General features: G+C 30.1%; 62 protein-coding genes and 2 pseudogenes (2 of these 64 cut by a window edge). 10 read left to right on the top strand and 54 right to left on the bottom strand.

Going from position 1 to position 56,870, the window contains the following annotated elements; genetic code table 11:
- Both L8X27_RS04805 and L8X27_RS04810 read left to right on the top strand, forming a co-directional pair.
- A pseudogene (locus L8X27_RS04805) lies at positions 1-185 on the top strand (hypothetical protein); its annotated part reaches 123 nt to the left of the window's first position; the annotation flags it as partial.
- A 13-nt stretch (positions 186-198) separates the two neighbouring features.
- The gene (locus L8X27_RS04810; RefSeq protein WP_263671221.1) at positions 199-1,020 is read left to right on the top strand and encodes a CPBP family intramembrane glutamic endopeptidase; all 822 of its coding nucleotides are present in this window, start codon (positions 199-201) and stop codon (positions 1,018-1,020) included.
- A gap of 3 nt (positions 1,021-1,023) precedes the next feature.
- On the opposite strand, the gene bioC is transcribed toward L8X27_RS04810, so the two are convergent.
- Genes bioC through L8X27_RS04830 form a run of 4 tightly spaced genes read right to left on the bottom strand, consistent with a single transcriptional unit; the run spans position 1,024 to position 4,068 of the window.
- Positions 1,024-1,722 (bottom strand): malonyl-ACP O-methyltransferase BioC, encoded by a 699-nt coding sequence (gene bioC / locus L8X27_RS04815; protein ID WP_263671220.1) that lies wholly within the window; start codon positions 1,720-1,722, stop codon positions 1,024-1,026.
- Complete coding sequence (locus L8X27_RS04820; protein WP_263671219.1) at positions 1,707-2,333, bottom strand: pimeloyl-ACP methyl esterase BioG family protein; 627 nt, start codon at positions 2,331-2,333, stop codon at positions 1,707-1,709. Before L8X27_RS04820 ends, bioC begins: the two co-directional genes overlap by 16 nt.
- Positions 2,330-3,454, bottom strand: coding sequence for an aminotransferase class I/II-fold pyridoxal phosphate-dependent enzyme (locus tag L8X27_RS04825; protein WP_263671218.1), 1,125 nt, complete (start codon positions 3,452-3,454; stop codon positions 2,330-2,332). The genes L8X27_RS04820 and L8X27_RS04825 overlap by 4 nt, the downstream gene beginning before the upstream one ends.
- Positions 3,454-4,068 carry a tetratricopeptide repeat protein gene (locus L8X27_RS04830; protein ID WP_263671217.1) on the bottom strand — a complete coding sequence of 205 codons (615 nt, stop codon included), beginning with the start codon at positions 4,066-4,068 and terminating at the stop codon, positions 3,454-3,456. The genes L8X27_RS04825 and L8X27_RS04830 overlap by 1 nt, the downstream gene beginning before the upstream one ends.
- A 128-nt stretch (positions 4,069-4,196) precedes the next feature.
- On the opposite strand from L8X27_RS04830, the gene L8X27_RS04835 reads away from it, so the two are divergent.
- Entirely contained in the window at positions 4,197-5,465 is a 1,269-nt protein-coding gene (locus L8X27_RS04835) for an adenosylmethionine--8-amino-7-oxononanoate transaminase (protein ID WP_263671216.1), read from the top strand.
- Here L8X27_RS04835 and bioD read toward each other — a convergent pair.
- The 5 genes and pseudogenes from bioD to L8X27_RS08060 form a co-directional block, all read right to left on the bottom strand.
- A complete protein-coding gene (gene bioD, locus L8X27_RS04840; RefSeq protein WP_263671215.1) occupies positions 5,439-6,011 on the bottom strand; it encodes a dethiobiotin synthase in 573 nt (190 codons plus the stop codon). The two genes, L8X27_RS04835 and bioD, sit on opposite strands and share 27 nt — an antisense overlap.
- Positions 6,012-6,018: 7 nt before the next feature.
- Positions 6,019-6,333, bottom strand: a complete 315-nt coding sequence (locus tag L8X27_RS04845) for a DMT family transporter (protein ID WP_087699706.1) — start codon at positions 6,331-6,333, stop codon at positions 6,019-6,021.
- On the bottom strand, positions 6,333-6,680 hold the full coding sequence (locus tag L8X27_RS04850; RefSeq protein ID WP_087699708.1) for a DMT family transporter: 348 nt from the start codon (positions 6,678-6,680) through the stop codon (positions 6,333-6,335). The genes L8X27_RS04845 and L8X27_RS04850 overlap by 1 nt, the downstream gene beginning before the upstream one ends.
- A 63-nt stretch (positions 6,681-6,743) precedes the next feature.
- Positions 6,744-7,937: a methyl-accepting chemotaxis protein gene (locus L8X27_RS08055; RefSeq protein ID WP_404842198.1), complete on the bottom strand. Its 1,194-nt coding sequence runs from the start codon at positions 7,935-7,937 to the stop codon at positions 6,744-6,746.
- 21 nt (positions 7,938-7,958) lie between these two features.
- Positions 7,959-8,735 (bottom strand): annotated as a pseudogene (locus L8X27_RS08060) (cache domain-containing protein); the annotation flags it as partial.
- Between the two features lie 189 nt (positions 8,736-8,924).
- On the opposite strand from L8X27_RS08060, the gene L8X27_RS04865 reads away from it, so the two are divergent.
- Positions 8,925-9,959, top strand: a complete 1,035-nt coding sequence (locus L8X27_RS04865) for an isoaspartyl peptidase/L-asparaginase family protein (RefSeq protein ID WP_263659513.1) — start codon at positions 8,925-8,927, stop codon at positions 9,957-9,959.
- On the opposite strand, the gene L8X27_RS04870 is transcribed toward L8X27_RS04865, so the two are convergent.
- From L8X27_RS04870 to L8X27_RS04920, 11 genes are all read right to left on the bottom strand, one after another.
- Complete coding sequence (locus L8X27_RS04870) at positions 9,956-10,378, bottom strand: Sua5 YciO YrdC YwlC family protein (RefSeq protein WP_263671214.1); 423 nt, start codon at positions 10,376-10,378, stop codon at positions 9,956-9,958. The genes L8X27_RS04865 and L8X27_RS04870 overlap by 4 nt on opposite strands.
- Positions 10,375-13,638, bottom strand: a complete 3,264-nt coding sequence (carB, locus tag L8X27_RS04875; protein WP_263671213.1) for a carbamoyl-phosphate synthase large subunit — start codon at positions 13,636-13,638, stop codon at positions 10,375-10,377. The genes L8X27_RS04870 and carB overlap by 4 nt, the downstream gene beginning before the upstream one ends.
- 97 nt (positions 13,639-13,735) lie before the next feature.
- On the bottom strand, positions 13,736-14,707 hold the full coding sequence (locus tag L8X27_RS04880) for a catalase (protein ID WP_263660462.1): 972 nt from the start codon (positions 14,705-14,707) through the stop codon (positions 13,736-13,738).
- Positions 14,708-14,796: 89 nt separating this feature from the next.
- Positions 14,797-15,540, bottom strand: a complete 744-nt coding sequence (gene mreC / locus L8X27_RS04885) for a rod shape-determining protein MreC (RefSeq protein ID WP_133319511.1) — start codon at positions 15,538-15,540, stop codon at positions 14,797-14,799.
- Positions 15,530-16,567, bottom strand: a complete 1,038-nt coding sequence (locus L8X27_RS04890) for a rod shape-determining protein (protein WP_012662095.1) — start codon at positions 16,565-16,567, stop codon at positions 15,530-15,532. The genes mreC and L8X27_RS04890 overlap by 11 nt, the downstream gene beginning before the upstream one ends.
- A gap of 2 nt (positions 16,568-16,569) precedes the next feature.
- Positions 16,570-17,799, bottom strand: coding sequence for an ATP-dependent Clp protease ATP-binding subunit ClpX (gene clpX / locus L8X27_RS04895; protein ID WP_039619273.1), 1,230 nt, complete (start codon positions 17,797-17,799; stop codon positions 16,570-16,572).
- A complete protein-coding gene (lpxA, locus tag L8X27_RS04900; RefSeq protein WP_263671243.1) occupies positions 17,792-18,583 on the bottom strand; it encodes an acyl-ACP--UDP-N-acetylglucosamine O-acyltransferase in 792 nt (263 codons plus the stop codon). The genes clpX and lpxA overlap by 8 nt, the downstream gene beginning before the upstream one ends.
- Positions 18,583-19,023: a 3-hydroxyacyl-ACP dehydratase FabZ gene (fabZ, locus tag L8X27_RS04905; RefSeq protein WP_039619275.1), complete on the bottom strand. Its 441-nt coding sequence runs from the start codon at positions 19,021-19,023 to the stop codon at positions 18,583-18,585. Before fabZ ends, lpxA begins: the two co-directional genes overlap by 1 nt.
- 68 nt (positions 19,024-19,091) lie before the next feature.
- Positions 19,092-20,165: an epoxyqueuosine reductase QueH gene (locus L8X27_RS04910; protein ID WP_263665493.1), complete on the bottom strand. Its 1,074-nt coding sequence runs from the start codon at positions 20,163-20,165 to the stop codon at positions 19,092-19,094.
- Positions 20,159-20,620 carry a thioredoxin-dependent thiol peroxidase gene (gene bcp, locus L8X27_RS04915; protein WP_263659520.1) on the bottom strand — a complete coding sequence of 154 codons (462 nt, stop codon included), beginning with the start codon at positions 20,618-20,620 and terminating at the stop codon, positions 20,159-20,161. The genes L8X27_RS04910 and bcp overlap by 7 nt, the downstream gene beginning before the upstream one ends.
- On the bottom strand, positions 20,617-20,823 hold the full coding sequence (locus L8X27_RS04920) for a tautomerase family protein (protein ID WP_133319508.1): 207 nt from the start codon (positions 20,821-20,823) through the stop codon (positions 20,617-20,619). The genes bcp and L8X27_RS04920 overlap by 4 nt, the downstream gene beginning before the upstream one ends.
- A 100-nt stretch (positions 20,824-20,923) precedes the next feature.
- Here L8X27_RS04920 and ilvE point away from each other — a divergent pair, with 100 nt between their 5' ends.
- The 4 genes from ilvE to L8X27_RS04940 are packed head-to-tail and all read left to right on the top strand — an operon-like array spanning position 20,924 to position 24,005.
- A complete protein-coding gene (ilvE, locus tag L8X27_RS04925) occupies positions 20,924-21,838 on the top strand; it encodes a branched-chain-amino-acid transaminase (RefSeq protein WP_133319507.1) in 915 nt (304 codons plus the stop codon).
- 12 nt (positions 21,839-21,850) lie between these two features.
- Complete coding sequence (locus tag L8X27_RS04930; protein ID WP_133319506.1) at positions 21,851-22,921, top strand: prohibitin family protein; 1,071 nt, start codon at positions 21,851-21,853, stop codon at positions 22,919-22,921.
- Between the two features lie 17 nt (positions 22,922-22,938).
- Positions 22,939-23,475: a DUF2393 family protein gene (locus L8X27_RS04935; RefSeq protein ID WP_133319505.1), complete on the top strand. Its 537-nt coding sequence runs from the start codon at positions 22,939-22,941 to the stop codon at positions 23,473-23,475.
- Between the two features lie 41 nt (positions 23,476-23,516).
- Complete coding sequence (locus tag L8X27_RS04940; RefSeq protein ID WP_259443337.1) at positions 23,517-24,005, top strand: DUF2393 domain-containing protein; 489 nt, start codon at positions 23,517-23,519, stop codon at positions 24,003-24,005.
- 3 nt (positions 24,006-24,008) lie between these two features.
- Here the strand turns inward: L8X27_RS04940 and purF are convergent, their stop codons facing one another.
- Together purF and dapB are read right to left on the bottom strand one after the other, a co-directional pair.
- Positions 24,009-25,349, bottom strand: coding sequence for an amidophosphoribosyltransferase (purF, locus tag L8X27_RS04945; protein ID WP_220566553.1), 1,341 nt, complete (start codon positions 25,347-25,349; stop codon positions 24,009-24,011).
- On the bottom strand, positions 25,350-26,078 hold the full coding sequence (dapB, locus tag L8X27_RS04950) for a 4-hydroxy-tetrahydrodipicolinate reductase (RefSeq protein ID WP_133319502.1): 729 nt from the start codon (positions 26,076-26,078) through the stop codon (positions 25,350-25,352). It abuts the gene before it with no gap.
- Between the two features lie 135 nt (positions 26,079-26,213).
- Here dapB and L8X27_RS04955 point away from each other — a divergent pair, with 135 nt between their 5' ends.
- Positions 26,214-27,995: a PhoX family protein gene (locus L8X27_RS04955; protein ID WP_263671212.1), complete on the top strand. Its 1,782-nt coding sequence runs from the start codon at positions 26,214-26,216 to the stop codon at positions 27,993-27,995.
- A 19-nt stretch (positions 27,996-28,014) separates the two neighbouring features.
- On the opposite strand, the gene trxB is transcribed toward L8X27_RS04955, so the two are convergent.
- The 19 genes from trxB to mqnP form a co-directional block, all read right to left on the bottom strand.
- Entirely contained in the window at positions 28,015-28,953 is a 939-nt protein-coding gene (gene trxB, locus L8X27_RS04960; RefSeq protein WP_263671211.1) for a thioredoxin-disulfide reductase, read from the bottom strand.
- A 117-nt stretch (positions 28,954-29,070) separates the two neighbouring features.
- The gene (trxA, locus tag L8X27_RS04965; protein ID WP_039619298.1) at positions 29,071-29,385 is read right to left on the bottom strand and encodes a thioredoxin; all 315 of its coding nucleotides are present in this window, start codon (positions 29,383-29,385) and stop codon (positions 29,071-29,073) included.
- 51 nt (positions 29,386-29,436) lie between these two features.
- The gene (locus tag L8X27_RS04970; protein ID WP_133319499.1) at positions 29,437-29,775 is read right to left on the bottom strand and encodes a YraN family protein; all 339 of its coding nucleotides are present in this window, start codon (positions 29,773-29,775) and stop codon (positions 29,437-29,439) included.
- A complete protein-coding gene (locus L8X27_RS04975) occupies positions 29,775-31,028 on the bottom strand; it encodes a homoserine dehydrogenase (protein WP_133319498.1) in 1,254 nt (417 codons plus the stop codon). The genes L8X27_RS04970 and L8X27_RS04975 overlap by 1 nt, the downstream gene beginning before the upstream one ends.
- Position 31,029: 1 nt before the next feature.
- Positions 31,030-32,232: an LL-diaminopimelate aminotransferase gene (locus L8X27_RS04980; RefSeq protein ID WP_220566550.1), complete on the bottom strand. Its 1,203-nt coding sequence runs from the start codon at positions 32,230-32,232 to the stop codon at positions 31,030-31,032.
- A 12-nt stretch (positions 32,233-32,244) separates the two neighbouring features.
- Entirely contained in the window at positions 32,245-33,051 is an 807-nt protein-coding gene (locus L8X27_RS04985) for a hypothetical protein (RefSeq protein WP_263659525.1), read from the bottom strand.
- Positions 33,045-33,917 (bottom strand): hypothetical protein, encoded by an 873-nt coding sequence (locus L8X27_RS04990; RefSeq protein WP_263671210.1) that lies wholly within the window; start codon positions 33,915-33,917, stop codon positions 33,045-33,047. The genes L8X27_RS04985 and L8X27_RS04990 overlap by 7 nt, the downstream gene beginning before the upstream one ends.
- Positions 33,910-34,590: a 23S rRNA (guanosine(2251)-2'-O)-methyltransferase RlmB gene (gene rlmB, locus L8X27_RS04995; RefSeq protein ID WP_133319494.1), complete on the bottom strand. Its 681-nt coding sequence runs from the start codon at positions 34,588-34,590 to the stop codon at positions 33,910-33,912. Before rlmB ends, L8X27_RS04990 begins: the two co-directional genes overlap by 8 nt.
- A 19-nt stretch (positions 34,591-34,609) precedes the next feature.
- Positions 34,610-35,428, bottom strand: a complete 819-nt coding sequence (gene rsmI / locus L8X27_RS05000; protein ID WP_263671209.1) for a 16S rRNA (cytidine(1402)-2'-O)-methyltransferase — start codon at positions 35,426-35,428, stop codon at positions 34,610-34,612.
- On the bottom strand, positions 35,428-35,628 hold the full coding sequence (rpmE, locus tag L8X27_RS05005) for a 50S ribosomal protein L31 (protein WP_039664588.1): 201 nt from the start codon (positions 35,626-35,628) through the stop codon (positions 35,428-35,430). Before rpmE ends, rsmI begins: the two co-directional genes overlap by 1 nt.
- A 77-nt stretch (positions 35,629-35,705) precedes the next feature.
- Complete coding sequence (locus L8X27_RS05010; protein ID WP_263662759.1) at positions 35,706-36,368, bottom strand: 16S rRNA (uracil(1498)-N(3))-methyltransferase; 663 nt, start codon at positions 36,366-36,368, stop codon at positions 35,706-35,708.
- On the bottom strand, positions 36,368-36,778 hold the full coding sequence (locus L8X27_RS05015; protein ID WP_220566545.1) for a hypothetical protein: 411 nt from the start codon (positions 36,776-36,778) through the stop codon (positions 36,368-36,370). Before L8X27_RS05015 ends, L8X27_RS05010 begins: the two co-directional genes overlap by 1 nt.
- Complete coding sequence (locus L8X27_RS05020; protein WP_133319490.1) at positions 36,778-36,978, bottom strand: cytochrome C; 201 nt, start codon at positions 36,976-36,978, stop codon at positions 36,778-36,780. The genes L8X27_RS05015 and L8X27_RS05020 overlap by 1 nt, the downstream gene beginning before the upstream one ends.
- The gene (locus L8X27_RS05025) at positions 36,978-37,562 is read right to left on the bottom strand and encodes a 6-pyruvoyl trahydropterin synthase family protein (protein ID WP_263664558.1); all 585 of its coding nucleotides are present in this window, start codon (positions 37,560-37,562) and stop codon (positions 36,978-36,980) included. Before L8X27_RS05025 ends, L8X27_RS05020 begins: the two co-directional genes overlap by 1 nt.
- A complete protein-coding gene (locus L8X27_RS05030) occupies positions 37,559-38,308 on the bottom strand; it encodes a 7-carboxy-7-deazaguanine synthase QueE (protein WP_263665503.1) in 750 nt (249 codons plus the stop codon). The genes L8X27_RS05025 and L8X27_RS05030 overlap by 4 nt, the downstream gene beginning before the upstream one ends.
- Complete coding sequence (moaA, locus tag L8X27_RS05035) at positions 38,308-39,276, bottom strand: GTP 3',8-cyclase MoaA (protein ID WP_263660453.1); 969 nt, start codon at positions 39,274-39,276, stop codon at positions 38,308-38,310. The genes L8X27_RS05030 and moaA overlap by 1 nt, the downstream gene beginning before the upstream one ends.
- Before the next feature lie 9 nt (positions 39,277-39,285).
- Entirely contained in the window at positions 39,286-39,807 is a 522-nt protein-coding gene (locus tag L8X27_RS05040) for a DUF6115 domain-containing protein (protein WP_133319486.1), read from the bottom strand.
- Positions 39,800-40,297, bottom strand: a complete 498-nt coding sequence (locus L8X27_RS05045) for a hypothetical protein (protein WP_263671208.1) — start codon at positions 40,295-40,297, stop codon at positions 39,800-39,802. Before L8X27_RS05045 ends, L8X27_RS05040 begins: the two co-directional genes overlap by 8 nt.
- Positions 40,294-41,169: a menaquinone biosynthesis prenyltransferase MqnP gene (mqnP, locus tag L8X27_RS05050; RefSeq protein WP_263671207.1), complete on the bottom strand. Its 876-nt coding sequence runs from the start codon at positions 41,167-41,169 to the stop codon at positions 40,294-40,296. Before mqnP ends, L8X27_RS05045 begins: the two co-directional genes overlap by 4 nt.
- Before the next feature lie 69 nt (positions 41,170-41,238).
- Between mqnP and miaA the strand changes: the two genes are divergently transcribed.
- The gene (gene miaA, locus L8X27_RS05055; protein WP_263666593.1) at positions 41,239-42,114 is read left to right on the top strand and encodes a tRNA (adenosine(37)-N6)-dimethylallyltransferase MiaA; all 876 of its coding nucleotides are present in this window, start codon (positions 41,239-41,241) and stop codon (positions 42,112-42,114) included.
- On the opposite strand, the gene L8X27_RS05060 is transcribed toward miaA, so the two are convergent.
- The 13 genes in view from L8X27_RS05060 to L8X27_RS05120 are tightly spaced (at most 24 nt apart) and all read right to left on the bottom strand, a layout consistent with a single transcriptional unit that may run on beyond the window.
- On the bottom strand, positions 42,105-44,468 hold the full coding sequence (locus L8X27_RS05060; RefSeq protein ID WP_263664553.1) for a tetratricopeptide repeat protein: 2,364 nt from the start codon (positions 44,466-44,468) through the stop codon (positions 42,105-42,107). The two genes, miaA and L8X27_RS05060, sit on opposite strands and share 10 nt — an antisense overlap.
- 24 nt (positions 44,469-44,492) lie before the next feature.
- Positions 44,493-45,890, bottom strand: a complete 1,398-nt coding sequence (locus L8X27_RS05065) for an NADH-quinone oxidoreductase subunit N (protein ID WP_263671206.1) — start codon at positions 45,888-45,890, stop codon at positions 44,493-44,495.
- Positions 45,890-47,362 (bottom strand): complex I subunit 4 family protein, encoded by a 1,473-nt coding sequence (locus tag L8X27_RS05070; protein ID WP_263659531.1) that lies wholly within the window; start codon positions 47,360-47,362, stop codon positions 45,890-45,892. The genes L8X27_RS05065 and L8X27_RS05070 overlap by 1 nt, the downstream gene beginning before the upstream one ends.
- A gap of 1 nt (position 47,363) precedes the next feature.
- A complete protein-coding gene (gene nuoL / locus L8X27_RS05075) occupies positions 47,364-49,166 on the bottom strand; it encodes an NADH-quinone oxidoreductase subunit L (RefSeq protein WP_263671204.1) in 1,803 nt (600 codons plus the stop codon).
- Positions 49,154-49,465 carry an NADH-quinone oxidoreductase subunit NuoK gene (gene nuoK / locus L8X27_RS05080; RefSeq protein ID WP_087699810.1) on the bottom strand — a complete coding sequence of 104 codons (312 nt, stop codon included), beginning with the start codon at positions 49,463-49,465 and terminating at the stop codon, positions 49,154-49,156. The genes nuoL and nuoK overlap by 13 nt, the downstream gene beginning before the upstream one ends.
- Positions 49,465-49,971: an NADH-quinone oxidoreductase subunit J gene (locus L8X27_RS05085; RefSeq protein WP_263660448.1), complete on the bottom strand. Its 507-nt coding sequence runs from the start codon at positions 49,969-49,971 to the stop codon at positions 49,465-49,467. Before L8X27_RS05085 ends, nuoK begins: the two co-directional genes overlap by 1 nt.
- Positions 49,964-50,596 carry an NADH-quinone oxidoreductase subunit NuoI gene (gene nuoI, locus L8X27_RS05090; protein WP_133319477.1) on the bottom strand — a complete coding sequence of 211 codons (633 nt, stop codon included), beginning with the start codon at positions 50,594-50,596 and terminating at the stop codon, positions 49,964-49,966. Before nuoI ends, L8X27_RS05085 begins: the two co-directional genes overlap by 8 nt.
- A gap of 9 nt (positions 50,597-50,605) precedes the next feature.
- Entirely contained in the window at positions 50,606-51,604 is a 999-nt protein-coding gene (gene nuoH, locus L8X27_RS05095) for an NADH-quinone oxidoreductase subunit NuoH (RefSeq protein WP_133319476.1), read from the bottom strand.
- The gene (locus tag L8X27_RS05100) at positions 51,601-54,054 is read right to left on the bottom strand and encodes an NADH-quinone oxidoreductase subunit G (protein WP_263671203.1); all 2,454 of its coding nucleotides are present in this window, start codon (positions 54,052-54,054) and stop codon (positions 51,601-51,603) included. Before L8X27_RS05100 ends, nuoH begins: the two co-directional genes overlap by 4 nt.
- Entirely contained in the window at positions 54,051-54,767 is a 717-nt protein-coding gene (locus L8X27_RS05105; protein WP_133319474.1) for a hypothetical protein, read from the bottom strand. The genes L8X27_RS05100 and L8X27_RS05105 overlap by 4 nt, the downstream gene beginning before the upstream one ends.
- A complete protein-coding gene (locus L8X27_RS05110) occupies positions 54,764-54,991 on the bottom strand; it encodes an NADH-ubiquinone oxidoreductase subunit E family protein (RefSeq protein ID WP_263661961.1) in 228 nt (75 codons plus the stop codon). Before L8X27_RS05110 ends, L8X27_RS05105 begins: the two co-directional genes overlap by 4 nt.
- Positions 54,988-56,214 carry an NADH dehydrogenase (quinone) subunit D gene (nuoD, locus tag L8X27_RS05115; protein WP_263671202.1) on the bottom strand — a complete coding sequence of 409 codons (1,227 nt, stop codon included), beginning with the start codon at positions 56,212-56,214 and terminating at the stop codon, positions 54,988-54,990. The genes L8X27_RS05110 and nuoD overlap by 4 nt, the downstream gene beginning before the upstream one ends.
- 1 nt (position 56,215) lies before the next feature.
- Positions 56,216-56,870, bottom strand: partial view of an NADH-quinone oxidoreductase subunit C gene (locus L8X27_RS05120; protein ID WP_263671201.1) — the 3' portion only. Its footprint extends 137 nt past the window's final position; the window shows 655 of its 792 coding nt (coding positions 138-792); its start codon lies off the right edge, out of view — the gene reads right to left on this strand; it ends in the stop codon at positions 56,216-56,218.

The following is a 56,870-nucleotide window of genomic DNA, read 5'->3' on the forward strand; positions in this document are numbered from 1 at the left end:
AAAATTATAAATATCATCAAGCTAAGTAAAAACACAAACTGGAATTTAAAACAATATAGACAAATTGTAGGTTTTATAAAAAGTAACAAAATTTACGCTTTTGTCTTAAATATATAAATGTAAATGATTTAAAAAAGCTTTACCTAAGAGAAGAAGTAGTAAAACTATATCTAGATCAATTATAAACAAGGATTTTATATGTTAGCTTTAAGCACTCATCTTTTTTTGGCTATTTCTTTGATATTGCTTTCATTTGATAAAGTCAAAATTTCGTATATTTTTTTACTCTTTTCAGTCTTGTTGGGATATGTATTTAAAATTATAGATATAACTTTTATAGTGATTAATGTATTAGTTTTTATAACGGCTATATTGTATCAGTATAAAAAAATTTTCATATTAGAAATAGCATTATTTATCTATGCTTTAGCTTTATTTCTTCATTTTATCCCTGGTGTAAATAACATCAAAGTTTTAGATCAAGTTTATGCAAGCACAAATAGCGCACCTTTTAATCTTTACTTTAGTATTGACAAGCCACTAGGGGTTTTTATACTTTTTATACTTTTTCCTATTTTATTTAAAAACACAAAATACACCAAAGCTTCAGTGCTAAAATGGAGCTTATTGCTTTTATCTCCTATTCTTTTGCTGTGCGTGCCTTGGTATTTGGGTGTTATCAAACTAGAAATAAGCATACCATCATGGATTTTATATTTTTTATTTTCAAATCTTTTGTTAGTTGCTTTAGTAGAAGAAGCTTTTTTTAGAGGTTATCTCCAACAAAGACTTACACAATTTATTCACCCCAATCTTGCTTTATTAATCGCAAGCATAGCTTTTGGATTAGTGCATTATAAAAGCGGTGTTTTGATGATTGTATTTGCTAGTGTTGCAGGTGTGATTTATGGCTTAGCTTATAAATACTCAAAAAGCTTATGGATGAGCGTATTGTTTCACTATGGATTAAATTTAATCCATTTGATATTTTTTACCTATCCATTTTACTTAAAACATTAGCGATTATAGTTTTCTAACTAGAAAAAATAAAGGATGATAAGTCAAGGTATTTTGAAATTCTTTTTCATAGTTTTTTAAAAATGCCTTGCTTATAAAAAATTTATCACCCAAAGCATTTACCCCGCTTAATTTCAAATGTCTAAAAAGCTCTAAAGTATGATCAAATTTTAACTCTTTTAATTCTTCTTTTGCCTTTATGATCTTAAATTTTTTAGAAAGCTTTTGTGCAATTTGCTCTAAAGTTAAATATTCAAGTGATAAATTAGTGCTTTGTTTTATTTGAGTGAAATTTTTTTCTCCAAAAGTAGAAAAAAGCAAAATCCCGTTTTTATTTAACATATTTGCAAGATTTTCTAAAAGCTCATCTATCTTTAGCCACTGCATACAAGCATTTGAAGCTATAAGATCAAATTTTTTCGTATAAAAATGATGATTTTTAAGCTCATTCATATCAAAAACACCAAATTCATCAAACTTACAAGGATTTTCAAAAGGATAAATATCATTTAAAAAATAATGCTTAAATTTAATACACTCTTGCAAAGCCTTACTAAAAACCCCTACCCCGCAGCCAAACTCAAATACCGCTTCAAAATCACTAAAATCATTCTTAACAAGCATTTTACAAAGCTCTTTAGCCATATCTTTTTGCACTGGTGTATTTGCGCTATAAGTGTCTTTTGCTCTTATGAAAGTTTGCAAAGCTCTTCCCAAGTGTGGTATTTAAAAAATATAAAATGTGGCTCATCGATAAACATTGCCTTTTCTTTAAAAAGATTTAAAACATGCTTTGGTGGAAAGATTTTATCCTCTTTACTGATTATGGCTTTATCCCAAGTGAAATTTTCATTTAAATCCTTAGTGCAAAACTCATATAAGCTTAAAAGTTCTTCTTTTAAATACTCATCTTTTTCAAAGTAAAATTCATCACTTAAATTCATTCTTTTTTCAAGCAAATTTGTTTTAAAATCTTCCAAAGCAAATCTTTTCATTGTAAGTTTAAAAATGGCTTTTTTAATCCCAAATTCATCATCTATAGGTAAATTTGTGCCATTTATGGCTATTTTTTTATCAAATTTTATATCTTTTAAAATTTTACTCGCCACGCAAACTCCCATAGAAAAGCCAACAAGAGTGATTTTTTCAAATTTATTAAGATCAAATTCCCAACCAAAACTCGTATAATCATACACCATTAAAACATTTACATCACTTTTTAAATGCGTAAAATGGCTAAAATGCGAGCAAAATCCTGAAAAAAATAAAATCAACTCAGATGAATTTGCATTTTCATGTAAAAAATGAGTTTTCAAAATACCTCCAAAACCTTTTCTAAGTCTTTTTTCACTAAACCAGCATGCAAAGAAAAGCGAATTCTAGCTGTATTTTTAGCTACGGTTGGCTCTTTAATAGCAGGTGCGAAAATACCATTTTCTAAAAGCTTTTGTGAAATTTCACTAGCTAGTGCATTTTGCCCTAAAATAAAAGATATCATATAAGCCTCACCTAAAACCACACCTTTACTTGCCAAAGCATTTTTAAACCAAGTGCTTAACTCTAAAAGCTTTTTTCTTTGAGCGTTAAATTCATGCAAATGCTTAAAAACATGCAAAGTCCAAGCTACATTGATAGGTGCAATGGCAGTTGAGTATATAAAAGCTCTTGCTTTATTGATAAAAAAATCTTTTTCATTACTTATCATGCAAGCTCCCATGGAAGCTATGGCCTTACCAAAGGTAAAAACTAAAAAATCCACTTCCTTTTCTAAGCCCAAAAATTTCACATAACCCAAACCATCATCTCCAAAACAACCTATGCTATGAGCTTCATCGATGTAAATTTTGATATTTTTAAACTCTTTTTTTAAATTTATGAATTCTTTTATAGGCGCAAAATCTCCATCCATACTAAATAGCGCTTCACTTATGATGATGATATTTTCAAATTCTTTATAATGCTTTTGCACTAAGCTTTGTAAATGCTTTATATCATTGTGTTTAAATCTTATAAATTTAGCCCCGCCAAGCCTTAAACCATCAATAATACTTGCATGTACTTGCTTATCTGCCAAAAATAAAGTATTTTTAATGCTTGCTAAAGCTTGCAAACAGCTAACATTTAAGGCATAGCCATTGTTAAAATGTAAGATTTTTCTGCCTAACTTAGCTTCTAAAAAGCTTTCGAATTCATCAAAAATCGCATAATTTCCACTCAAGCTTCTTGAACTTGAACTAGAAAATTCAAATTCTTTTAAATGTGTTAAAAAATCTTGCTTTAATGCTTTTTCATTGCTTAAATTTAAATAATCATTCCCCGCTAAATTTAGTAATTTTTGCTCATTATAAATAACATATTTTCCCTCATGTTTTAATGAGCGTAGAATTCTAAAATTATCTTGTTGTTTTAACTCATCTAAAATTTGTGCAATTTGCATTATTGTTTAAGCCTTGCGTAAGCTTGACAACCTAAATCATCTTTTAAATCACAAGCTTTACCAAAATATTCTAAAGCTTTAGAAGTATCTTTTCTAACGCCTTTGCCATTTACATACATAACTCCAAGATTAGAACAACCATCTCCACTATTTAAACTGCAAGCTTTTCTAAATAATTCAACTGCTTTAAAATTATCCTTTTTTACACCGTATCCATTTGCATACATAAAACCAAGATTAGAACAACCAGAGCCTTCATTTAAATTACATGATTTTTGATACAATTCTACCGCTTTAAAATTATCTTTTCTTATACCATAACCTTTTTCATACATTACACCAAGATTAAAACAACCCAAGCCTTTTTCTAAACCACATGCTTTTTGATACAATTCCACTGCTTTGAAATTATCTTTTCTTACACCTTTTCCATCCATATACATAACACCTAGATTAGAACAACCATCTCCACTATTTAAACTGCAAGCTTTTCTAAAATACTCTAAAACTGAATCACCTCCATCATAAGCTTTAATCCCTTTTTTAACCAAATCCTCTTGTGCGTATGCAAAATTTAAAAATAAAATCGCTAAGATAATCAAAACTTTTTTCATACTTTACCTCTAAATTTAAGATAAAAGCTAATTATATAAATATTTTCTAAATAATCCTTTTTCATTTTAAAGCATAAATTTGAGTAAAAATTGTAGTATTATTAGTAATAAAAATCAAAGAAGTAAAAATGAATTTAAAAGAACTAGACTTAAAACACATTTGGCACCCTTGCACGCAAATGAGCGATCATGAGTTTTTACCTTTAATACCTATAAAAAAGGCTAAGGGAGTGTATTTGTATGATTTTGATGAAAAATCATACATAGACTGCATTAGCTCTTGGTGGGTAAATATCTTTGGTCATTGTAATGAATATATCAATGAAAAAATCAAAGATCAACTTCAAAATTTAGAACATGTCTTGCTTGCAGGCTTTTCACATGAGCCTATCATAAAGCTATCACAAAGGCTTTGTGAGCTTTTACCTTTTGATAAATGCTTTTTTGCAGACAATGGTAGTTCAGCCATAGAAGTGGCTTTAAAAATGAGCTTTCAATACCACTTAAACAATGGCTCTAAAAAGGATAAATTCTTATCGCTTAGCAATTCTTACCATGGAGAAACCTTAGGTGCATTAAGCGTTGGCGATGTAGCACTTTATAAAAAAACCTATGAGCCTTTACTTTTAAAAAGTATCACAACGCCTGTGCCAACAAGCAAAGACTATACAAAAGAACTTGAAATTTTAGAAAGTATTTTAAAAAATCATCATCATGAAATTTGTGCTTTTATACTTGAGCCTTTACTTCAATGTGCGGGCAATATGCATATGTACGAGCTTGGGTATTTAGATGAGGCAGTTAAACTTGCTAAAGATTATGGCGTGCAAGTGATATTTGATGAGATAGCCACAGGTTTTGGACGCACAGGGGAGATGTTTGCGCTTGATTATTGCTCACAAAGTATTGATTATATATGTCTTTCTAAAGCTATCACGGGTGGGTATTTACCACTTTCAGTGGTGCTTACTAAAGATGAAATTTATGAGAAATTTTATGATAGTTATGAGAGCCAAAAGGCCTTTTTACACTCTCACTCTTACACAGGTAATGCCCTAGCTTGTGCAGCGGCTAATGCGACTTTGGATATTTTTGAAAAAGAAAATATCATCACAAAAAATAAAATCAAAAGTGCTTTTATAAAAACTCAATGGGAGAGTTTAAAAGAATTTGACTTTTTAGGAAATTTTAGAAATTTAGGCATGGTAAGTGCATTTGATATACAAAAAAGCAAATACCAAAGAGCAGGACTTGAAGTCTTTCAAAGAGCCTTAGAAAAAGGATTGCTTTTAAGACCACTTGGAAATACAATCTACTTCATGCCACCATATGTTATAAATGAAGTTGAGATTGCTTATGTAGTGCAATCTTTAAGAGAGATTTTCAAGGATTTTTGAAAGTTTTTTACACACTTTATCATCAAATTCTATGATAGGAATTTTAGCGTAATTGCTTATAAAATCCTTGCTAAAAGTATCTTGAGTTTTTAAGATTAAAGCAAGGATTTTAATATCTCTTTGTTTTAGTGCTTCTATGCTTAAAAGCGTGTGATTGATACTTCCTAGATAGTCTTTTGCGACTAAAATCGTAGGGTACTTAAACGCACTCATATAATCAATCATTGTTTTTTCATCATCAAGGGGCGAAAAAAGCCCACCAGCTAGCTCGATAATGAGTTTTTCACTTTGTGGAATTTGTATATCAAAGGCTTTATAATTTAAATTCTCTAAAATCCTACCTTTGTGCGGTGAAGCAGGGGTTTTTAAAAACACACCTTCTTTGAAAATCTTAGTTTTTGGGCTAAACTCAGCTACTACCTCACTATCTTTTGGCGTGCCTGCTTGGATAAGCTTAAAATAATCAAAACCCAATTCTTTACAAATTCTAGCACTTAGATAAGTTTTACCAACATCTGTGTCTATACCGCTAATGTATATTTTCATTTTAAACCTATGAAAGTATTTTTAAACCCACGGTGCAAGCAATGATAAGAGCAATCAAAAAAAGCTTTAAAAAGCTTTTGCTTTCTTTATAAAAAAGTACCCCTATGATAACCCCGCCTGCAGTTCCAGCTCCTGTCCATATAGAATAAGCCACACTCATAGCAATACTTTGCATGCTAAGGCTTAAAAATCCAAATGAAAAAGCAAAACACACTATCAAAGCTAAAAGATAAAGCTTATTTTTAGTGCTTACAAGTTGTTTCATAATAATCACGCCAAAAATTTCAAAAGCAGTCGCCAAAAACAAAAAGAACCATTCCATTATTTAGCTTCCTTGCTAATAATTTTAAGGCCTATGATGCTTAAAAGCAAAATGGCTATTAAAGTAAGCTTGGTAATAGAGCTTGGCTCATTGAAAATAAACATCTCATTAAGCACCACTCCAACCGTGCCAATACCTACAAAAACACTATAAGCAATACTTACTTCAAGTCTTTCACAAGCTTTTAAAAAACATGTAAAAGATATACAAACTCCAATGGCTGTTAAAGCATAATGCCAAATTTCAGTAGAGTATTTTAAACCACTTACCCAAAAACACTCAACCAAACCACCTAAAATTACCATAAACCAACCAAAATTAGAGCTTATTTTTGTTCTTTCAATCATAATCTACCTTTTTTTAAAAGTGCAAATTATAACCAAAATTACAAAATAATAAGCTCCTTGGTATTAAATTTTCTTACTTTCTACCTCTTTTAATATATCTTGAGAAATATCCCCTACTTCTTTAGTAGTTTCATTAGTAAAATTAGCTATTTTTACATTTTCTTTTGTGACATCTTCTAGTTGAATTATCGCATCATTGATTTGTGAAATACTTTGAGTTTGTTCATGCATTGATATAGAAACATCATTAACGCTTTGAACTAAAATATTTACATTAGCTTCTATCTCGCCTAAACTTCTTTCTGTCTTTTCAGCCAAATGACGCACCTCATCAGCAACCACAGCAAAACCTCTGCCATGTTCGCCCGCACGAGCAGCTTCTATGGCAGCATTTAATGCTAATAAATTTGTTTGCTCTGCTATGTCCTTGATCACATTTACTACTTCTTTAATATTTTCAGCTTGAGAAACAACCTCTGTAGTTTTACCTCCAACATTTTGCATAGAAATGTTTATTTGCTCTACTGCTTTTATGGATTTTTCCAAAGAATTTGATTGAGAATAAGTTCCATCAACAAGTTTTTGCATAAATTCTTCTAGTTTTTCACATTGTATAGTTAGTTTATGTGCAAATTTAGAAGAAGAAATCAACATCTTTTTGATTTCTGAACCTAAAACATTTGTTGTTATTTCTACACTTCCTTTTGCATTTTCAACCTGTGTTGAAAAATCTAAAGCCTTATAACTTTCAAGCACTCTATCAAGCTCGTTGATGTTTGATCCTATTTTCTCTTCTAAAATATCAAGCAATTCATTTAATACATTTTTTAACTCTATTAGTTGAGGATTTATAGGATCATTATCAATTCTAACAGATAAATCTCCAAGCTCTATCTCTTTCAACTTTTGAACACTTTCAAACACAGCCTTCTTGTCTTGCTTTAAATTCTTTTGGATATTTTTTATACCATTATTGATTTCTTTACCAATAATAGCAAATTCATCATTTCCTTTGATATTTAAATCTATATCTTTCATATCGCCTTTGTAGTTTAAACTTTCAAAAAAATCTTCTAAAGCTTCTTTAATAAATATAATTTTCTTAAGAAAATGCTCTATCATACCACCCAAAATAACGATAATAACAAGGACAAAAATCACACCAAATATAACTTGGGTAATTAAAAGTCCGTTTAAAACCTCATCATAATCACTCAAAGCATTAGAAGAACACAAAGTTAAAGAATTTTCTCCCATAATACACACAGCTAAGCGTTCTTGACCTTTAAGTTTATACAAAATCAAATCAGTAGTTTCATTTGGAGTTACACTTGCAACATTAACAAAATTTTTTAACACTTCTTTAACTTCATTGTCTTCATAAAAATCTATATTAGCAGAAGAATGAGCTATCATTTCCTTTCTTTCATTGATTAAAAACACATTATTACTTGCAGTAGTTTTTAATCTTCCAAAAGCATTGCGTATATCATCTAGAAAAAACTCACCTGCTAAAACTCCATAAAATTTCCCATCAATAACAATCGGAATTGACACTGACAAAGCTATTTTTTTAGTTACGACATCTAAAAAAGGTTCTGAAATGCTTACCTTATTTTTATTTTTTGCATTTTGATACCACACGCGTTCTCTAGCATCAAAACCATCTTTTTCTTGATTTAAAATAAAATGTTTTCCTTTAGAATTAATATCTACATCAATTAAGCTACCATCTTTTTCATACCCAACATAAATAGCATTAAAAGAATAAAAACCAAACATCTTTTCTAAAAAAGAACCAATATATTCCTCACTTACATTTTTATGTTCAATAATATTTGCAGCGATTTTTTTAATATTCTCTATCTTAGTATTGAAGTATAAATCTGAAAAATTTTTTCCATTTTTAACACTTTCTTGCTTTCCACTTACAATACTTTGAAGAATATCCGTTTTAGACGAATAATAATTTAGTCCAACAAAAATACCAAATCCAACAACCAAAATCAAAGCTGTGAAAAATGATATTTTCTTAGCTACAATAGTTTTAAACATTAAAATACCTCCTAATTTTGCAATAAATATAAAAACATTTTAATTAATTTCTAAAAAATTTTTCAAAAATAACACCTATAAAAATAAAAAGTAGAATTTTTGTCCTAAAAATACTCATTTATTAATTAAATTTTAGTTATATTTAATTTTTATTAAATATAATAAATAATTTTAAAAAAGGAGTAAATAATGAAATTTTTAACCTGTAGTAAAAGAATTTTATTGACATTAACTAGTTTAATATTTTTACTAAGCAATAATGTCTTTGCAAAAGATTTTGAACCTATCATCGTTATACATGGTGGAACAAGTGGCTTAGGACTTACCAAAGAAGAATTTGCCAAAAGAGAAAAGGTAATGAAAGAATCTTTAAAAGCAGGTCAAAGCATACTTGAAAAAGGAGGAAGCTCGGTTGATGCTGTTATAGCCGCTATTAAAGTAATGGAAGATAGTCCTGAATTTAATGCTGGGAAAGGTGCTGTTTTTACCTCTGATGGATTTAATGAGCTTGATGCATCTATAATGGATGGAAAAAATTTAAAAGCAGGTGCAGTTGCTATGGCTAGGACGATTAAAAATCCTATAGAAGCAGCAAGACTTGTTATGGAAAAAACACCCCATACTTTAATAGCGGGCGAGGGTGCTGATAAATTAGCCAAAAAACATGGCTTAGAAATAGTAGGACAAAAATACTTCTTTACAGAGCACAGATACAAACAACTTCAAGAAGCTAAAAAAAGCAAGGAAGTTTTATTAGATAGTGATAAGGCAAAAGCCCATCTTGGTGTAAGCACCGAGCCATATTTAGGCACAGTAGGTGCAATAGCTTTAGATAAAAACGGCAACCTAGCAGCAGGTACAAGCACAGGTGGCACTACAAATAAAATGACAGGACGCATTGGGGATTCTCCTATCATAGGAGCAGGAAATTATGCAAATAATGACTCAGTAGCAATTTCTTGCACAGGAACAGGTGACATTTACATAAGAGTAGCTGCAGCTCATGAAGTTGCGTCTTTATACAAATACAAAAAACTTTCAGTGCAAAAAGCAGCCCAAGAAACTATCAAACAAGTTGCAAAACTTGGTGGTACAGGCGGAATTATTTCAATAGATAAAAATGGAAAAGTTGGTTATGCTTGGACTAAAGATAAGCTTGGAATGTATCATGGACAAGCAAAAATCGGCGAAGAGCCAAAAGTATTTTGGCCGCTTGGAAATTAACGCAGTTTAACTTTTTTAATGCCTCGAAGTTTAAAAATCTTTGAGGCTCCACTTTCAAAAAACTTTTCATCTACTATTTTATCTGCATTTTGCATAGCCCAATTTAGATCAAATTTTTTTCCATGAATGTTTGCAGAAGTAGAATAAAGCCAATCAAACTTTTTTAAAAATTCCTCATGAGCACAATCTTTCACAACGCGTATTGCTTTAGAATTAGGATATAAAAAAGTAGTTTTTTTGGATTTTCTAATAGTATTTTTAAAATAATTTGGCACTCTTGTAAGTTTTTTAAGCTCACTAAATTTAGCCGTAGTAATTAAACAATCTTGCTTTAAAGGCCTTTTTTTTAAAGTATTAAGGGCTTTTAAGTCCTTACTTAAAAACCCTGCTGTTGTATCAGTTTGAGCAAGATAAATCATGTTTTTAAGTATTCTTGTAAGCTCTTTACTTCAAGACATGATTTATTTTGTATAGCTTTGATAGCTTTAATCCCCGCATAAGCTGCTCTTAGATTTGTAAAATATGGGATTTTAAAGCGTAAAATATTTGCTCTAATTTTTTTAGTGTCGCCTTTAAAACTATGCTCATCGCTAGTATTTATAGCAAGTTGAATTTGAGAATTTTTTAATTTATCCTCTACATTCGGGCGTCCTTCAGAAATTTTATGCACAAACTCACACTCCAAGCCCGCTTCTTGTAAAACTTTATAAGTTCCACTCGTAGCAATGATTTTAAATCCTAGCTTAATATACTCATTAGCTAAATCTACTGCATATTTTTTATCTTGCTCTCTTAGTGATAAAAACACATTACCACTTTCTGGTAAGAAATTTGAAGAAGCAAGTTGGCTTTTTGCATAAGAGTTATCAAAATCTTTACTTACTCCCATAACTTCACCGGTTGAGCGCATTTCAGGTCCAAGCTCAAGATCGCTTCCGCTAAGTTTAGCAAAAGGAAATACCACTGATTTTACACTAATATGTTTTGGCTTTTTAGCTCTTAAAATTCCGTTTTTTTCCTCTACCACTTGAAAGGTGTCATAAAATTTCAAGCTTTCTCTTAAATTTCCTTGCCACATCACGCGCGTTGCAACCTTAGCTAAAGGAATTCCTGTGGCTTTGCTCACAAAAGGCACAGTTCTACTAGCTCTTGGATTTACTTCTATCATATAAAGTTTATTATCATAAATAGCAAATTGTATATTTAAAAGTCCTACTACACCTAAATTTAAAGCAATATCTTTTGTTTTTTGCTCAATCATTTCAAGCATAGCTTCATCAATATTTACAACAGGTAAAGAGCAAGCGCTATCGCCTGAGTGAATTCCTGCTTCTTCAATATGCTCCATAATACCTGCTACATAAACTTCTTTTCCATCACTTATCGCATCTACATCAAGCTCAGTTGCATTATCTAAAAATTGATCGATTAATACCGGAGATTTATCACTCACATCTACTGCTTCTTGCATATAAAGTCTAAGCTCACTCTCATCATGCACTACACGCATTGCACGACCACCTAAAACATAACTTGGTCTAACAAGCACAGGATAACCTATCTCATTTGCTTTTATAATCGCTTCTTCTACACTTATGGCTGTGCCATTTTTAGGTTGATTTATACCTAGATCTTCAATAAATTTAGCAAATTTCTTTCTATCTTCAGCTAAATCTATTACCCTTGCACTTGTTCCTATGATCTTTGCCCCAAAAGCACTAAGGCGTTTTGCAAATTTAAGCGGAGTTTGACCGCCAAAATGCACTATCACTCCATCGGGTCTTTCTCTATCAATAACCGCTCTTAAATGCTCAAAATCAATTGGCTCAAAATACAAAATATCGCTTGTATCATAATCTGTTGAAACCGTTTCTGGGTTACAATTATACATTATAGTTTTTACACCCATATCTTTTAGAGCAAAAGAAGCATGCACGCAAGCATAATCAAACTCAATGCCTTGTCCTATGCGGTTTGGTCCACCACCTATAATCATCACTTTTTTATCTTTTTTATCTTTACTTTCTTTTACTTGCGTAGCTTCATTTGTATTAATACTTGAGTATAAATACGGGGTCAGTGCTTCAAATTCTCCTGCACAAGTATCTACTTCACTATATTGAGCGATGATTTTATGTTTAATTCTTGCATAATAAATATCATTTTGACTTAACTCAAGATTATCTTTTTGATTAATCAAGCTAGCGATTTTTTTATCTGAAAAACCTAAGGTTTTGGCTTTTCTTAATAGTTGCTTATTACTTAAAATATCCATATCTATTTGATTTTCAAATTCCACTATTTCTTTGATTTGATTTAAAAACCAAGGATCTATTTTGCAAAGCTCAAAAAGCTCTTGTGTGCTAAAACCTTCTCTAAAAGCTTGTGCTATATAAAGCATGCGTTTTTCATTAGCTTGGCGAATTTTTGTTAAAAGCTCATTTTTATCACATTCTATAGTATCAAACCCACTTAAATTTCTCTCAAGTGAGCAAAGTGCTTTTTGAATGCTTTCTTTAAAAGTTCTCCCTATAGCCATAACCTCACCCACGCTTTTCATAGCAGTGCCAAGCTCTGTGCTTGCATTTGGGAATTTTTCAAAAGTAAAACGAGGAATTTTAGTTACGATATAATCAATTACCGGTTCAAATGAAGCAGGAGTTCCTGTGATATCATTTTTAATCTCATCTAAACTAAATCCAACTGCTAAAAGTGTAGCTACCTTAGCTATAGGATAGCCCGTAGCTTTACTAGCTAGGGCTGAAGATCTTGAAACCCTAGGGTTCATTTCAATAACTATCATTCTACCATTAGTTGGATTGATAGCAAATTGCACATTTGATCCACCTGTATCTACTCCAATTTCTCTTAAAATAGCAAAAGAAGCATTACGCATCGCTTGGTATTCTTTATCAGTCAAAGTTAAAGCAGGAGCTATAGTAATAGAATCGCCTGTATGAACCCCCATAGGATCGACATTTTCAATAGAGCAAACGATAATACAATTGTCATTTTTATCTCTAATGACCTCCATTTCGTATTCTTTCCAACCAAGTAAGCTTTCTTCGATTAAAATTTCATGGATAGGGCTTAGCGCTAAAGCAGTATTTGCAAGTTCTGCAAACTCATCCATATTATACACCACGCCACTTCCTGCACCACCTAAGGTAAAAGAAGCTCTAATCATCAAAGGAAAACCAATCTCATCAACAGCTTTTAAAGCTTCTTCATAATTATACGCATACATAGATTTTGGCAAATCCATGCCGATTTTTTTCATACATTCTTTAAAAACTTGTCTGTCTTCGCCTTTTTTAATCGCTTCAGGATTTGCACCTAAAAATTTTACATCTGCAAGCTCGCCACTTTCATAAACTTCCATAGCAACATTCAAAGCAACTTGGCCACCCATAGTAGGTAAAATCGCATCGATTTTTTCTTTTTTGATAATACTTAGAATACTTTCTTTGGTAATTGGTTCTATATAAGTTGCATCAGCAAATTCAGGATCTGTCATAATCGTAGCCGGATTAGAATTGATCAAAACTACTCTATAACCTAGCTCTTTTAAAGTTTTTGCCGCTTGAGTTCCTGAGTAATCAAACTCACAAGCTTGACCTATAATGATAGGCCCACTGCCTATTAATAATATATTTTTTATATCTGTTCTTTTTGGCATGTATTTTCCTAAGCTGAATTTTTAGCCAAATTATAACAAATATAAGTTTTTTAGAAGTTGAATTTAACAAAGAATTTAGCTCTTAAAGAGCTAAATTTTATTGACGCTTACCAAAAGTTATAGCATAAGCTTCATTTCTTACATCAAATAAAGGATCTTGTGGTGGATTAACCCCTTGAGGTACATCCGAAGGAAAATATACATCAAAATTACAATCTTCATCGCTCAAGGCATTAACCTTAAAAGTCCCAACTAGACTTTCTTTGTGCTTACCACTCCATAAAGCCGTTGTTTCATTGGTAATATCATTTTTATTTGCATATACTAAATACATTTTATACTCAACCGGCTTATTAGCTTTTACACGATTTTGGAAATCTTCTTTTAAAAAATCACTACTCGCACTTTTCATTTGTGCTTCATTTAAATATGCCACACCTTCACTTGGAACTAATTTCCATCTTGCTGGTAAATAGTTTTCTCCGTTTGCTTGTTTAAAATAAAAAGTATGAATACTAAAAAATGGAGTATTTGCTACACTTTTACTAATGCCAATTTTATCAGTATATGCAGCAAAATTTCTATAAGAATCAACCTCTTGCATCATCTTGCTTATTTTTTCTTGATCGACTTTACCATTTACAGGAAGTCTCATTTCAAAAAACTGACCGAATTCTTTAGGATTTTTTGCGAAATTTATTTCTGTATTTAGCATAACCATAGTCCAAGAAGCAGAATCTTTAGGATCAGTAATTCTAATAGCCATACCTCTTGTTTTGCTTTTATCATCTTTAAAAGCTCCGCCCAAAGAATATCTTACTTGGATTGGCAAACTTTTTTGTGTTAATAAAGGCACATCAACTTCTTTATTGATAGACAAAGCTGGCTCAAAAGTTCCCATAGCACAAAAGCCTTTTGCATGATTAACTTTTGCTTTTGGATTTTTAGGATCAGCATTAAGTTGATAAAAAATATCTGCTATTTTTTGTGCATCATATTCCACTTCATTTGCATAAATAGCACCACTTAAACAGCAAAAAGCTAAACAACTACTGATATATTTTTTCATTTAATCTCCTAAATTTTTAAAATTCAGAGATAATTCTAATATTTAATAGTAAATAATAATTTATATCAACTAAAATAAATAACTTTTTATTAAAAATTTTCTACCATATAAAAATAACTTGGTACTTTCATTTTTACATAAGGTTTAACATATGCATTTTGATAGGCACCTTCTTCTTCTATTTTAAAAATTTCGCCCACTGGAATTCCTGAAAAGAAAATCTCATCTAAGCCACTTGTATAAACCTTATCGCCCATTTTAAGTTCAAGCCATTTAGGAATATATTTAACTAAAACATAATCATTTCTACCATGAGCTATACCTGGTGCTTGTTCCTTACCTATATATACGGAAAAAATACACTCTTCATCACCTTGTAAAAGTCCCAAAGCTCTACCATTTTTTTCTATAACTATGCCTGCTGTATAGCCATTATAAATTAAGCCTTTAATTTTTCCTTTATAATCCACATCAAGCCAAACCTTATGATAATCACTAATTTGAGCATAAGAAGTTGCCTTAACTAAACTAACATTAGGATAATAAAAACTTGAATTTTTATCACTTAAAATATTGTTTAATTCATTGGCAAAGTTTTTCATATAGATATTGTTTTTTTCAAGTTCAGCATTTCTTTCTCTTAATTTTTTAATTTCTTGAGCTTGATTAAAATGCTCATTAAATTTATCTTTTAAAAGATTAATGCTTTGAGAAAACTGATTAACAATAGCAATATTTAAATCTAAAACATTTCGTTTTATTATATCTCCATAATAAAACGAAACAAACACTAAAAAAGATAAAATTAAAACACTAAGAATTTTACTCTTCATTCGTTAGTTGGTGCAATAAAGAAATTTCTTCCAAAGCTTTACCTGTGCCTTTTGCCACTGCCAAAAGTGGCTCATCAGCTACATATACTGGAAGTTTTACAATTTCAGATAAATATTTATCAAGACCGCGTATTAAAGCTCCGCCTCCTGTTAAAACAACACCGTTTTCAACAATATCAGCTGCAAGATCAGGCGGCATCATTTCAAGAACGATTTTTAATGCATCAGCAATTTCTTTTAAATGCTCACGCATAGCCTCTCTTACATCTTCACTTGTTAACTCTATTCTATTTAACAATCCTGTTACTTGATCGCGTCCTTTAACTACCATAGAAAGCTCTTTTGGAAGCTGAACTGCTGAGCCTATTGCGATTTTGATTTCCTCGCCCGTTCTTTCACCTATGACAAGATTGTATTTTTCTTTTACATAATTTACTATACTAGTATCAAGCTTATCACCAGCTGTTCGGATAGATTTTGAAATCACAAGACCGCCTAAAGAAGTAACACCAATTTCAGTAGTACCACCGCCAATATCTACCACCAAGCTCCCTTGAGGCTCTCTAATTGGTAAATTTGCACCAATAGCTGCTGCCATAGGTTCTTCTATCAAAAATACTTCTCTAGCACCCGCACTTAACGCACTTTCTCTAACCGCTTTTCTTTCTACTTGGGTTAATCCATAAGGAACTGAAATGATAATTCTAGGTCTTAAAAAAGATTTTCTTCTATGAGTTTTTTCTATAAAATAACGGATCATTTTTTCAGTCATATCAAAATCAGCAATCACACCATCTTTCATAGGACGGATTGCTTCGATATTACCTGGGGTTTTTCCTACCATTTCCTTAGCTTCTTTTCCAACAGCTAAAATTTTAACCCTACCATATCTTTCACGCTCTACTGCAACAACCGAAGGTTCATCAATCACTATACCTTTATCTTTTACCAAAACTAAAGTATTTGCAGTACCTAAGTCAATCCCCATATCGCTTGAAAAAAATCCAATTATTTGATCTAAAATCATTCTCAGCCTTTAACTTTTTTATTTTTTATAAATAAAGGTTTTGCACCTTCTTTGATCACTTCTTTAGTAATTACTATGCTATATCCATTATACTCTGGCAAATCAAACATCAAATCTACCATCATTTCTTCAATAATACTTCTTAAACCTCTAGCGCCTGTTTTACGCTCTAGCGAAAGCTTAGCAATCTCTCTTAGCGCTTCATCTTCAAATTTTAATTCCACATTGTCAATAGCAAAAAGTTTTTGATATTGCTTAATAATGGCATTTTTTGGCTCAGTTAAAATACGCACCATGCTTTCTTCATCAAGCTCTTCTAAAGAAGCAAGTACATGCAATCTTCCTATAAGTTCAGGAATAAGCCCAAAATGCACTAAATCATCAGGCTCTAGTCTTTGAAGTAAAGCTTCTTTTTCATCTTTTTTATCATCAGTAAAAAAGCCCATGACATTATCGCCTAATTTTCTTTTAATAATATCACTAATACCATCAAAAGCCCCGCCACACACAAATAAAATATTGGTTGTATCTATTTGTATGAAGTCTTGATTTGGGTGTTTTCTACCGCCTTTTGGTGGGATATTTACCAAAGATCCTTCAATAATTTTGAGTAAGGCTTGTTGCACGCCCTCACCACTTACATCTCTTGTAATAGAGCGATTTTCGCCCATTCTTGCGATTTTGTCTATCTCATCGATAAATATAATCCCTTTTTGTGCTCTTTGCACATCTCCATCAGCAGCTTGTAAAAGACGAGTAAGGATATTTTCAACATCTTCTCCCACATAACCTGCTTCAGTTAAAGAAGTCGCATCACAAATTGCGATAGGAACATCTAAAAATCTAGCTAAAGTCTGTGCTAGTAAAGTTTTTCCACTTCCCGTTGGGCCTACTAATAAAATATTTGATTTTGCTAATTCTGTATCATCATCTTCTAAGTCAGATCTAAAAAGCCTTTTGTAGTGATTATACACCCCTACACTAAAGATTTTTTTAGCTCTATCTTGCCCGATAACATATTTATCTAAATATGCTTTTAATTCCTTAGGAGTAATATCTTTAAAATTTTCTTTATCAACTTCTTTATTTTTTAATTCTTTTTCCTCTCCAAAGAAAATATTACAAGCACTTTCGGCACAATACTCACATATAAAGGCATTATTATAATCATTTACTAAAATTCTTCTTTCACTTGTTTCTATTTCATTGCAAAAACTACATCTTTTAACCATGACTTTTTTCCTTATATATAGGAATTCCTCTTTTTGTTTCTAAGATAAAATTACACATTTTTTTCACATTTTCACTAGAAGTATTTTCTAGCAAACTTAAAGCATTATCTTTTAAACTTCCTTGTCTGAATAAAAATTTAAAAGCCTTGCTTAAAATATCCACTTCTTCTTTATCAAAGCGTCTTCTAATGCCTACTAAATTTAAACTTCTAATGCTTGCTCGATTTCCTTCAGCTAAGCAAAATGGCACCACATCTTGAGAAAGCGCACTAGCACCTGCTATCATACACCCCTCACCTACCTTAACAAACTGATGTATTGGAGTAAGTCCACCTACCACAGTATAATCTCCAAGTTCCACATGACCTGCTAAGGTGGCATTATTTGCTAAAATAATATTATCTCCAAGCAAACAATCATGTGCAATATGAGAATAAGCCATTATAAAAGCATTATCACCTATTCTTGTAAAACCATCGCCCTTAGCTGTACCTGAATTTATAGTAACAAATTCTCTAATAACTGCATTTTTTCCTATAATAACACCTGAATTTATCTCATCTTTATAAGATATATCTTGTGGGATATCTCCAACTATGGCATAAGAAAAAACTTTAGAATTTTCACCTATGCTTACATTAGGCAAAATTCTTGCACCTTGTTTGATGATAGTATTTGCACCTATATTGGCATTTTTTCCAACATAGGCATAGGCCTCTACTACAACACCATCTGCTATGATAGCTCCATCTTCTATAACAGCACTTGGATGAATTTTGTTCATCATTTATCTACTATCATAGCTTTAAGTTCAGCTTCTGCAACCAATTGTCCATCAACAAAAGCTTTTCCTTGAAAAATCCACATATTTCCACGATTTTTCACCACACTCATCTCATAATCAAGCCTATCACCTGGACGCACTGGATTTCTAAATTTAGCATTATCAATACCTGTAAAATACACTACTTTAGTGCTTGGATCTACCTTATCATCCATACTTTCAAACGCTAAAACCCCTCCAGTTTGTGCCATACCTTCTAAAATTAACACACCCGGGTAAATTGGATGATCTGGAAAATGCCCCATAAAAACATGGTCGCTTATACTAATATTTTTATAACCTCTAACAACTTCTTTATTTTTTAATTCTACGATTTTATCTACAAGTAAAAATGGATACCTATGTGGTAAAATTTTTTGAATTTGCATTACATCTATCATAAATTTAGCCTTAAAATATATTCAAAATTCAGATTTTACAAAAAAAATATTAACAAACTAGTTAAGTTTTATAACTTCACAATCTTTTCTTTACTATCAAAATAAATTTCACTTTTTGCTATAAATTCATAAGCACCTTTGGTGATATTTTCAACAATAATCACCGGCGAAAGATCATAAGCGCCAAAATGCTTTTGCCTTATTTTGATTTCTTGCTCTATTTTTAAAGGATTTTGTAAAAAATCTTCAAAATTTTTAAATCGCATTTTGCACAAACTATTTAAATAATCAAAACTCCATAAATTAATCTCATCCTTTACGCTTTTATAGCACTTTAAATCCTCTTCTAAAATACTAAATTTAGTGTAAGAATTTTTAAAATGAGAATAAAATAAAACATGAGTTTTTATGGCTTTTTTGTTTTCTTTTATCAAAGCTCTTAGTAAGCGGTAATTTAAAAATTTCTCTCTTTGAATTTCAAATTTAACACCCTTTTTTTCTAAATTTTTTACTTGATTGTAAAATTTTATCTTTTCTTCTATGCTTGAAGGTAATATTTGTTTGTTTATAGGACTCATAAGCTCATCTATAAAAGCTTTTTGGCCTTTTTGTTTAGAAAGTGCATAAATACACCCACAATAATTTTGATGATAAAGCATATCTTGCTTAGCTAAGGCAAATTGTCTTTGCGTGCCTCCATTTTTTCTAAAATCAGGTGCCAAAAACTCTATACCAAATTTATCGCATTCTTTTTGTAAAGCTAATTTTAGCTGCTCTAAGTCTTTTTTAGGGGATGTTAAAAGGGTTGTTGTAAGTTTTTTTTCACCAATTTTTTGAGCAAATTCAACACTTTTATGCATTCTAAAATCAAAACAAATTTGACATCTTGCGCCTTTTTCAGGCTCGTCTTCATAACCCTTTACACTCTCAAGCCATTTTTCATACTCATATTCACCTTTATAAAGCTTAACACCCAATTTATCACAACTACGCTTAACATCTAAAAATCTAAGTTCATGCTCACTATAAGGATGAATATTTGGATCATAAAAAAAACCTATAATTTTCTCATCAGGATAAGTTTTGCTTAATTCTTGTATAAAATAATGACTATCCACACTACAGCAAATATGCACTAGCATAATTCTTTTAACACCTTAAAAGCATGATCTTTAGCTTTTACATTTTTATAAATTTTTGAGATTTTTCCATTTTCATCAATCACAAAAGTAGATCTTATAAGCCCCTCATACTCTTTACCATAATTTTTCTTTAAACCCCAAGCACCATAAAGTTTGCAAATTTCTTTTTCACTATCGCTTAATAAAGTGTGTTTTAAATCATATTTTTTTATGAAATTTTCATGCGATTTAACACTATCTGGACTAATACCTATAATCACAGCATTTTGCTCTAAAAAATCCTCATAACTTTGACTAAATTCACAAGCTTGTGTGGTACAACCTGGGGTGTTATCTTTTGGATAAAAATACAAAATAATTTTTTTACCCAAGAAATCACTTAAAGAAATTTTAACTCCATCTTGATTTAAAAGTTCAAACACAGGAGCTTTATCACCAATTTGCAATTCTTTCATTTTTTATCTTTCAATCTTAATTTTTCTACACTTTCACCACCAAAAGCAATATTATATGGCTCAATATCTTCCAACATGATCACTATATTTTGCTTTGGCTTGTTGTATTTTGTATGTAAAAGTTCTGTAATATCTGCTATTAACTCTTCTTTTTGTGTTTTGCTAAATTCTGGTTTAGCTAATTTGATATTTATAATTGGCATGATTTTTCCTTGTTTCAAATATAATAATTTTACTATATTCTAGTAATTATTAGTATATTTTTGATAAAATTAGTTTTATTTTCAACAAAAAGGCTTAGTTATGATTAGGGCAAAAAAAATTTGGATGGATGGAAAAATCATTGATTTTGATGATGCAAAAATTCATGTTTTAACACATTCATTACATTATGCAAATGCAGTTTTTGAAGGAACAAGAGCTTATAAAACACAAAATGGTTTAGCAATTTTTAGATTAAAAGAACACACCAAAAGACTTTTAGAGTCTGCAAAAATTACTTTAATTAATTCTCCTTTTTCTCAAGAAGAACTTGAAAATGCACAAGTTGAACTTTTAAGAGCAAATGATTTTCAAAATAACACCTATTTGCGACCATTAATCTTTTTAGGTGATGGTACTATGGGAGTTTATCATGCTAAAGCTCCTGTTAGGGTAGCTATTGCTGCTTGGGAATGGGGTGCTTATTTAGGTGAAGAAGGCTTAGAAAAAGGTATTAAGGTTAAAATTTCTTCTTTTGCTAGAAATAGTGTAAAATCTAGCTTAGGTAAAGCAAAAGCGAGTGCAAATTATTTAAATTCTCAAATGGCTAAATATGAAGCTATAGAAGCAGGATATGAGGAAGCCTTAATGCTCGATGAAGAAGGTTTTGTAGCAGAAGGAACAGGTGAGTGTTTTTTTATGATTAAAGATAATAAGCTAATCACACCACCAAATGATTTTTCATTAAAAAGTATCACTCAAGATACTGTTTTAAAAATTGCACATGATTTGGGCATAAGTGTAGTGCGTCAAAGAATTTCAAGAGATGAAGTTTATGTAGCTGATGAAGCATTTTTCACAGGAACTGCAGCAGAAATAACTCCGATAAATAATATTGATGCAAGAATTATAGGAGATGGAAAAAGAGGTGAGCTAACGACAAAGCTTCAAAATGCGTATTTTGATATAGTTTATGGACGCAATGAAAAATACGCTTCTATGCTAACTTATATTTAACAAAGGAACTAAATGCCAGCTGATTTGAATGATTATTTTAATAAAAAAAACAATCAAAACAACAATAAGCAAAATTTAAACTTCAAAACACCAGAATTTAATTTCAAAGGTTTTGGGAAATTTTCCCCATTAATTTATAGTGCAATTGCGATTATTTTAGTTTTTGCACTTTTTAAACCTTTTGCAATAGTAAATTCAGGGGAAATGGGGATCAAATCCACTACAGGTAAATACAGCCCTACCCCACTTGAACCAGGACTTCATTTTTTTATGCCTATACTGCAAAAAATCACTATCGTAGATACTAGAGTAAGACAAATCAACTATGCTTCAATCGAAGGAATAAATGAAAATTTACAAATAGGATCAGGCGTTGTTAATAAAAATAGTATTTCAGTGCTTGATTCAAGAGGCTTGCCTGTATCTATTGATGTAACCGTTCAATACAGATTAAATCCTTTACAAGTTCCTCAAACTATCGCAACATGGGGGCTTAATTGGGAAAATAAAATCATAGATCCAGTAGTAAGAGATGTTGTAAGAAATGTTGTAGGTCAATACACTGCAGAAGAGCTTCCAACAAATCGTAATACTATAGCGGTGCAAATTGATCAGGGCATTAGAAAAACTATTGAAAGCCAACCAAATGAGCCTGCTGAGCTTCAAGCAGTTCAGCTTAGAGAAATTATCTTACCTATAAAAGTAAAAGAACAAATCGAAAGAGTACAAATTGCTAAACAAGAAGCTGAAAGAACTAAATATGAAGTTGAAAGAGCTAACCAAGAAGCACTTAAAAAAGCGGCTTTAGCTGAAGGGGAGGCAAATGCAACTATTATTAGTGCTAAAGGTAGAGCAAGTGCCGTAAAAATTGAAGCTGATGCGCAAGCATATTCAAATAGAGAAATAGCAAAAAGTTTAAATAATCCTTTACTTGATTTAAAACAAATTGAAACCCAAAAGCAATTTAATGAAGCACTTAAAGTCAATAAAGATGCTAAAATTTTCTTAACACCAGGCGGAGCTGTGCCAAATATTTGGGTTGATAGCAAAGATAATAAAAGAACAAGTTCAGTAGCAAATTAAAAAATAAAGAAGTGATGATGAATGTTCAACATATCCGAGAGCAAATGATCTTTTATACAGCTCATTTGCACTTGATCGATTTTTTGTTAATGGCTTTAGTTGTATTCTTTTTCATTATCACTTTATTTATTGCTTTGATTGTTAGAAACAAACCTACTTTTGCTTTTATTATAATTTTTTTAGGAATTTTATGTTCACTTAGTATTGCGTATTTGGGATATTTTTTAATTGATACTAAAGTTAGATCCAGAATAGCTAGCTTAGATAATGCTCAATTTTTTGTATATGATAATTCTTTAAGTGTTGATTATAGCTTGACAAATACTTCTAAAAAAAGTTTTAAATTTTGCAAAATAAAAGTAGAAGTATTTAGAAAAAGCGATGAAAATAATACTTTTAAAAATTTAATACATTTATTAAAACCATTAAGAAGTAAATCTACCACTATCGAAAAAACAATAAGTCCCAACCAAACTATTAATCTAAAAACCAAATTTTCCGATTTTAATGAAGGTCAAGATTTTGATATTAAAATTAATTCAAAGTGTTTTTAATGGGATATTTTACTTTTTTTCATATTCTTATCATTTTTATTATGCTAGCTTCAACATTCCTTACTTGGATTTTATTCTATTTAAAAATACAAAACAAAAAATATATGATAATTTTTTGCATAATAAGTTTTATATTAGCCTCAATCTTAACTATTTCTTTATTATTAACTATAGATCAATACACAAAAAAAGCTAGTTTGAGTAATTTTTCAACCTACAGACGCTTAGCTACAGAAAGTATTATTATAAAAGGTAGAGTAACCAACGATACTAATTTTAAAATTTCAGAATGCTTTTTAGAACTTAGAATTATTGATAATAATAAAAAGCATGAAATCAGTGGAGAAATTTTTAATCAACAAAATTTTGATAGCATAAAAAAAGCAAATCAACAACAAAGAGATGTTTCGTATAATATTAACATTGCAAATCAATTATCAGGTCATACCTACAAAGACTTTTCTTTTGAAGTGGGATTGCCACCTCATTTTCAAAGTTATAAAATTTTTAAACAATTAAAATGCAGATAAGGATTATTTAATAAAATAATCCCCATCAAAACTAATCAAAGAATATTTTCTTTCATTGCCTATGCTTGAAACTAGCTCATTAATATCTAAAAAAGTCAAACTATCTGCACCTGTATATTCTCTAACCTCTTCAATACTCTTATTAGCTGAAATTAACTCTTCAAAAGTTGGAGTGTCTATACCATAAATATCAGGAAATTTGATTTCTGGACAAGCTATAGCCAAATGAATTTTTCTAGCACCTGCTTGTCTTAAAAGTGTGATGATTTTTTTAGAAGTTGTTCCTCTTACTACACTATCATCAATCACCACTATATCTTTACCTTCTAAAACTTTCTTCATAGGATTTAATTTCAGTTTTACTTTTAAATTTCTCATTTCTTGAGTTGGCTCTATGAAAGTTCTTCCAACATAGTGATTTCTAACTATGGCCATTTCAAGTGGAATTTTTAAATATTGCGCAAAACCTATAGCAGCACTTACTCCACTATCAGGAACAGGCACTACAAAATCTACTTTTTCTTTAAATTTTTTAGCCAAGGCTTCACCCATTTTTTTACGCACTTCATATACACTTTTACCTTCTATAATACTATCAGGTCTAGCAAAATAAATATATTCAAATGCACAAATTCTTGGATCTGTTTTATCAAAAACTTGAATGCTTTCAAACTCATCACTACCTTGAGTAAAAACTAGCATTTCACCGGGCTTTATATCGCGGATAAATTCAGCTTCTATCAAATCAAAAGCACAAGTTTCACTCGCTACAATATATCCACCATCTTTTAATTTTCCCAAAGATAAAGGTCTAACCCCATAAGGATCTCTTACCACAAAAAGTTGATTTTTACTAGCTAACATAAAGCAATATGCACCCTTACTTTGCATTAGACTTTCTATAAATCTATCTTTTAAAGTTTCTTTTTTGCTTTTTGCTATTAAATGTACAACATTTTCCGTGTCCATATTAGAATGAAAAATAGCTCCATTATCAATTAACTCTTTTCTAACTTCTTCTTTATTAATCAAATTTCCATTATGCACTAAAGAAATATCACCCAAAGAACAAGTAGCTGCAACAGGCTGTGCATCATGCAAAGAAGAATTTCCGGCGGTAGAATAACGATTATGCCCTATAGCTATACTACCTTTTAAATCTGCTAAAATTTGAGTATTAAAAATTTGTCCTACTTCACCTTTAGCTTTATGAGTTTTGATATTTAAACCATCACTTACACTAATTCCACTTGCTTCTTGGCCACGATGTTGCATAGCAAATAAAGCATAATAAGCCACCGTGCTTGCATTTTTTGAATTAATTACTCCAACTACCGCACACATTTAAATTCCTAAACAATCGTCTATATCATATAAGCCATTTTCTTGAGAAACTAGCCATTTAGCACATCTAATAGCCCCCATAGCAAAAGTAGCTCTTGAAGTAGCACTATGATTTAATTCTATAAATTCACCATCATTATAAAATCCAACTCTATGGGAACCCACTATATCACCACCTCTTAAGCTCATCACTGCGATTTCATCTTTACTTCTTTGACCAATAATCCCATCTCTACCACTTACTCTAACCTTTTCCAAATCTAAATTCCTAGCCTTAGCGACATTTTGTGCTAAAGTCATAGCTGTACCACTTGGAGCGTCTTTTTTCTTATTGTGGTGCATTTCAAGTATTTCTATATCAAAATCCCTTAAAGCTTCACTTGCTAAACATGAAAGTTTTTTTAAAATAGCTACACCCAAAGACATATTGGTAGCATAAAGAATTGGCATAGTAATGCTTGCACTTTGCATTAACTCATTTTGCTTAGCATCTAATCCTGTAGTACCTATCACTAAAGGTTTAGGATTGCTTCTTGCGTATAACAACAAATCCTCACAACCTTTCGGGGAAGAAAAATCAATTATTACATCGCATTTGTTAAAAAATTCTTCATAGCTTGATCCTTGATAAAAAAATGCACTTGCTTTAGCATCTTTTTGATCTTGTAAACAATTTTCAATTTGTTTACCCATGCGACCATTGCTCCCATGAATTCCTATACATATCATAAATTTATCCTTTATATTTGCAGTGAGAAATTGTATCACTAAGTTAATTAATACAATATTACATACCATGAGCAAAAGTTTCCAAAAAGTTTCCAAAAAACTTTAAATTTATAACACATTTTTAAAAGGAGTTTTATGAAAAGAAGAACATTTTTGAAAGGTTCAGCTTTGGGTTCCATGGTAGCATTTTTTGCTAGCTCAAATTTAAATGCGAGTTTATTAAAAGATAAAGATTTACTAAATTTTAAAGAAATACCTGCTAGCACAGAAGATAAAGTTATCGTACCAGATGGCTACAAAGCAGATATTTTAATCTCATGGGGCGATCCTCTTTTTAGCAAAGCATCTATTTATGATGAAGAAAAAAATATCGATAAAAAAGCTGTGGAAAATGCTAAATTAACTTTTGGGGACAATAACGATGGTATGAGTTTTTTTCCTCTTTCAAAAGATAGGGCTATACTAGCTATTAATAATGAATATATAAATCCTGAAATTATGTTTAAACATCAAGGTAAAAATCTTAGCTTAGAAGATATTTTATATGAACAAGCAAATTTAGGAGTGAGTATTTTTGAAATAAAAAAAGAAAAAGATCAATGGTCTGTGGTGCTTGATTCTAAATACAACCGCAGAATCGATGCAAATACAAAAATGAGCATTAGTGGTCCAGCAAAACAACAAGTACTTCAAAATGAAAATTTTATACATGGAACTTTAAATAATTGTGCCAATGGAAAAACACCTTGGGGAACATATCTTACTTGCGAAGAAAATATAAATGATTTTTTTGGAAGTTTAGATGAAAAAATTAAATTTTCAAAAGAGCAACTTAGATTTGGATTTAAAGCTCAAAGTCAATATGGGTGGGAAAAATTTGATGAAAGATTTGATTTAAGTAAAAATCCAAACGAGGCAAATAAATTTGGATGGGTTGTAGAAATTGATCCATTTGATCCAAACAGCATACCTATAAAAAGAACAGCTCTTGGAAGATTTAAACACGAAAATGCAGAATTAATTGTAGAAGATGATGGAACCGTTGTAATTTATATGGGAGATGATGAAGCCAATGAATTTATTTATAAATTTATAAGCAAACATAAATATAAAAAAGGTCTAGATACTAGCAAAATTTTAGATGAAGGAACCTTATATGTAGCACAATTTAATGGAAAAATAGGAGATTTTAGAGGGAGTGGAAAATGGATTGAGTTAGAATATGGTAAAAATAACCTTAATAAAGAAAATGGTTTTAACTCTCAAGCAGATGTGTTAATCAATGCTAGAATTGCTGGATCTATTGTAAATGCAACTCCTATGGATAGATGTGAATGGATAGCAAGCCATAAAGAAAGTGGCTCAAAAGAAGTATTTGCTACCTTAACAAACAATAAAAAAAATAATAACCCAAATCCAGCAAACCCAAGAACAAAAAATATTTACGGACAAATAATTAAATGGGAGCATAAAAATTCTCATAAAGATGATGAATTTACTTGGGAAATTTTTGCACTTGCAGGAAACCCTGATAATCAAACAAGTTTAAATAAAGGTTCAAACAACATTACAAGTAATAATAAATTTAATTCCCCCGATGGATTAAGTTTTGATAGAGATGGTCGCCTTTGGATACAAACTGATGGAAACTATTCTAATCAAGAAGAATTTGAAGGCATGGGAAATAATTGTATGTTAGCAGCTAATCCAAAAACAGGGGAAATAAAAAGATTTTTAACAGGACCAATAGCTTGCGAAATAACAGGAATTGCTTTTAGTCAAGATTATAAAACTATGTTTGTTGGAATTCAACATCCAGGAGAGAAATTAAAAGGCAGTCAATTTCCTTATGGCAAAACACCAAGATCAAGTATAATAGCAATAAGTAAAATTGATGGCGGAGTTATTGGAAGTTAATCAATTTACACTAGAAATTCTAGTGTAAATTTTCAATATAAGCTAAAGCGCTAAGCGCTGCAACCGCTCCATCACCTGCTGCACATATTACTTGTTTTGGAGCATCTTTTCTTAAATCACCTGCTGCAAATAACCCTGCTATATTGGTTTGCATTTTAAGATCAACACTAACTTGACCACCTTCTTCCATAGCACATAAAAATTCACCATTGTCTTGTTTTAAGATTTCATTTCTTACATTTAATCCAACAAAGGTAAAGATTCCAGGCACATCAAGCTCTCTTTTAGAACCATCATTAAATGCTATTTTAATTTTATTAACACCCATATTATCACCGCAAACCTCATCAACAACCGCATTTGTGATTAATTCTATTTTGTCATTATTTTTTACTTTTTCAACTGTTGAAGGTGCTGCTCTAAACTCATCTCTTCTGTGGATTAAATACACTTTTGAACAAATATTAGCTAGATACAAAGCTTCTTCTAAAGCAGTATCTCCCCCACCTAAAACAGCCACTTCTTTATTTTTATAAAAAAAGCCATCGCAAGTTGCACAAGTACTCACACCTTTACCAAAAAATTCATCCTCACCTTTAAAACCAGCACGACGCGGAGTAGAGCCTGTACAAACAATAACTGCTTTTGCTTGTTCGTTTTTACCGCCTTCCAATTTTATATTAAAACTTCCATCAGAATTTTTACTAATTTGCTCAACACCTACCATCTCATGTTTTAAACCAAAACGCGTACATTGTTCATTCCAAGGAGCCATAAAAGAAATTCCATCTAAAACTTGAGCAACTCCAGGATAATTTTCTATCTCTGAACTCGAAGTAATCTGCCCACCAGGCATACCTTTTTCAAACATTACAACATTTTTTAATCCACCTCTTGTAGCATATAAACCTGCGCTCAAACCTGCAGGTCCACCACCTATAATAGCTAAATCTAACATGATATTTTCCTTATAGTTTTATTTATAAGTATTATACAAATTTTTCTTTAATTATAAATAATAAAAATTATTAAATAGTAAAAAATATGAAGAAAAGCCACAAAAAGTGGCTTAAGATTATAAAAGTGAGTTTAGTTTATCTGCTAAAGCTTGTTTTGATTGAGCACCAACTAGTTGATCAACCACTTCACCATCTTTAAAGAAAATGATAGTTGGGATAGATCTTACACCAAATTGTGCAGCCAAATCACCTTGCTCATCTGTATTTACTTTACAAATTTTAGCTTTACCATCAAAATCATTTGCAAGCTCATCAATTACCGGTGCAAGCATTCTGCAAGGTCCGCACCATGGAGCCCAAAAATCTACTAAAGCTACACCTTCTTTTGCTTGTGCAAAATTTTCTGTAGTTAAATCAATATATTTTCCCATTTTTTTCTCCTTTGTTTTTTCAAATTCTATTAAAATAGAATAAACATTCCCTTAATAACTAATGTTCTCTAAAAGTTTTATATCATCTTTATATACGCAAAGTAAATCTAGTTGATAATTTTCATCATTTTTATGTTTCATAAAGTAATATTCTATAGTCTTAATAATTTTATTATATTTTTTATTATCCAATCTATATTCTACCTCATAATCACCTTGCGTGCTTTTAACTTCAATAAAATGTAAAATTTTATCTTTTTTAGCAATAATATCAATTTCTCCAAATTTAGAATAAAAATTCCTTTTTAAAATTTCAAATCCTTGTGTTTTTAAAAATTCACACGCTAACTCTTCTCCTTTTTTACCAAAAAGATATTCAAATAATGCCATTACTCTTCTATTCTCATCATAAAAACATCATCTTTTACAAATTCTTGTTCTCTAAGCTTTTGAGTTAAAATTTGTATATTTTTTTCATAAGTTTGATGAGTGATGAAAAATAAAGTGCTATAATCTTGCTTTTCTTTTTTAGGCTTTTGCAAGAAAGTATCGATTGAAATTTGATGTTCACTCATTAATTGTGTGATTTTTGATAAAACTCCTATTTTATCTAATACCTTTAATCTTAAATAATATCTTGTATAAATTTCATCTTTACTTAAAAGTTTATAAGAAGTATCATTTAAATACCCAAAAATAGCACTATTTTTTTCTTTTCTTGCTATATCGATTAAATCAGCTATAACAGCACTTGCAGTTGCCCTGCCACCTGCTCCTGGGCCATAATATAAACTTTCACCCAATACATCTCCATCAATACTAATAGCATTCATTACCCCATCAACTTTTGCTAGTATTTTATCTTTGCTAAGCATGGTAGGATGAACTCTTAATTCTATTTTTTCATCTTTAATCTTAGCAATACCCAAGTGTTTTATGGTATATTCAAATTCTTTTGCAAAATAAATATCCTCATTACTTACTTTGCTAATACCCTCAATCAAAATATCTTCAGGTTTTACTCTTAATCCATAGGCAATATTTGCTAAAATCAAAAGTTTATGCGCTGCATCAAAACCCTCTATATCAAAAGTGGGATTAGCTTCAGCATATCCTAAATCTTGTGCTTTTTTTAACACCTCTTGGAATTTGGTATTATCTTCGGTCATTTTACTTAAAATATAATTGCTTGTGCCATTTAAAATGCCTTTAATAGAAACAATATTATTAGCACTCAAGCCCTCTTTTAAAATTTTAATAATAGGAATTCCACCCGCCACACTCGCCTCATAACCAAAAGCTGTATCTTGTGCTAATTTTTCAAGCTCATAACGATGATAAGCAAGCAAAGCTTTATTAGCAGTTACCACTGCTTTTTTTCTTTTTAAAATTTTTGAAATTATCTCAAAGGGTAAATCAATACCACCCATTAACTCCACAAATACATCAATATCTTCACGCTCTAAAACCTCATCAATATCATTTACCACAGGAATTAATGCATTTGGTTTTGGATTTCTTGCCAAAGCAATTACTGGAATAATTTCTTCATCACATCTTGCTTTAATTAAATCTTGATTTTTTAGCAAAGTCTCTACAACAGCACTTCCTACCGTACCATATCCCAAAATTGCGATTTTCATTTTATTCTCTTAAATATTTTTTTATATTTCTTGCTGCTTGACGAATGCGGTTTTCATTTTCTATTAAAGCTATTCTAACATACTCATTACCCGCTTCACCAAAACCAACTCCAGGACTTACCGCTACATTTGCTTTTTGCAAAAGCTGTTTAGAAAATTCCATACTTCCAAGGTGAGCTTTACTTTGAGGGAGTTTTGCCCAAACAAACATACTTGCATTAGGTTTTTTCAGCTCCCATCCTGCCTGAAAAAATGAATCAAGCAAGACTTCTAATCTTTTTGCATAAGTTGCCTTAATCTCTTCAACACAAGTTTGATCTCCATCTAAAGCTATAGTAGCAGCAACTTGTATAGGAGTATACATACCATAATCAAACCAAGACTTGATTTTTTTCAAAGCCGCAATTAAGCGTTTATTACCCACTACAAAACCTACACGCCAACCTGCCATATTGTAAGACTTTGAAAGTGTATAAGTTTCTACCGCTACATCTTTAGCACCTTCAACTTCAAAAATAGAAGGGGTTTTATAAGAACCAAAAGTCAAATCTGCATAAGCAATATCAGAAATAATATAAAATCTTTCTTTTTTTGCCATTGCAACTAATCTCTCATAAAAACTTCTTTCCACAGTGACTGTTGTAGGATTGTGCGGAAAATTTACTACTACATATTTTGGACGTGGAATACTTTCATGTAGTGTTTTTTGTAAATTTTCAAAAAAAGTATTTTCATTTAATTCATAATTTTCATTAAAATCAAAATTCATAGTTGCTACATTACCACCTGCTATGATAAAAGCTTGAGTATGTATAGGATAAGCAGGTGTAGGTACAATAGCTACATCTCCTGGGTTAATAACGGCTCTTGCTAAATTTACAAAGCCTTCTTTAGAGCCCATCGTTGCAACTACTTCACTTTCAGGATCTAAATCAACATCGTATTTTCTTTTATACCAATTACAAATTGCAAGTCTTAGTTTATAAATTCCACTCGAAGCAGAATAACCAGAAGTTTTTTCTTTATTTGCACTTTCGCAAAGTTTATCTATAATGTGTTGAGGAGTTTTACCATCAGGATTTCCCATAGAAAAATCTATTATATCCTCCCCTGCTCTTCTTGCTGCCATTTTAATCGCATTAACTTCAGCAAAAACATAATTTGGAAGTCTTTCTATGGTATTAAAATGAATTTCTTCAAACATTTTCCATCCTTTTTAGCGTCTTAAGTAAATCTTTAAACCCCTTTTTATGTTATCAAGGCTAAACATATCGCCAATGATAGCATATTTTGCACCCAATGGGATATTTATATTAATTTCATTTTGTTTGTGTGTGTTTTCTATACCTTGAATAAAATTTAAATTTTTATCTAAAAATTGAATTTTACAAAACCAAGAATCAAGATTGTGCGCACTAAGCTCTATGCTTTTTGCTCCTTGTAAATCAACAATATATTCCCTTAAAGGCTTATTTAATTGAGTGATGGTATTTAGTGGAATTTGAGTATTAACTTTAGGTTTTGCTTTTGAAAAATCTAGCTCATACTCATAATTTAATTCTGAAATTTTAGAAATATCTTTAATAAAAACAGAGCTTGATAACAAGGCTTTATAGAAAACTCCTGGATCAAGCATATATTGAGAATCTACAGCTAACTTATAGGTAATATAATTTTCCCTTAAAGTTAATTCAGTTGGTATAAAATACACATAGCCTAATTCGTTTAAAGTATCATTAATAGTTTTAAAAAATAAAACAGAATCAGCTTGAGCTTTAAAACTAAAAGTTAGAGTTTTTGGCTCATTTAATATAAAATTTGCCAAAGAATTAGTTTTTAAAATTTGAGAAATAGTGTAAATATCTACATTTCCGCGTTCATCTTTATAATCATTCCTTGCAAACAAAAGCTCTAATTTCGCATCTTTAGAATTATCATTAACAATATGTTTTGCAACTTCTAAAGCACTTAGTGCAAAAGCGTTAAGAGTAAAAAAAATGGAAAATATTAAAATTCTTACCATAATTTTCCTCTATTTTCTTTGATAAATTCAGCTTTTGTAATTTGTTTGATTTTACCATCTTTAATCATTAAAAATTTAGACACACCGTTTTTAAACTCTAAAGTATTATTATTTTCATCGTTTAAGCTAAAAGCAGCGTGGCCTGTGGTAATTAACATATCTTTATCCAAAGGTAAAACATAATCATTTTTAATAGTTAAAGAGCTCTTTCTAAAAGTTTTTAAATCCACCATACCAAGCCAAAGCTCTGCACTTGGTTTTATAATGCTTTCATTGAGTAAAATGATATTTTCTTCAGGCATATTTGAGCTAGCATTATCTTCTAATGTTTTTTCTGTATTATTGTTCTCGCTTATTGGTTCTAAAATAGTCGCGTTTGTTTCATTATTTTCCATAGCATCATCAGCAAAAAAATTAAGAACTGGTGTTTCATTTTCATCAACTTTTTCTTCTAAAACAACCTGCTCTTGATTTAATACATTGGTAGTATTTTCATCTAAAGTAGAACTTTGAAAAAATCTTGAAACACCCCAGGCCAAAGCTACTATCAAAAGTACTACTACTATAATCACAATATACCATACACTTGAGCTTTCTTTGGTATATGAGTTCATTCTAGGTGAAATATGCACATGATTTTTTTTCTCAATACCATTTTCTTCTAAATAGGCATGATATTCTTCTAAAAAATTAGAAAAGTCAAGCTCATACTCTCTTTGTAAAATTTTAATAAAGCCATTTACATTAAAGCGGGATAAAGACTTAAAATCTTTCTTAATGATATATTCAAGACAAGCTATTTCTATTTGTGTTCTTTTTTGAACTTCTAACAAATTTAAATCTTCTAATTTTTTCCAACTATCCATTTTTCATCCTATCGCAAAGTATTGCAAATGCTGCACTAACATTTAAACTATCAAAATCATTGTGCATTTTTATACCTACGCACTCATCGCATTTTTTAAGCACCTTTGGCGCTATACCAAAACCTTCACTTCCCATAATCAAAACTTTTTTATCTTTAGCCTTGATAGTATGTATATCACTACCTCCGCTTGCACTAGCATAGATATAAAAACCTTTTTGTTTTAACTCATTTATCATGCTTAAAATATCATCATTTAAGACTATTTTCATATCTAAAGCTGCTCCACTACTTGCACGAATAACTCCATCCATAGCCACGCTTTTAGCTACCAAAATAACCCCATCAGCACCTAAAGCATAAGCACTACGCACGATAGCACCTATATTTCCAACATCGCTAATATTATATAAAATAACTATAAAATCTTTTTCTTTTAAACTCTCAAAAGAGCTAAATTCAAATTCATCAATTTCCATTAAAAAACCTTGATGATTTCCACCTCTTGCCAAGCTTTGTGCGGCTTTAAAATCGAGTTTTTTAATTTTTTTTGATGCCCTTGTTATTTTTGAAAAATCAGCTTTTTCACATTCTTTCGCTAAATAAATTTCTTTAATTTTTTCTTCATGCTTTTCTAAGATATAAAAAAACACTTGCTTACCATAAACTATCATTTTTAAATAATAACCAAATTCAACTTAAAAGCAGTTTTTGATAATTTTCTTTTGGAGATTTTGCATTGATTTTCGAAAGAAGTTTTGCCTTTGCCTTTAAAGATAAATCAAGCTCATAAACATCTTGCTCACACAAGGTATTTTGATGAAATTGCTTTTCTTTAGCATTTACCACTGCACACCATTCACCGCGTAAATCCATTGTTTTTAATTTTTCCAAAACCTCTAAAGCTTCTGCTCTAAATTTAGTTTCAAATTTCTTTGTTGCTTCTTTTATGATAAAAATTTCTCTTAAAGGATCAATTTTACTAATTTCTTCTACTAAATTAAGTATTCTAGTGGGTGCTTCATAAACTATACTAGGATAAGGATTAAGTATTAAATTTTCAATATCTTTTTGTCTTTGAGGATTTTTATTGGCCAAAAAACCCATAAAAATAAATTCTTTTTTACAAAATGCACTTGAAACCAATGCAAGCAAAGCAGCATTTGATCCTGTTAAGACTTCATAGTCAATATTGTTTTTAATAGCATATTCGATTAAAAATTGCCCCGGATCGCTAATACCTGGCATACCTGCATCACTTAAATATGCAATATCTTGTTTAAAAAAATCCTCATCTATTTTTGCTAAAAAATCTTTTTCATTATGAGTATGTAAAGCTATATATTTATCAGGCTTTATTTCTAAATTAAATTTTTCATTAAGAAGATGAATTAAAGATTTGCAAACTCTTGTATCTTCACATAAAAAGAGCTTGCATTTTTGTAAAATTTCTAAAGAATGAAAAGAAATATCGTTTAAATTTCCTATGGGCGTAGGAATAAAATATAACATTATTGCATTGCGTATTTTTTCTTAAATTTCTCTACACGACCCGCAGCATCTACGATTTTTTCACTACCTGTAAAGAATGGGTGGCAGCTTGAACAAATATCAACTTTAATTTCTGATTTATTTGACTTAGTAGTAAAAGAATTTCCACAAGCACAACTAACTTTACACTCTACATATTCTGGGTGAATTTCTTTCTTCATTGTTTATCCTTTTTCAAAACATTAAGGCGTAATTATATAGATTTTTATATAAAAAATAGCTAAATTTAAGCATGCTTTTAAATTATAAATTTTGAAGCAACCCCTATAAGTGCTGTTTGTGCTTTAAGTATATAGTTGGCTTGTAATTTTGCTCTTTTTATATTTATTTCTCTTTCTTTTTGCGAAAATCCGCCTTCAGCCCCAACCAAAAATACATATCTATCGGGATCAAAATTCATCAAATCTTTACCTTCAAAATCTATCAAAACAATATTTTCATAAGCTTGCTGAAATTTTTTAAAGTCATCAAAACTTTCAAGTTCCATTAAAGAAGCACGACCGCATTGCTGGGATGATTCTATAAGAATTTTTTCCATTCTTTTAAAATCTAATTTAAAATTTTTTTGCGAGTATTCCATATACACAAAAGAAAGTTTTGCTACTCCAAGTTCATTTAAAAAAGGTAAAGTTTTTTCTATAACCTTTGGATCAATCACCGCCAAAGCTAAATGTATATATGTTTTTAATTCTTGTTTTTCTTCTTTTTTGTCAAGTAAATTTAATACGCAAGAGCGTCTAGAAAGCTCTATGCATTCATAAGTGTAAGTATAAAAATCTTTCAAATTCTTTAATATAATTTTATCACTCACTTTAATTCTTCGAGCCTTTAAGTGCAAAAAGGCTTCATTTTCTAGCTCTAAACTTGCAGTACCACTTTGTGGGTGATATAAAAATTGCATTAAAAATAAAACCTCTTAAGTAAATAAGGTACAAAAAGTAAGAATATACCTAAACACAAAATAAAAAAACTTAAAAATCTAAATTTAGCATAGCGTTTAAACAATCTTGCTTTTTTAAATAAAACAAATTGATAAATAGCCAAAGCAAAAATCAAAATCCAACAAAACCACATAGAAAGCACATAGAAATTAAATTCAAAATGCTTTAAAGCCCATAACAAACTTCCAGTAAAAAGTGTAATTGCTAAAAACAAATAATAAATTGGCAAAAATAGACGAATTCTTTTTATAAAGATAAATTCTTGTGAGAAGTTACTTTGAGTCAAATACAAATAAAACAACATTAAAAAACCATTTGTATATAAACTATACACATGCAATGCTAAAAAAAATTCATAACTTTGATCCATTATTGTCCTTGTGTATTATTTTCATCTTGTATATCATCATCAACAGGTATAGGAAGTGTTTCATCATCTATAATGACATTAGAATCACTTTGTTCAATCTGAACTTGCTCGGTTTGTATTTCTTTTTTTATATTTTTATTCTCTTGATTTGAACAAGCCATAAAAAGCAATATTGGCACAATCAATAAAATCTTTTTCATTACACCTCCTTTTGATTGATAAAAACAAAATTTACATCTTGAAGTTTTTCAAAAAAATCTTTGTCTTTCCATTCATCTCTTATAGCTTGTGAAAAGTCAATATCTGCCAAATCAATCTTTGGTAAAAATTCACTATAAGCATCTTCTCTAAAACCTTGTGCATAACCTGTTCTTGTTTCATGCACAATAATGCTTTTTAAACTAACACCTTGCTCACCATTGACCATCTTAGTCTTTAAAAGCAAAGTATCAATCAGTACAAAAAATATGCGTACAAAATTTTCCGCACTTACATTCACAGGTAAACTCACCCATCTTTGCGAGTGCTTTTTCATATCTTCTAAATAAGCTTTATCATCATCTTTAAAAAGCGTAATAGCATGATCAAAACTATCAATAATTTGTTTTATCTCATCTTTTAACAAACCAAAATCATACACCATTCCAGCATTATCAAGGTATTTACTCTCAAGTAAAATTTCTACCTTATAAGAGTGGCCATGTATGCTTGTTTTACATCGCTTGGAGCTACAAAATCTAACAATATGAGCATTTTCAAATTCAAATATTTTTCTAATAATCATACGCCTTCTTTATCTCCCCAAATTCTAATATGCAATCTATCGGAGTAATTATATCCATTTTTTATACAAAATTCAGCAACACTTAAGGCGTTTTTGGAAATTTCTTCTTCATTTGACCCCATAGGCATACAAAAAACATCATTTTTACAAACTTGTAAAATTTCATTGATTTCTTTTAAGGCTTTATTTTCTTGTAAAAAATCCTTATCCAAAACAAATTTATAAAAACTTTCCTTAGCATAATTTTTAAAAGCTTTCAAAGCTTTTTCATTAATTCTTTTTTCTTTTTTTACACCACTATTGCTAAGCTTTACTCCTAAAGCAAAATAACATTTTTTATACAAAGGATATTTTTCAAAATCAATTTCAATACTTGCATTTGTTTCAAAATGCACCATAAAATCATTTTCTAAAAGTAAATTAATAAAACACAAAAAATCTTTATTTTGATAATTTAACAAAGGCTCACCACCCGTAATTACAACTATAACTTTGCGTGAATTTGCTAGCTTCAAAACCTCATCAAAAAGCTTTGTTGAAGTATATGTTTTATAACAAGTTTTAAATTCTTTAGTAAAAACAGCTCTTATAGTATCACAGCCCAAAAGTATTTTAGAATCTTTTTCTTTTTTTACTCCAAAGCCTGCGCAGTTAAAATTACACCCGGCAAATCTTACAAATATAGCCAAATTTCCACTATATTTTCCCTCACCTTGCAAGCTTAAAAAAGTTTCAACAACTTCCATTATCCACCTGTTTGATAAAAGGCTCTTGTAGAACTTTGATTGGCATCATTTTCTGCCCATCTATTTTTTTCTGATTTATTTTTTATCACGGTTTTTAAAACTTCACAAGCACTTGCTATGTCTTTATTGCGTATAGCTTTTTTAATACTTAAAGCCTCATCATAATATAAACAAGGTATTAAAAGCCCTTCGGCTGAAAGCCTTATACGGTTACAACTATCACAAAAATCATGGCTATGTGGATCAATAATGCCAAACTCATACCCATCTTCAAGTTCATAAATAGTCGCAGGTGCATTTGGACTTTTTTGTCCTTGTTTAAAAGAATACTTTTGAGCAATGATATTTAAAATTTCTGTTGATTTTAAGCCTTTTAAATCTCCATAAGCATGATAATTTTCCATAAATTCTATAAAGCGAATTTGGCTTTTGCGTGCTTTGGCAAATTCTAAAAGATCGATAAATTCACTATCATTAATCCCTTTAAGAGCTACGGTGTTAAATTTAATATTAAAACCTAATTCTAAAGCCTCATTAATACCATTTAACACATCTTTGAGTATGTTTTTTTGAGCTAATTTAAAGGCCACTTCTTCTTTTAAAGTATCCAAAGAGATGTTAATTCTTTTTAAGCCCGCTTGTTTTAAATCCTTTGCTTGTTGTTTTAATAAAGAAGCATTAGTAGTAAGCGCTAGATCTATATCTTGCTTATACTCACTAATCATAGCAATAAATTTATGCAAATCTTTTCTTACTAAAGGCTCACCGCCTGTAATACGAATTTTCTTAACTCCTTCATCAATACAAACTTTAACAAACATAAAAAGCTCTTCAAATGATAAAAGATTTTCCTTAGCACTCCATTCAAATGGAGTTTTTGGCATACAATAAAGGCAACGAAAATTACATCTTTGTGTTACTGAAATTCTTAAATAATCGATCACTCTTCCATAGCTATCTACTAACATCAAAGGCCTTTATAATAATTTATTAAATTTTAAAATAAGCTCAACCCTGCCCATACCTATACGCAAATCTTTTGCAATTTGCTCTATGGATTTTTTTTGATTAAAAAGTTCTATGACTTTTTGCTCTTCATTATCATAGCTTGGGCTTAATTTTGTAATACTTTGGGTTTTTTGTTCTAAATTTAATAAACGATTTTTTTGCTCACTTTGAAATTCTTCAATTACTTCCTCTACTTCTTTTAAAGCACTTAAAATAGGAATAATATTTTGATTGATTTTTTGTTCTAGCACCTGCAAAAGTTCTTCTTTTAATTCTTCTCTTATGGCTTCAGTGTCTATTTCTTCTTTTTCTTGCTCTTGCTCATCTAAACTTTCTTTTTTTAAATAATGATATTGTTTATTTAAATCTTCTATCATTTTACCAAGCTCATTAATCTTAACAATACTTTCTTTTTCTTTAATCATCATATAAGCAAACATAGCAAAAATTAATAAAGCTACAACTAGCCACAATAATAAATCACTATCCATTTTCTTGCTCCTTTAAAATTTTAATCATTGCTCTTTGCATATTTGCTACAAAATTATCATACACGAGCTCATCTTCTGCTTTTATTTGTGTGATTTTTGCTTCATTCTCATTTAATGCTTTAAAAAAAATACTAATTTTTTGACCATTTAAATTAAATCTAGCATAATAATCTTCATCTTGCATTAAACACCTATCTTTAAATTGAATATGTGTAAAATTTACCCCAATCACAAAAGATTTATATTTTAAATTAACAAATAATTTTGTTTTATTAATATCATTTTTTATCAAATACAATTCTTGCTTTAAATCCATAAGCAAATCAAAAATCAACTGCTCGCCATCGCTAAATTCTACCCTTGAAGCAAGCTTTTTCCATTTGCTTAAATTGACATAATTATTACTTGAAACATATTCTTGCAAAAACTCTTCATATCTTTCTGTGCTCTCTTCAAATTCTAATTCCAAAGAACTTTTAAAAAATTTCATCTCCATAAAAGATCAACCCATATAAAAATAAAAAACACTATACTTAAATACCCATTTAAAGTAAAAAATGCTTTGTCAATTTTTGCAAAATTCTTTCTAACAATGCGGTGCTCAAAAAATAAAATAACAGCACTAACAATCACACCTAAAAATGCAATATTTCCTGTTGGAGCTACCCAAACAAATAAAAACCAAAAAAGCACTGCTAAAATATGACAAAATGCTGAGATGAACAAGGTTGCTTCAAGCCCAAATTTAGCAGGTATAGAGTGCAAGCCTGTCTTTTTATCATACTCCATATCTTGCAAAGCATAAAGTAAATCAAAACCAGCTGTCCAAAAAGTAACACCCAAACACAAAATAACACTATAAATTTCAATACTTGCCAAAACCACAATACTGCCTGCAATAGGAGCAAGTCCTAAGCAAAATCCTAATACTAAATGCGCTAGGGATGAAAATCTTTTAAAGGCTGAATAAATAGCTAAAATAAACAATACCGGCAAAGAAAGAGCAAAGGCTAGTTTGTTGATAAAATAACTTGCCAAAACAAAAATAATAGCATTTAAAATAATAAAAAGTAAAATGCTAGTTTTACCTATACGACCATCGATATTAGGTCTATTTGCACATCTTGGATTGTTTCTATCAATGTCCTCATCCATCAAACGATTGATTGCCATTGCAAAATTTCTTGCACTTACCGCGCAAATAACACCCAAAAACAAAGCTTTAAAACCAAACCAAGTGCTATCATTTAAAATAACAGAAGCTACAATCATCGAAACAAACAAAAATGGTAAAGCAAAAATAGAATGCTTAAAAACAATCAAGTCCAAAATATCTTTTAATTTTTCTTTTAATAAAGGCATTTTTTCTCTTTATAATATATTTTTGTTATGATTTTACTAAAATAATTTTAAATTTAGGATATTTTTACGATGTTTTTTGAATTTGCACTCATTGGAACTACTGCAAGTGGCAAAACAGAACTTGCTAACAAACTAGCTTATGAATTTAATGCAAGTATTTTAAGCCTTGATAGTCTTTGCGTGTATAAACAAATCAACATCGCTTCAGCCAAAACAGAGCAAAAAACCTTAGATGAGCTTGATTATTTTGGCATAAATTTATTAAATGTCAATGAGCATTTTAACATCGCTTTGTTTTTTGAAGAATACAAAAAAGCAAAAGCCTTTGCTCAAAAAAACAATCAAATGCTTATCATCACAGGTGGAACTAGTTTTTATTTAAAAGCTTTAATGGATGGCTTGAGTGAAAATTTCAAAGAAAGTCAAAGCACGCTAGGTAATGATGAAATTTATCATTTAATGATAAAAATTGATCCACATGCCAAAATAGAAAAAAACGACACCTATCGCTTAAAAAAATGGCTTGGAATTTATGAGCAAACTAATAAAATCCCAAGCGAAGTTTTAAAAGAAACAAAACAAGAAGCTTTAATTAAAAAACTTGATATTTTTGAAATTTCTTGGCAAAAAGATCTTTTGGAAAAACGCATTATTAAACGCACTAAAAATATGCTTGATGAGGGTTTAATAGATGAAGCTAAAATGCTATATAGTAACTATGATCATCATTTAAAAGCACTAAATTCCATAGGCTTAAAAGAATGTAAAGATTTTTTAGATAAAAAAATAAATTTAAACGAGCTTGAAGAACTCATCATCATTCACACAAGACAACTTGCCAAAAGACAAAGAACTTTTAATAAAAAATTCAACAAAGAAATTTTAGATTTTCAAAACGCTTATGAAAATTTAAAAGCTTATATTTTAAAAAAACATCAAGGCTGAGTGTTTAAGACATTTAATTTATCTTTACATAAATTTTGCCAATTGCTTGTTGTGTTAATATCTATACAATTTTGCAAACTTTGCTTTTGATTTTGCATATCTTTTAAATCTTCATAAATATTACTTTGCATATAAAAAGCTCTTGCGCGCTCATCATCTTTTAAAGGATTAGCAAGCAAATCTTTAAACAAAGTTAAGGCTTGTTGAGCTTGATTGTTTTGTTTTAAAGCTTTGATATAGATAAATTCTAAATCCGGACTAAAAAGATTTACTCCTTTTAAATTTTGATAATCAATAGCCTTTGGAGCATAAGTTAAAATACTTGTTAGAAAATTATTTTTTTCACAATAACGCAAAAACTCATAATATAATTCCACCATACGATAATTCATAGGAAATTGCTCTAGTTTTTGCAAAGTTCTTATCATAGCATTATAATCTTGCAATTTAAGTTCAGCAAAAAATTTAATATAATTTGCTTCAAATTTTTCATCATCGCTAATAATAGTTCTTGTATTTAAAATATCATTAATTGTTTTTACAACAAAACGATAACGCTTATCTTTAAGCGCTAAATCTGCACTTTGGAGTTTATAAAAAATAATATCATCATTTTCATTTTCAACTATATATTTTTTAGCTTCTTCTATACGAGTAGTACGCTTAAAGCATTCAAGCATTTGTTTTTTATTTTGTATTTTATTTCCCACATCATAGACCTTAAAATCATCATATATTTTAACAGCAGCTAAGCACTCATCATTTTTTAAATTTTGTTCTAAAACTAAAATAGCAGCTTGTTCTAAAAGATTTTTGATTTCTTTGTTGGAATATTTTTCTATGTCTTTTTGATAACTTACAACTTTTTCATAATTTTTTTCTTGAAAATATAATCTCACATTATCAAATAAAGCCATACTAGAAATTTCTCCAGCATACTTTTGCATGATCTCTTCATATCTTTGATGTAAAAAACTTGCATTATTATCTTTTAAATATAAGAAATTTTTATCTTGAGCTTCTTTTATTAAACTCACATATTCACCCAAAGGAAAATCTTCTGTGTAAAGATCTAAATACTTTTGAGCTTTAGTATGTTCATTTGCATTTAACAAAGCCAAAGAAAGATCTTTTAATACTCTTTCATATTCCTTATCGACTTTAGTCAAATGCGTAAAAATATACTCATAAATTTTAGAACTTAAATCATAAATTCTATGATTACTAAAAGCCTTAGCTAAGGATAAAGAATTTTCTAAATCACTCATAAAAAATTCAGGATTTGACTCTAAAATTTTACTTGCTAACTCCTTGGCTTCTTTTGTATTTTGCGCTTCTAAATAATTTTTAGACAAAAATAAAGCAGCTCTACTAGCTAAATCTGCATTCGGAGTAGAATAATATACATCTTGATAAATATTATTTGCTATATTTTTTTTACCCAAATGATATAAATAATCTGCATAATCAAGTAAAGCTATTATAGTATATTTATCGTCTTTATGCTCAGTACTTAAAGTATCAATAATATAATCAACATTAGACCTTTGAGATAAGCCCATATAAACTCTCATCATGATATACATTACTTCCGTATAATCTTTATCATTAATATAAGTTCTCACCCATCTTTTAGCATCATCTAGCATTTGCTCTAAAATTTGTTGATCTTTATCAAGCTCATAGGTATAAAGCTTATTTTGCGCTCTTAATTTATAAAGCTCAAATTCATTCATAAATACACTACCTTGATAACGCTTAATAGCATTAACAGCATCTCGTAAAACTTGATCGTATTTTTTGGCTTCATATTCTTGTTTGATATTAAAATATGCATTAAAATCTGCACTTTTTGAAGTTTCCATAGGATTAGAATTTAAATCCAATGCTCCAATATAAGGCATTAATGCATCATCAAAATAAATATCAAAATCAAGTCCATCGCTAGGTTTATAATACCTTAAATCCTTAGTAAAAATAAACACAAAATGTTTAGAAGTATCTCCATTTTGACTTTGAATTTCTTTAGCATTAAAAATATCTTGAGAATAATTAAACATTTTAGCTAAAATTTTAGGATATATTTTAATTGTCAAAAAAGTTTGGTGTTTTTCAAAATAAATTGTAAAATCATCAAATTCTTTATTTTGAAATTGCATATTACTAACGCCCAAAACATTACACTCAAAATGAGTTTTTTCAAATTCAAAAATACTCTTGCAAGTAAAATCTTTATTATCTTTTAAATGCAAAAGTGTAAAGGGACGATTTTGTTCTTCCCCTTTATTAACAATAACTTCAAAAGAAAATATATAATTTATGCTTAATAATAATAAAAATAAAATCCTTATCATGAGCGTGATTATAGCAATATTATTTCACAAAAGCAAAAACGCACATGATAAGCTTCCAATAAAACATAAACTTAAAATAATCTTTTGCCTAATATCTAAATTTATACTCTTTATAGATTGATTTTTTTTAAAAAAGATATAAATTAAAATTTTCAAATAAGCATAAAGCATGATCATAGAACTTAAAGCTATAGCAAATATAAGTACATAATAGCCTGAATTTAAAATAGAAGCTAAAATTAAAATTTTACCCCAAAAAATCCCAAAAGGTGGAATTCCTGCTATACATAAAATAAACATAGCTAATATTATAGATAATACGGGTCTTTGATCAAATAAGCCAGAAAAACTTTCAAATGAGCTTTTTTGAAATAAACTTAAGATTAAAAAAATTCCATAGTTTGCAAAAGCAAAAGAAACCCAATAAACGAACAAGGCAAAAATTGAAAGCAGGTAAGAAGTTCCATCTCCTTGAGAACTCACACTCATACTAGAAACAATAACAGCCAATATAAAAGAAGAATGAGTAATAGAGCTATATGCAAGCATTTTTTTTGCATCTTTTTGAATTAAAGCCACTATGCTTACAGCAAGCATAGAAAAAATTGCTAACGATGCGACTATGTATTCAAATTTTACTCCACCGCCTAAAGCAGAAAAAATTCTTAAAACTACTATTATCATAGCAATTTTTGGAACAATAGATATGAAAGCTATAAAATTTGTATGAACTCCACAATATACATCTTTTAGCCAAAAATGAAAAGGAGCGATAGAAAGTTTTACTCCAACAATAACCAAAAACATTACTCCAGCACATAATAATATAGGATCTGAAATATATTCAGAATGCAATAAATTATCCAAATCTAAAGACTTTGTTTTTAAATACACAAAAGCACAAGCAAAAACAAAAAATCCAGCCCCTACTGCAGCTAAGGCAAAATATTTTATGCTAGAACTAATAGCATTATGAGTTCCTCTTAATGCTATTAATGTATAAAGAGCTAAAGAAGATCCTTCTAAAGCTAGGAAAATCACAATCAAATTAGTACTTGAAACCATTAATATTAAGGAAGCAACCATAAACAAAAATAAAGAAAAAAATTCTGCTCTTTGCTCATCTTTGTCTATAAGCAAATAAAGCATAGAAAAAAACAAAATAATTATTTGTGCAAAAATTGCATAATTATCGCTTACAAATAAACCAAAAAAAGCATGAGAATTATCTAAAACAAAACCATTATAAAGCAATAAAAAACACAAAGTACTAAGCAAAGCTATAACACTTGCTCCTATATAAAAATTTCTAGAAAGTTTTTTAAATGCACTCAATAAAAGTAATGCAATAGCCCAAAAAAGCAATGACAACACAGGAAATAATAATACAAAATTTAATTTTTCTAAACTAAAACCACTCATTAAAAACCTCTTATACTATCTATGATTTTTTGATTTTCTATGGCGATATTTCTTGTTTGCATAACTTCAAGAATACTATTTACATTAGAAGCAATTTGATCTAGCATAGCACTTGGAGCTACCCCTAAATAAATCACTAATGCACTTAAAATACTTAAAACAAAAATTTCACCTTTTTTAAGCGTAAATTTACTGCACACTTCTTCTTCGCAAGTAGTAAAAAACATATTTCTATAAATATTTAGCATATAAATAGCTCCTAAAACGATTACACCGCCCGCAAATAATGCATACCATAAATTTACACTTGCCACACCTTGCAAGATCAAAAACTCACCTACAAAGGAAATAGTCAAAGGCAATGAAATAGATGAAAACAACAATACTGCAAAGAAAAAGCTAAATAATGGGGCTGTTTTAGCTAAATTTTTATAAAAGTCTAAATCAAAAGTATGATATCTTTTGTAAAGCATATAAGCGGCTAAAAATAAGCCACCTGTTACTATACCATGTGCAAACATATAAAATACAGAACCACTAACCCCATTATAAGTAAAAGTTACGATACCTAAAATTACCACGCCCAAATGCGAAATTGAGCTATAAGCAATTAATTCTTTTAAATCCTTGGCTTTAAAAGCAATTAAGGCTGCATATAAAATTCCAACTATACATAAAATAGCAAGTAAAGAATAATAATGATTCAAAGTATCAGGCGCTAAAGGCAAAATAAATCTTAAAAATCCAAAAGGTGCCATTTTAAAGCTTACAAGCATTACAGATACTAAAGTCGGACTTTTGGTATAAACCTTTGGAGCCCAAGTATGAAAAGGAAATAAAGGACTTTTAATCGCAAAAGCAATAAAAAATCCTACAAATATTAGATTTTGTGCATTCTCAGGTATAAAAAATTCACTCTTATACCAAGCTAACAAATCAAAACTCCAATATCCAAAACTTTGATAATACAAAAATCCCACATAAATAATAGCTAAAAGCATAAGCATAGAACCGCAAAATGCATAAATGAAAAATTTAATCCCTGCCTTATAATTATCTGAATATCTACCTATTAAATAAATAAGCGGTATAAGAGAAAACTCCCAAAATACATAAAACAATAAAGCATCTAATGAAGCAAAAAGTCCTACAATGCAAAATTGTAATAAAAATATACTTATTACAACACTTTTATCTTGAATATCCAAACATATAAAAGATAAAAAAATCATAATAGAACAAAGTAATATTAAATAAAGCGCTATAGCATCTACACCTATGTGAAAATTAACTATCAAAGAATTTAAACTAAATTCATAAGCCATGCCACCATCGTAGTTAAATAACAAAAAAACATTAAAAACTAAAATCAAAAAACTAACTAAAATAGCAAAGGACTTGCTATCTTCTTTTTGTAAAAATAAAGCTATAAAAGCCGCAAAAAATGGAAATAACATTAATAAACCGAGCATATTACACCGCCAAAGCTAAACAAAATAAACACACAAAAGCCAAAACTACAATTCTTAAAGCCAAAGAATAATCCTTACCTATACTAAGAACCCTAGCAAATGTTTTAAGGAAAAATGCAATACTATCTACCAAAGCATCTAAAATTTCTTTATCAGCTTTTCTTAAAAATTCACAAAATAAAGCATACTTACTAACAATAAATTGATGATAAAATTTTGGTATGTAGTATTCATTAAACAAAAGTTTGTAAATACTTGTTTTAGAAAGTGATGGTTTAAACCAATTTTTCCAATAAGCTATGATAGCTAAAAGCACTCCAAGTACCGCAGAAACACTTGCAAGTATCATAACTAAAGAATTTTGACCATCAATAAAAGCTAAATTTTTACTTACAAAATCCATAAAGCTATGCTCAAAAAATCCTGCTATAATAGCAAGTAAAGCCAAAGGACTCATCGCAAGCAAAGCTATTTTACTAGCTTCATGGGGATGTTCTTCATGTCTTTTTGGAGTAAAAAATACAAGCATTAAAAGTCTAAAGCTATAAAAAGCTGTCATAAAAGCTGCTATTAAAAGTACTAAAAAAATTCCATGATGATGGCTTATAAAAGAAAATCCTAAAATTAAATCTTTAGAGAAAAATCCTGCAAAAGGATAAATTCCTGCTAAAGCTAAAGAACCTATAAGCATTAAAATAGCACTAAAACGCATACTTTTATAAAGTCTACCCATTTTACTAATGTCAAGCTTATCATTCATAGCATGCATAACATTACCTGCACCTAAGAATAATAAAGATTTAAAAAATGCATGAGTTGTAAGATGAAATAAAGCTATTGCATAAGCTCCAAGACCTGCTGCTACAAACATATACCCAAGTTGAGAAAGCGTCGAATATGCAATAATTCTTTTTAAATCTTTAGCTATCATAGCCATAGAAGCAGCAAAAAGCGCTACAAAAGCTCCAAGTATAGCGATAAAATACCCTACTTCAGGAACTTGTAAATAAAGCTCCCCTGCGCGAATTACCAAATAAACTCCCGCAGTAACCATAGTAGCAGCATGGATTAGAGCTGAAACTGGCGTAGGTCCTGCCATAGCATCAGCAAGCCAAGTATGGAAAGGAAATTGTGCTGATTTACCCATAGCACCTACAAAAAGTAAAAGCGCTATTAAAATCAAAATTACATCATTTTCATGCCCTAAAGATAAAAGGGTAAAAAATTCATCATATTTTAAAGAGTTAAATTCTATATAAATTAAGAAAATTCCTAAAAGCAAAGCCAAATCTGCGATTCTATTCATGATAAATGCTTCATTAGCAGCAAAAGTGTATTTTTCATTATGATACCAAAAACCTATCAAAAGCCATGAGCAAAGTCCAACACCTTCCCAACCTATGAAAAGTCCTAAGAAATTATCACTCATAATCAAAAACATCATAGAAAAAACAAAAAGTCCCAAATAGCTAAAATAGCGATTAAACCCTTCATCATGCTCCATATAAAATATACTATATAAATGCACAAAAGTCGCTACTATACTTACCACATTCATCATAATCAAAGTAATAGAGTCTATTTTAAAACCAAAACTAACATCTACTAAAGATATCCAAGTACCAAGTTCAAAATTAAAATGTACTCCATTATTTAATAAAACAATTGAAGCAAGAGCTGAAAAAGCTATAAATAAAGAAGCTAAATAACCTAAAATAATTTTCTTAGCACTAAAAGCAAAAATACCTAAAATAACAGCTGAAGCCAAAGGAGAAAAAAGTGCAATTAAAGCTAAATTTTGCATTTTATCTCTCCTTTTTCAGCTAAAGAGCTAAGCTCTAATGTTCCTGTTTTTCTATACCATAAAACACAAAGCGCTATCCCAACAGCTACTTCACAAGCTGCAACTCCCATTACAAATAAAGCAAAAATTTGACCTTCTATGTCTTTATGAGAAGCTCCTGCTGTAACTAAAGCCAAATTAGCAGCATTTAATAAAATTTCACTTGAAATAAAAAGCATAATTAAATTTTGGCGTTTTATGATACCTATTAGACCAATGATAAACATCAAAATAGCCACAATGTAGTATTTTTCTAACATCATTGTTCGTCCTTTTTTATATTTTTTTGAGTAAGTGCTATAGCACAAATTAAAGCTATTAAAAGTAAAATTGCCATAAATTCAAAAGCAAGCATATATTTTGTAAATAGAGCAAAGCCTATTTGCTGAGTAGAATCAAGACTATAAACTTCACTAGTTTCATTTAAACCAAACTCATATCCCATAATAATACTAATTAATAAAACAGCACTAAAAATCACGGCAAAAATGAAGATTCTTTTACCTTTTAAACTTTCTTTTACTTTTATAGAAGCATCAAAAAACATCATAGCAAAACTATAAAGACCCAAAATAGCTCCACTGTAAACGATTATTTGAATTGCTCCAATAAATTCAGCATTAAGTAAAAAATAAAATCCACTTAAAAAAACCATAGCCGCAGCCAAAGAACTGATAGCATAAAGCACGCTAGTGCTTAAAACACTAATTAAAAAAAATCCCAACACCAAAACACTTAATAAACAAAAAGCTATCGTTTCAAACATTTTCTTCCTTTGGAGCATCTTGCTGTCTTTGTAAATCTATCTCATAATAATTTGGAGTTTTCTTTACTAAATCATCAGCATCTTTTCTTAAACTACCACTTCCTTCAAACACCACTTGATTTTTAAGCTCATCGATAGGAGTTAAAAAATCTTCCTTTTGACCAAAATAAGATCTTTGCTCTGCGGCATTTTCATATTCTTTACCATGTACAATGGCAAGTTCAGGACAAACATCAGCACAAAATCCACAATAAATACAACGCCCTAAATTAATACTATAATTTTCGACCTTTTTGCGTCCATCTTCACTTAAACTCGTTTCCATTCTTATACAATTACTAATGCAAATTTTTTCACACAAGCCACAACCAATACAACATTCATTTTCACTTTCAATAAAACGCATCAAACGATGAACTGCACGATATCTATCATCTAAAGCAACTTTTTCCATAGGATATTTAATCGTTGCGCTATTGTTTTTTTTAAACATTTCTCTTAATACGACAAACAAACCTACAAAAAGCTCTGTATTTAAAGAACGCTTGATTACTTGTATGAATTTTTCATAAGTATTTTGAGGATTTTTGCGCTCAAAATCTACTTTAAAATAACCTTTTTTCATTGTTTTTTCCTATATCACAAGTACTAAAGCACTAATTAATAAATTTAAAACCGCTAAAGGTATTAAAATCAAATAACACATTCTCATTACTTGATCAGGACGCAGTTGCGGAAAAGCACCTCTAGCCCAAAAATACCAAAAGAACACAAAAGACACTTTCAAAAGCATCATAATAGCCCCTGGTATAATCCAAAAATCATTAAATCCACCCAAAAATAAAAGCGATATCATAATCGCTCCGGTAATCATGGCTGTATATTCTCCGATAAAAAACATACCCCATCTAAGTCCGCTATATTCAGTGCCATAACCTGAAACAAGTTCAGTTTCGTTTTCACTTAAACAAAGTGGAGTTCTATTAGTTTCTATAAAAATAGCTATCACAAATAAAATAAAAGCTAAAGGTTGTTTAAAAATAAGCCAAGAAAGTATGCCATCACTTTGATAGTTATTAATATCTACTAAAGACAAAGATCCAACAAGCATTACAACACACACCAAAGAAAGCCCTGCAACGCTCTCATAAGAGATAATAGAAACAAGCCCTCTTGCCCCGCCTAGCAGCGACCATTTATTATTACTTGCTAAACCTCCTAAAAAAATCGCATAAAAACTAACTCCACCCATACCTACAACAAAAAGCAAGGCCACATTAATATCAGCGATAATAGGACGAATCACTCTACCAAATAAAGTAAATTCAGGAAAAATAGGTATAGCTGCAATTGCTACAAAAGCACAAATTGCTGCAATCAATGGAGCAATTAAAAATACCACTTTTTGAGCATAAGTTGGCACTATATCCTCTTTAGTAAAAAGTTTAATCATATCAGCAACTACTTGAAGCAATCCAAAAGGACCTACCATATCAGGCCCTAAACGACGATGAAATAAAGCCAAAGCCTTTCTTTCAAGATAAGTTGCCAAGCCTGCTAAAGTAGCAAAAATAGCTATAACAAGCACGCATTTTATAATTGTTTCTACAATAAAAAAAGTAATATCACTCATATTTTAGCTCCTGCTTTTTCAAGCCAAACTTTTACATATCGAGTATTATCAAATAAAGATTTATAATCAATCTTACTATCATAATCCCCTAAATACGCACCATTTTCTAAAGATTCATCACATTTTACACTTATAGCAATTTGAGTTTTTTCATTTTTTAAAATAACACTATCATCTTGGTTTAAATCAAATTTTTGCATTAAATCAGACGATAAAAATAAAGCTCCAACCTCATTAAAAGCTCTATTACTAAGCTTTGAAAACTGATGAATGCTATTTGCATGATATAAAGTTAAATTTCCTTCATTTTGCTCTTTAACTTCTTGAACACTTAATGTTTTTTCAAACTCAAAATGGGAAAAATCGAGCTCATAGCCTCTATGATTTACCCCACCATTATCATAATGATTTTCTAACTCATCAAAGTCAATTACCCTAAAGCCTTTATTTTGTGGTAAAAATTTAGTATAGTTGATTGTAAATTCTTCATCAAAACCTAAGGCATTTGCCAAATCATTTAAAAAATAACCTTTAAATTCTAAAGCCGCATTTGTAGGAACTAATCTTTTATCATAATTTACAAAGCTACCTTCTTGTTGATTTAAACTAGAACTTGCAAGATCAAAATGCCCATCATAAGAAAAAGTAAAATCGCCTTTTTCGTTATAACCTAATGTTTTTCCTACTTGAAAATCTTGACTTAAATCACAAATTAAACTCACGCCTAAGGTATTAGTGCAAGTTGGATTTAAAAAGACTTTAAATTCAGTATATTTTTGCACCAAAGCACAAAGTTTTGCTAGCTTGGCACTTTGCTCATCATAGTAAAAATCACTTCCTATAATAAGTGTAAATTTTTGCTTTTTTACGAGTAAAGTTTCTAAAATATCCTCATCTATGCCAAGATTTTTCGCATAATTTGATCTTCGCACCTCTATGCTTTTTTTAATTTTTTTAGGCACAAGTTTTTTAACTTCTTCTATAATAGTTTCGCCGTTTTCATTTTGCTTTTCTATCTTTTCAATAACTTCTTCATTGATAGTTTCTTCTATTTCTTTTGTATCTTGATAATACGCATTTTCTAATGTGTTTTTAAAATCCTGCGGAAGCTCTTTGGCAAATTTTTGCAAGATAAATAATAAAATACTTTCATTATCTTTAATATCATGATTAATCTGCAAGAAATTTTTAGAATATTTATCCACACCTTTATCTTTTATAGGGTGAAAATATAGCCCTGCACCTTTATTCATTACCAAAGCGTTATTAACTTTATATCCTAGCGTTGGCGCATCATAGCGTAAAAATGAACCTACGATGATTAAAAAATCACTTTGAGTGATATCGTCTGTATTTGCATTATACATTGCATTTGCATTTTGATAAAAACAAGCTAGGAAATCTTGGAATTTTTTAGCTTCATGATTTATAAGATTAAGATTAAATTTTTTACTTAAATTTTGCAAGATTAAAGCTTCTTCATTAGTAATAAAACTATTAAATAAAATATTTTCTATTTCATTATTTTTTATCATATTTACTAATTTTTCAAAGGCTTTTTCATCTTTACCTTGAACTTCATTTTGGGTATTAAAACCATATCTTGCGGCTTTATTTAGCGTAGCAAAAGCAAAATCATTGCTCACTCTATAAATTTTTTCTTTTTGATTATTAATACTAGTTTGTTTAATATCATAATACATCAACTCACAATCACTTGAATGTGGATTACTAGCTGGAATTTTCTTTAACTCCCAAGCATTAGATGTATATTGAAAAGCCGAACCCACCAAAGCTCCCGTTGGACATACACTTGTACATTCTCCACAAAAAGAACAATCAAGTATATCGCCACCACTTGGCGCAATTAAACTCTTTTGAAATTTAGTCCAAATAGCTAGCGCATCTTTACTCATACTTTCTTTAAAGCTTGCATCGGGTGTATTTGCTCCTCTTGGAGTAGTTTTTAAAGCGCTTTCTCCTATTTTATCTTTACAAACTGTAATACATCTTTCACACACTATACATAAAGCTGGATCATAATTAATCTCGCCCCATTTTTTATGCTCTTTATGGGTATCTTTAATCCAATAATTTTGCACATTTACTCTTGCTTTGTGTGTAAAGTTTTGAAGCTCACACTCACCGGATTTATCACATACCCCACATTGTAAAGGGTGGTTGATGCAATATGCTTGCATGATAGCATTACGCTCATCCCATAAATTTGATAAATCACTTTCTACTACCATACCTTCTTTAACTTTAGTATTGCAAGAATAAACCTTTTTACCATCAGCTTCTACCATACACATACGACAAGCAAGTGTTGGAGAACAACCATTTAAATAACAAATTGCAGGAATGAAAATATCATTTTTTCTTGCGACATTTAAGATATACTCACCCTCATTTGCCTCACATTCTATACCATTAATGATAACTTTCATTTTATAACCTTAACTTGAGCTTTTGAAAAAGCAAAATCAGCGCTTTCATAATCAAACAAAGCCACCGTGCCTTTCAAGTCATGATTGATTTTTACTATAGTTGTAAATTCTTGAGTGTTTATTTTTAAATTAATTTTATCCTCATCCTTAACCTTAGCAATTAAAGCAAAGGAAGAAGAGCAATGCAAATTTTTGTCTCCCAAAGGTGCTTGCATGATAATAGTTCCATCAAAATTATCAAGTTCTAAAAGCTCACTAAAAGAATTTTGTATTGATAAATTTTCTTCATTTTCATTAGAGCAAATTAGCAAAAGATTAAATTTATGACAAAGTTTTTCTAAAAAATACTTAATATTTTCAAAATCTTTATGTTGATATAAATTTTCATCAAAAATAATACATTTTGCTTCTTTTAAAAACTCTAAAATCTCTAAAGCTTCTTCTTCACCAAAGCAAGATTCAGCACTTAAATACCCCTCATCAAATTCGTCAAATTCAGTCTCCAAGCTCATCTTACAAAGCAAAGCAAGCACGAAAGGCACACTTGCAATCTCACATTTATAAAAGTTTGCTTTTAAATTTTTATCCTCTAAACAAGAAATATTATAATTTTTACTTTTGTTAAGCTTAGCGCAAAGTGAAGGATTTTTTAAAGAAAGCAAATCCACAAAACACAAAGCATTTAAGCCTTCTTGATATTTTGCTAATTTCATTGTCCTACCTTTTTAAAAACTATAGTCCAATCTACTTGATTAAATTTTAAAGAATTTAAAAGTTCACAATTTTGCTCTTTTATGAAGGCAAAACTTTTTTCTACATTAGAAAAATCTCCTATTTCAAATAAAACTACTAAAACTTCACCCATATAAGCATTTTTAATAATTTGTTCTAAGTCTTTAAACAAATCTTGACTTTTTCTTAAATCCACGCGTCTCATCGGTCTATCTCGCCTAAAACTATATTAATACTTCCTAAAATTGCCACTGCATCAGCCAAATATGATCCAACAAGCATTTCTTCTAAAAATGCACAATGAAAAAAGCTTGGGGTTCTAGCTCTTAATCTATATGGCTTACCGCTACCATCTGAGTGGATAAAAAATCCAAGTTCGCCTTTTGGACTTTCAGTTGGCACATACGCCTCTCCTTTTGGTGGTTTTAAACCTTGGGTTACTAGGACAAAATGTTGCATAAGAGAATAATTTTGCGTCATGATTTGCTCTTTTGAAGCACTTACATACTCAGGATGATTGCATAAAATTTCAGGCGGAGTATCTTGATAAAGCTTAGCACATTGAACTAAAATTTTTAAACTTTCTCTAAATTCTTGCATATAAACCTTATATCTTGCATAAGAATCACCCATTTTGGCCACAGGCACGCCAAAATCTACCTCATCATAAAGCAAATAAGGCTCTTCTTTTCTAACATCATAAGCAATACCACTTCCTCTTAGCATAACCCCACTACAACCCCAACTTAGCGCTTGTTCTTTGCTTACAACTCCTACATTTTCAGTTCTTGCGCGCCAAATTCTATTATCATCAAGCAAAGCTTCATAATCTTTTATATCATTTGGAAATTTATTACAAAATACCAAAAGTTCATCTAAAAAACCTTCAGGTAAATCAAGCATTACCCCGCCTATTCTCATAGATGAATGCGTAAGTCTTGCCCCGCAATATTTTTCTATTAGATCAAGCACATACTCACGCTCTCTAAAGCAGTATAAAAATACTGTCATCGCACCAATATCAAGCGCATGTGTAGCAAGCCATAACAAATGCGAAGCAATACGGTTTAACTCAAGTAAAATCATCCTTATCACACTTGCTCTGCGTGGAATTTCCAAACCACAAAGTTTTTCCACAGCAGCTACATAGGCATAATTATTTGCACTAGCTGCGATATAATCCATTCTATCAGTAGTTGGGATAAACTCTTGATAGATCATATTTTCAGCCATTTTTTCCATACCACGATGCATATAACCTATACAAGGAGCAGCCTTGGTGATTTCTTCTCCATCAAGCTCTAAAATAAGGCGTAAATTTCCATGAGCACTTGGATGTTGAGGGCCAAGATTTACTATCATGGTGCCATCTTCACGCTCAAAGCTTATATTTTCATAATAAGGTTTTAATTTAGTAGAAATTTGCATTTTATCTTCTCTTATCTAAAATTTTTACTTGCGTTCTTTTGGCTTTTTTCACAAAAGGCACGCCACCTTCTTCTTGATATTCTTGTAGGTATTTATCCTCTCTTGGAGCTTCGCCTTTACCAACCTCATGATAAATTCTACTAAAGTTTAGCGTGTCTTTTTCATCTACAAAACCTGGATCTCTATTTTCCTCACCTACAACCTCGCGGTATTCTTTTCCAAAAATTTTATCTATCTCATACCACTTAGCAAATTCATCACCATGCAAAGGATAGCTTTTTAAAAAAGGATGTCCATACCAATCATCAGGCATTAAAAGTCTTTTTAAATTTGGATGATTGATGATGAAAATTCCAAACATATCATATATTTCTCTCTCACACCAATTAGCACCCTTAAAAACACTCATAACACTTTGAAGCCTTTCTTTTAAACCAACGAAAGTTTTTATTCTCACTCTTAAATTTTTCTCCATATTTAAAAGCTGATAATATACTTCAAAACCCTGTTTTTGAGCGACAAAATCAATCGCACTTGCATCAGTAAAACAGCTATAACCTAAATTCTTAAGCTTATCAATAATAGCAACATTATCATCTTTGTTTATCTCAATCACCCAAAAATCAAGCTCTATAAAAGAATTTTTTAACTCAAAT

It is taken from the genome of Campylobacter sp. CNRCH_2015_1657, assembly GCF_025772685.1.
In the GTDB taxonomy this organism is placed as follows: Bacteria; Campylobacterota; Campylobacteria; order Campylobacterales; family Campylobacteraceae; genus Campylobacter_D; species Campylobacter_D lari_D.

What these genes read in the sequence shown, in the direction of transcription:
- L8X27_RS04810 (WP_263671221.1), top strand. Translation starts at nt 199, where the DNA reads ATGTTAGCTTTAAGCACTCATCTTTTTTTGGCTATTTCTTTGATATTG.
- L8X27_RS04825 (WP_263671218.1), bottom strand. Translation starts at nt 3,454, where the DNA reads ATGCAAATTGCACAAATTTTAGATGAGTTAAAACAACAAGATAATTTT.
- L8X27_RS04830 (WP_263671217.1), bottom strand. Translation starts at nt 4,068, where the DNA reads ATGAAAAAAGTTTTGATTATCTTAGCGATTTTATTTTTAAATTTTGCA.
- L8X27_RS04835 (WP_263671216.1), top strand. Translation starts at nt 4,197, where the DNA reads ATGAATTTAAAAGAACTAGACTTAAAACACATTTGGCACCCTTGCACG.
- bioD (WP_263671215.1), bottom strand. Translation starts at nt 6,011, where the DNA reads ATGAAAATATACATTAGCGGTATAGACACAGATGTTGGTAAAACTTAT.
- L8X27_RS04845 (WP_087699706.1), bottom strand. Translation starts at nt 6,333, where the DNA reads ATGGAATGGTTCTTTTTGTTTTTGGCGACTGCTTTTGAAATTTTTGGC.
- L8X27_RS04850 (WP_087699708.1), bottom strand. Translation starts at nt 6,680, where the DNA reads ATGATTGAAAGAACAAAAATAAGCTCTAATTTTGGTTGGTTTATGGTA.
- L8X27_RS08055 (WP_404842198.1), bottom strand. Translation starts at nt 7,937, where the DNA reads ATGGGAGAAAATTCTTTAACTTTGTGTTCTTCTAATGCTTTGAGTGAT.
- L8X27_RS04865 (WP_263659513.1), top strand. Translation starts at nt 8,925, where the DNA reads ATGAAATTTTTAACCTGTAGTAAAAGAATTTTATTGACATTAACTAGT.
- L8X27_RS04870 (WP_263671214.1), bottom strand. Translation starts at nt 10,378, where the DNA reads ATGATTTATCTTGCTCAAACTGATACAACAGCAGGGTTTTTAAGTAAG.
- carB (WP_263671213.1), bottom strand. Translation starts at nt 13,638, where the DNA reads ATGCCAAAAAGAACAGATATAAAAAATATATTATTAATAGGCAGTGGG.
- L8X27_RS04880 (WP_263660462.1), bottom strand. Translation starts at nt 14,707, where the DNA reads ATGAAAAAATATATCAGTAGTTGTTTAGCTTTTTGCTGTTTAAGTGGT.
- mreC (WP_133319511.1), bottom strand. Translation starts at nt 15,540, where the DNA reads ATGAAGAGTAAAATTCTTAGTGTTTTAATTTTATCTTTTTTAGTGTTT.
- L8X27_RS04890 (WP_012662095.1), bottom strand. Translation starts at nt 16,567, where the DNA reads ATGATTTTAGATCAAATAATTGGATTTTTTTCAAGCGATATGGGGATT.
- clpX (WP_039619273.1), bottom strand. Translation starts at nt 17,799, where the DNA reads ATGGTTAAAAGATGTAGTTTTTGCAATGAAATAGAAACAAGTGAAAGA.
- lpxA (WP_263671243.1), bottom strand. Translation starts at nt 18,583, where the DNA reads ATGAACAAAATTCATCCAAGTGCTGTTATAGAAGATGGAGCTATCATA.
- fabZ (WP_039619275.1), bottom strand. Translation starts at nt 19,023, where the DNA reads ATGATAGATGTAATGCAAATTCAAAAAATTTTACCACATAGGTATCCA.
- L8X27_RS04910 (WP_263665493.1), bottom strand. Translation starts at nt 20,165, where the DNA reads ATGCTAGTGCATATTTGCTGTAGTGTGGATAGTCATTATTTTATACAA.
- bcp (WP_263659520.1), bottom strand. Translation starts at nt 20,620, where the DNA reads ATGAAAGAATTGCAAATTGGTGATAAAGCTCCTGTGTTTGAACTTTTA.
- L8X27_RS04920 (WP_133319508.1), bottom strand. Translation starts at nt 20,823, where the DNA reads ATGCCAATTATAAATATCAAATTAGCTAAACCAGAATTTAGCAAAACA.
- ilvE (WP_133319507.1), top strand. Translation starts at nt 20,924, where the DNA reads ATGATTAGGGCAAAAAAAATTTGGATGGATGGAAAAATCATTGATTTT.
- L8X27_RS04930 (WP_133319506.1), top strand. Translation starts at nt 21,851, where the DNA reads ATGCCAGCTGATTTGAATGATTATTTTAATAAAAAAAACAATCAAAAC.
- L8X27_RS04935 (WP_133319505.1), top strand. Translation starts at nt 22,939, where the DNA reads ATGAATGTTCAACATATCCGAGAGCAAATGATCTTTTATACAGCTCAT.
- L8X27_RS04940 (WP_259443337.1), top strand. Translation starts at nt 23,517, where the DNA reads ATGCTAGCTTCAACATTCCTTACTTGGATTTTATTCTATTTAAAAATA.
- purF (WP_220566553.1), bottom strand. Translation starts at nt 25,349, where the DNA reads ATGTGTGCGGTAGTTGGAGTAATTAATTCAAAAAATGCAAGCACGGTG.
- dapB (WP_133319502.1), bottom strand. Translation starts at nt 26,078, where the DNA reads ATGATATGTATAGGAATTCATGGGAGCAATGGTCGCATGGGTAAACAA.
- L8X27_RS04955 (WP_263671212.1), top strand. Translation starts at nt 26,214, where the DNA reads ATGAAAAGAAGAACATTTTTGAAAGGTTCAGCTTTGGGTTCCATGGTA.
- trxB (WP_263671211.1), bottom strand. Translation starts at nt 28,953, where the DNA reads ATGTTAGATTTAGCTATTATAGGTGGTGGACCTGCAGGTTTGAGCGCA.
- trxA (WP_039619298.1), bottom strand. Translation starts at nt 29,385, where the DNA reads ATGGGAAAATATATTGATTTAACTACAGAAAATTTTGCACAAGCAAAA.
- L8X27_RS04970 (WP_133319499.1), bottom strand. Translation starts at nt 29,775, where the DNA reads ATGGCATTATTTGAATATCTTTTTGGTAAAAAAGGAGAAGAGTTAGCG.
- L8X27_RS04975 (WP_133319498.1), bottom strand. Translation starts at nt 31,028, where the DNA reads ATGAAAATCGCAATTTTGGGATATGGTACGGTAGGAAGTGCTGTTGTA.
- L8X27_RS04980 (WP_220566550.1), bottom strand. Translation starts at nt 32,232, where the DNA reads ATGTTTGAAGAAATTCATTTTAATACCATAGAAAGACTTCCAAATTAT.
- L8X27_RS04985 (WP_263659525.1), bottom strand. Translation starts at nt 33,051, where the DNA reads ATGGTAAGAATTTTAATATTTTCCATTTTTTTTACTCTTAACGCTTTT.
- L8X27_RS04990 (WP_263671210.1), bottom strand. Translation starts at nt 33,917, where the DNA reads ATGGATAGTTGGAAAAAATTAGAAGATTTAAATTTGTTAGAAGTTCAA.
- rlmB (WP_133319494.1), bottom strand. Translation starts at nt 34,590, where the DNA reads ATGATAGTTTATGGTAAGCAAGTGTTTTTTTATATCTTAGAAAAGCAT.
- rsmI (WP_263671209.1), bottom strand. Translation starts at nt 35,428, where the DNA reads ATGTTATATTTTATTCCTACGCCCATAGGAAATTTAAACGATATTTCT.
- rpmE (WP_039664588.1), bottom strand. Translation starts at nt 35,628, where the DNA reads ATGAAGAAAGAAATTCACCCAGAATATGTAGAGTGTAAAGTTAGTTGT.
- L8X27_RS05010 (WP_263662759.1), bottom strand. Translation starts at nt 36,368, where the DNA reads ATGCAATTTTTATATCACCCACAAAGTGGTACTGCAAGTTTAGAGCTA.
- L8X27_RS05015 (WP_220566545.1), bottom strand. Translation starts at nt 36,778, where the DNA reads ATGGATCAAAGTTATGAATTTTTTTTAGCATTGCATGTGTATAGTTTA.
- L8X27_RS05020 (WP_133319490.1), bottom strand. Translation starts at nt 36,978, where the DNA reads ATGAAAAAGATTTTATTGATTGTGCCAATATTGCTTTTTATGGCTTGT.
- L8X27_RS05025 (WP_263664558.1), bottom strand. Translation starts at nt 37,562, where the DNA reads ATGATTATTAGAAAAATATTTGAATTTGAAAATGCTCATATTGTTAGA.
- L8X27_RS05030 (WP_263665503.1), bottom strand. Translation starts at nt 38,308, where the DNA reads ATGGAAGTTGTTGAAACTTTTTTAAGCTTGCAAGGTGAGGGAAAATAT.
- moaA (WP_263660453.1), bottom strand. Translation starts at nt 39,276, where the DNA reads ATGTTAGTAGATAGCTATGGAAGAGTGATCGATTATTTAAGAATTTCA.
- L8X27_RS05040 (WP_133319486.1), bottom strand. Translation starts at nt 39,807, where the DNA reads ATGGATAGTGATTTATTATTGTGGCTAGTTGTAGCTTTATTAATTTTT.
- L8X27_RS05045 (WP_263671208.1), bottom strand. Translation starts at nt 40,297, where the DNA reads ATGAAATTTTTTAAAAGTTCTTTGGAATTAGAATTTGAAGAGAGCACA.
- mqnP (WP_263671207.1), bottom strand. Translation starts at nt 41,169, where the DNA reads ATGCCTTTATTAAAAGAAAAATTAAAAGATATTTTGGACTTGATTGTT.
- miaA (WP_263666593.1), top strand. Translation starts at nt 41,239, where the DNA reads ATGTTTTTTGAATTTGCACTCATTGGAACTACTGCAAGTGGCAAAACA.
- L8X27_RS05060 (WP_263664553.1), bottom strand. Translation starts at nt 44,468, where the DNA reads ATGATAAGGATTTTATTTTTATTATTATTAAGCATAAATTATATATTT.
- L8X27_RS05065 (WP_263671206.1), bottom strand. Translation starts at nt 45,890, where the DNA reads ATGAGTGGTTTTAGTTTAGAAAAATTAAATTTTGTATTATTATTTCCT.
- L8X27_RS05070 (WP_263659531.1), bottom strand. Translation starts at nt 47,362, where the DNA reads ATGCTCGGTTTATTAATGTTATTTCCATTTTTTGCGGCTTTTATAGCT.
- nuoL (WP_263671204.1), bottom strand. Translation starts at nt 49,166, where the DNA reads ATGCAAAATTTAGCTTTAATTGCACTTTTTTCTCCTTTGGCTTCAGCT.
- nuoK (WP_087699810.1), bottom strand. Translation starts at nt 49,465, where the DNA reads ATGTTAGAAAAATACTACATTGTGGCTATTTTGATGTTTATCATTGGT.
- L8X27_RS05085 (WP_263660448.1), bottom strand. Translation starts at nt 49,971, where the DNA reads ATGTTTGAAACGATAGCTTTTTGTTTATTAAGTGTTTTGGTGTTGGGA.
- nuoI (WP_133319477.1), bottom strand. Translation starts at nt 50,596, where the DNA reads ATGAAAAAAGGTTATTTTAAAGTAGATTTTGAGCGCAAAAATCCTCAA.
- nuoH (WP_133319476.1), bottom strand. Translation starts at nt 51,604, where the DNA reads ATGAGTGATATTACTTTTTTTATTGTAGAAACAATTATAAAATGCGTG.
- L8X27_RS05100 (WP_263671203.1), bottom strand. Translation starts at nt 54,054, where the DNA reads ATGAAAGTTATCATTAATGGTATAGAATGTGAGGCAAATGAGGGTGAG.
- L8X27_RS05105 (WP_133319474.1), bottom strand. Translation starts at nt 54,767, where the DNA reads ATGAAATTAGCAAAATATCAAGAAGGCTTAAATGCTTTGTGTTTTGTG.
- L8X27_RS05110 (WP_263661961.1), bottom strand. Translation starts at nt 54,991, where the DNA reads ATGAGACGCGTGGATTTAAGAAAAAGTCAAGATTTGTTTAAAGACTTA.
- nuoD (WP_263671202.1), bottom strand. Translation starts at nt 56,214, where the DNA reads ATGCAAATTTCTACTAAATTAAAACCTTATTATGAAAATATAAGCTTT.